The sequence below is a fragment of the Streptomyces canus 299MFChir4.1 genome, from assembly GCF_000383615.1.
GTDB lineage: Bacteria > Actinomycetota > Actinomycetes > Streptomycetales > Streptomycetaceae > Streptomyces > Streptomyces canus_C.
The window spans coordinates 1-56,580 of the sequence record NZ_KB911606.1 but is presented as its reverse complement, the minus strand read 5'-3'; the positions used below and the strand labels follow the sequence as shown (position 1 = coordinate 56,580).

Here is a 56,580-nt window from a genome sequence, read left to right as displayed (position 1 = left end):
TGCTCGGGACGGAAGGCGAGGTAGATCGTCGTGATCGCCGTGAGCAGGCCCAGGGCGCCCAGGGAGACGCCGACGGTCCACGAGGTGTCGCCCTGGTAGTCGACCGGGCCCTCGAAGCCGAACAGGCCGTACAGGACGTGCGTGATGCGATCGGCCAGGCTCGGGTCGCCGAGCATGCGGTTCGGGTGGACGCTGACGATGATCAGACCGAGGACGAGGGAACCGGCGCCCATGAGGACGAAGTTGGCGAGCGCGCGCCAGCGGCTGCGCGGGTCGGGCAGTGCCCTGAACTGGTCGCGGTGGCGCAGCAGCGGCGCGAGCAGGGCGAGCGAGATGGCGGCTCCGACGAGTGAGTGCCGGTACGTGAACTGCGCCAGCGCGCCCGCCGGCAGCAGTGCCACGGCCGCCCGCCAGGCCCGGCGCTTGTGGCGCCTGAGGCCGTGGGCGAGCAGCAGCAACAGCACGCCGGTGCTGAGCGAGAGCGCGGCCGCGAACGGGCCGAGCGCGCCGGGCAGCACCTCGGCCATGGTGTGCATACGGCTGTGCCGGAAGCGTGGGAAGACGCCGGCGGCGATGTCCAGAAGCCCTACAAGCGCGCAGGCTCTGGCGACGAGGACGGGGACGGCCTCGGGGCGCGGGCCGTGCAGTGCACGCCGCAGCCGTGTTGATCGGATCGGAACCCCGCCCGACATTTCCTCATCTGTCCTGACAGACATCGCATCCCATGGTTCTGCGAGTGACTTTGGATCCGGAGCCCCGATTCGGGCATCCGGCGACATTGCGCCCTCTAGGACGGTGTCTCGTGAGGAGAGGTTCACTCACCTCCTCAAAGCCGTTTCAAAGGCCGAGGAAAGCGAAAGCAAGCAATGGGTCTCACGAGCAACAACACGCTGGTGCCGGCGGTCCTGGCCGCCGTGGCGCTCTTCGCCGGCACGGTGTGGCTCTGGCCACGGTTGGCGCGCCGCGGCTGGCGGTCCGTCAGCGGCCGGGTCGGGCTGCTGCTCGCGACGCAGCTCATGATCTTCGCGGCGGTGGGACTCGCCGCCAACCAGGCCTTCGGCTTCTACGCCTCCTGGGCCGACCTGTTCGGCCGGGAGACCGATCAGGGCGTGGTGGTCGACCACACCCCGGGCACCCGGTCGAGCGGGCCCCTGAGGGTGACCGAGATCGGGGGCGTGCCCGGAAGGAGCGGCTTTCGGCCGTCATCGGTCGGGCAGGTCCAGAAGGTCGACATCGTCGGGCCCACGTCTCACATCGCGAGTCCCGCGTACGTCTATCTCCCGCCGGAGTATTTCCAGGAGCGCTATCGCACGCGTACCTTCCCCGCGTCCGTCGTGCTCACCGGTTATCCGGGCACCGCGAGAGCGCTGGTGGACAAACTCCACTATCCGCGCACGGCTCTGCAACTCGCCAAGGACGGTCGTATGCAGCCGATGATCCTGGTGATGCTGCGGCCGACGGTCGCGCCGCCGCGCGACACCGAGTGCGCGGACGTTCCGGACGGTCCGCAGACCGAGACGTTCTTCGCGAAGGATCTTCCGGAAGCCGTGACCGCGCACTACAGGGTGGGCAGGGAACAGGGGAGCTGGGGGATCATCGGGGACTCCACGGGCGGATACTGCGCGCTGAAACTCGCCATGCACCATCCCAAGGTATACGCCGCCGGAGCGGGCCTGTCCCCGTACTACAACGCCCCCGTCGACCCCACCACGGGCGACCTCTTCCAGGGCGACAAGAAGCTGCGCGACCGCGCGAACCTGGTGTGGTGCCTCAAGCACCTGCCCGCGCCGGACACCTCACTGCTCGTCAGCAGCAGCAAGGTGGGCGAGAAGAACTACAAGGACACCTTGAAGTTCATAGAGCGGGTGAAGGCGACGGAAACGACACGGATCTCGTCGATCATCCTCGAAAGCGGCGGGCACAACTTCAACACCTGGCGGCGGGAGATCCCGGCGACCTTGGAGTGGGTCAGCGGGCGGCTGAGCGGCCGATGAGCGAGCGGTGCGTGATCGACGAGTGATCAATACGCCGAATTCGGCGGCCGCTCCGATTCCTGATGTCGTGTGAAGGCCTCGGGATGGCTGTGTTTTTACGGGGCGGGGCACCATGGTTCGCCTACTCGCGGTAAGTTTCTGGCCATGCCACGTGGACGTCACCGCCATTCCCCGCCTTTGCACAGGCTGCTGCCGCCGTCGGCGATCGCAGGCGTCTCCCTCGTCTGCGCCTTCGGCCCCTGGGTGTTCTCGCAACAGGCCGTGCTGCGCGTGATAGCCGCGTTCGCCGCGGCGGTCGCGGTCGTCGGGGCGGCCGTCATGCGCCGTTGGGACGCGCAGGCGGGCAAGCAGGTCGCCGACCTCACGCGCGCGCGGGCGAGCGACGAGTGGCGGCACGAGGAGCGGGTCGCCGAACTCGAGACCGATCTCGAGGAGTCGCGGGAGCTGCGCGTCAAGCTGGAGCAGCGGCTGCGGGCGAAGCGCGCGGAGCTGGCGGGCCTGCGCAACGAACACGCGGCGCTGCTGCGGCGGTACGCCACGGCGGAGACCGAGCGGGCGAGCGCCCTGGAGGGCCGCCGGCTGCTGGAGATAGAAGCCGCCCCGGCGCGTGCGCTGCCGTCGGCCGAGCAGGCCGACGCGCAGGCCGTGGCGGTGGCTGCCGAGGACGGGCCGGAGTCCGAGGCGGGGGCCGAGGCCGCGGGGTCCGCGCAGGACGCGAAGGCTTCTGAGGACACGGAGACTGCTGAGGGCACGGAGACTTCTGAGGACACGGACGAGAAGCCGGAGCGGCCCGCGATCTTCTCCCCGGAGGGATCCCGGCTGTTCCTGCGGGCGAACGCGGCGCTGAAGCGGCTCGACGAGGACGGCGAGGGGCCCGTCAAGACGCGGGCGAAGGCCGATCCCAAGGCCGCTCTCAAGACCGAGGCCGACTCCGAGAAGCAGCCGGCGAACACCGGTTCCGCCGCGGCGGACACCGCCGGTACCGAGGCGGAGGCCGCGCAGGAGGACGAGGCGCGGGGGAAGCCCGAGGCGGTCGACGGGCATGAGCGCGCGGCCGCCACCACCACGGCGAGAGCCGCCCAGCCGCAGCAGCAGCCCGCCGGGCACTTCATCGCGCCGACCGCGGTGGCCGTCGTGCCCACGGCTCCCGTGCGACGCCCGCGGGTCGAGGGCGGGTTCGACTTCTTCGGCACGAAGGCCGGGGCCTCGCGGGACGCGCTGGAGGCCGTGCAGAACGAGGACCTCGCCGACGTCGTCGGCCAGGAGGCCCTCGCCCTGCACAAGGCCGAGTCGGAGTCGGACTTCAAGCCGGCCGACGAGGAGTCGCGGGGGATTGGCCAGGTCATCGACCTGACGGCTCACGACGAGACCGAACAGATCGACCTGCAGGGGCTGCGCAGCGCGGTGTCCTGACGGACACACAGGTCGCGCGAAGTCCCCGAGGGGCAGGGCACAAGGCGCGGGGCACGGTCAGACCATCCAGCGGTCGGGCCGTGCCCCTTTCCGTCCCGTCCGCGACCTCTCCGCCTGCGCACCGAGCAGCTCCGCGGCCTCCTGTGCGTCCCTCAGGCGGGCCGTGACGGTCTTGTTCGCTCCCGTGTCCACATGTACGTCGGCGACCCGCCACAGCCGCTCCCAGGGCCCCTGCGTGAGCCGTACGCTCTGGACCTTCGCGTGCGGGACGAGCGCCAGGGTCCGGCGCAGCAGCCCCGTCCGTGAGGCGAACACCGCGTCGGTGACGGCGAGTCCGTGGCCGCGCCACCACAGGGGCAGGCACCGCCGGGCCCGCCGCGGGGGCCGCGACAGCGCCGAGAGCGGCGGCACGGTCACCCCGGGCAGCACGCGCACGACGACCGCCTCGGCGACCTCGCGCGGCGCGACCGGCACCAGAACGGAGTTGGACGACCCGGCCACGTCCAGCTCGACGCGCACCCAGCCGCGCCGCCGCCACAGCAGCGGTTCCACGATCCGTACGGTCTGCACCCGCCCCGGCGGCACCGTCTCGTGGGTGCGGTCCAGGAGACCGTGGTCGATGCGCAGCCCGTCCGGGGACTCGCCCACCGTCCAGTCGTACTCGGTGACGAACCGGCCCACGCTGCTCGCCCCCGCCGCGCCGAACAGCGGTACGGCGGTCGCGAGGACCGTCCACAGGCTGTGGGTGGCCCACCACAGCAGCGGCGGTACGACGAGGGCGGCGACCAGCGCGCCCCAGGTTGCTCCCGTCAGCACGAGGGAGAGGGCGAGATCGCGAGGGGGCGTGCGCATCAGCTCACGCGCCGGTGCCTCGCCGACCTCGTGCGCGGTCTCGGGGGCGAACCCGGCGGCGCGCGCGAGGAGTTCCGCGCGCAACGCCCGCGCCTCGCGCTCCCCGAGGAAGGCCAGCTCATCCTTCTTGTCGGTGCCGACGACATCCAGCCGGAGCTTCGCGACCCCGGCCACGCGTGCGAGGAGCGGCTGGGTGACGTCGATCGCCTGGATCCGCTCCAGCCGGATGTGCGCGGTGCGCCGGAACAACAGGCCGGTCCTTATGCGCAGTTCGGTGTCGGTCACCGCGAAGTGGGTGAACCACCAGGTGAGAAAGCCGTACAGGGCGGCGGCCGGGACGATGACGGCGAGGGCGATCAGCAGGGTGGTGGTCGTCAGCCGGGTCAGCTGGCGCTGCGTCTGGTCGGGGTCGTGCAGGGCCCACCCGATGACGACGGCGACCGGCGCCCACGCCCGCCTGAGCGGCGTTATGGGATGCAGCCGCCGCTCGGCGAGGGGTTCCTTCTCCGGCTTCTCCGCTACGGCGTCGTCGACGCCCGGCGTCGTCACAGGCCCGCCGATCGGGCCTCGCCGAGTTCGGTGAGCCGGTCGCGCAGCCGCTCCGCCTCGGCCGGGTCGAGGCCCGGGATGGTCGCGTCGGTCGCCGCGGCGGCGGTGTGCAGCTGGACGCTGGCCAGCCCGAAGTGCCGCTCCACGGGCCCGGAGGTGACCTCCACCAGCTGCATGCGGCCGTACGGCACGACGGTCTCCTCGCGCCACAGCACACCCCGGCTGATCAGCAGGTCGTCGGCGCGCTCGGCGTAGCGCCAGGAGCGCCAGTTGCGGCCGAGCACCACCCAGCCCCAGCCGGCGAGGGCGAGCGGCAGCAGCGCGAACGCCGCCCACACCGGACCGCACAGCAGCCCGAGCAGCAGCCCCAGGCCCACCGCGAGCAGTCCCAGCCACACCACCAGCAACAGCCGCCGCATCCGCAGCAGCCCCGGCGGCAGCCCGATCCATACCGGTTCGTCGCCCGCGACCCCTGTGTCCTGCCCGCTCCCCGTCTCCATGGGGCCAGCGTACGTAGGAGAGACTGTGTCCATGACTCCTAAGACGGAGACCACGGTCGGCATCGGCGGCGCCGCGGAGAGCACCGACATGGTGCTCAACATCGGACCGCAGCACCCGTCCACCCATGGCGTGCTGCGCCTGAAGCTGGTCCTGGACGGCGAGCGCATCATCAGCGCGGAGCCGGTGATCGGCTACATGCACCGCGGCGCGGAGAAGCTCTTCGAGGCGCGCGACTACCGCCAGATCATCATGCTCGCCAACCGCCACGACTGGCTGTCGGCCTTCTCCAACGAGCTGGGCGTGGTCCTCGCCGTGGAGCGGATGCTCGGGATGGAGGTCCCCACGCGCGCGGTGTGGACGCGCACGCTGCTGGCCGAGCTCAACCGGGTGCTGAACCACCTGATGTTCCTCGGCTCGTATCCGCTGGAGCTCGGCGGCATCACCCCGGTCTTCTACGCGTTCCGGGAGCGGGAGGTCCTCCAGAACGTCATGGAGGAGGTCTCCGGCGGCCGCATGCACTACATGTTCAACCGGGTCGGCGGCCTCAAGGAGGACCTGCCGGCCGGCTGGGCCACGCGCGCGCGTGGCGCCGTCTCCGCCGTGCGCTCGCGCATGGACCGCTTCGACGACCTGGTGCTCGGCAACGAGATCTTCCGGGGACGCACCAGGGACGTGGGCGTCCTCGCCCCGGAGGCCGTCCACGCGTACGGCGTCAGCGGGCCCGTCGCGCGCGCCTCGGGCGTCGACTTCGACCTGCGCCGCGACGAGCCGTACCTCGCCTACGGGGAGCTCCAGGACACCCTGAAGGTGGTGACCCGGGGCGAGGGCGACTGCCTGGCCCGCTTCGAGGTCCTCCTGGAGCAGACCCACAACGCCCTCGACCTCGCCGACGCCTGCCTGGACCGGCTCGCCGAGCTGCCGCCCGGGCCGATCAACCAGCGCCTGCCCAAGGTCCTCAAGGCGCCCGAGGGGCACACGTACGCGTGGACCGAGAACCCGCTCGGCATCAACGGCTACTACCTCGTCAGCAAGGGCGAGAAGACCCCGTACCGGCTGAAGCTGCGCTCGGCCTCGTACAACAACATCCAGGCGCTGGTCGAGCTGCTGCCGGGCACGCTGGTCGCGGACATGGTGGCGATCCTGGGGTCACTGTTCTTCGTGGTCGGGGACATCGACAAGTAGGCCGTCGACGAGCTGGTCGTCGACGAGCAGGCTGTCGACGCCTACGGGCTGGATCAGCCAGCCGAAGTCGCCGAGGCCGCCCGCCGCGGTGAGTTCGGCGGCCTCTCCGGCGCGCGCGAGGGCGCGTACGTACTCGGCGGGTTGTGTGGAGGCCAGCGAGAGCGGGGGGCGTGCGCCCTCGATGCCCAGGGCGCGCAGGGCATCGCGCTGGGTCAGCAGGCGCCCTCCGGGGAGCGCGCACGCGTCCAGCGCCACGTGGGCCGTGAGGTCGCACGACCCGTCCGGCACGGGTGTGCTCTCGCGCCCCTCACGGAAGCCGGTGAGCGTCCCGAACGGGGGGCGCGAGGACGCCGTGTGCGCGTAGTCGACGGCCACCGCGAGCCCCCGGCCGACCGTCGCCACCGCCGACGCCCACGCCTCGTCCCGGGGCAGGCCGATCTCGGCCCGCAGCCCTTCCCCGGCCGGCAGCGGCCACCACCGGTCCAGCCACTCGGCCTCCGCGCCGGCGAGCGGTTCCCCGAGGCGTTCGCGGCCGTCGGGTCGTACGAGAACCCGTCGCGGCAGCCCCGAGGAGTCCGTCTCGGCGATCTCCACGGGTACGTTGTCCAGCCATTCGTTGGCGAACAGCAGCCCGATGATGTCCTTCGGTGGCTCGGACAGCCACTCGATCCGCTGATCGAGAGCGGCGGGGCGGTCGGCGACTTCGACGGCGTACACGCGGGTGCGGGCGTTCACCTCCGCGGGCAGCGCGGCGAGGACGCCGCCGGCCAGCTCGCCCCGCCCCGCGGCCATGTCGACGAAGTCGAGCCGGGCCGGCCGGCCAAGCGCCTCGTCCAGGCGGCACAGCAGCCGGGCCACGGCCTCGGCGAACAGCGGGGAGGCGTGCACGGACGTACGGAAGTGTCCGGCGGGCCCCTCCGGCCTGCGGTAGAAGCCCTCCGGGCCGTAGAGGGCGGCCTCTATGGCGGCCCGCCAGCCGGTCCAGCCGCCGGTCGTGTCATTGGTCACGCCGTCAGGCTAGGCGCACAGGGGAACGGGGCCTCCACCTTGGGGAGTACGCGCGGGCGGTACGGATCGGTCCTCCGGTTGACCCCTGCACACATCACGCTTCCCTACGCTGGGTTACGTGCAGCGCCTCTATGACTTCCTCCGCAGGCACCCGACAGGGGTGGACGTCTTCTGGGCCGTCTTCCTGTTCGGGGTCTCGCTCGCCAGCGAAATCGCCCGTGGGGAGTCCCGGGGGACCGAGTCCCCACTGGCGATCGTTCCGATCGTCCTGCTGTTGTGCCTGGTGGTCGCGCTGCGCAGGCGCATGCCGGAGCGGATGCTGCTGCTGGCCGTGGGGCTCGGTGTGGCGCAGCTCGTGCTGGACGTGGAGACCACGTCCGCCGACTTCGCCCTCCTGGTGATCGTCTACACCGTGGCCGCCACGGGCACCCGCTGGGCGTCCCGGCTGGCGTTGGCGGTCGGCCTGTGCGCCGCCCCCGTCGCGCAGCTGCGCTGGCCCAACGAGCACTCCGGCCCGCTCGGCAATGTGGCGATCATGATCTTCCAGGCCGTGCCGTTCGCCCTGGCCTGGGTGCTCGGCGACTCGATCCGCACCCGCCGCGCCTACTTCGCGCAGCTGGAGGAGCGCAACGCCCGTCTGGAGAAGGAGCGCGAGGCACAGGCCAAGGTCGCCGTCGCCGCCGAGCGCGCCCGGATCGCCCGCGAGCTGCACGACGTCGTCGCGCACAACGTGTCCGTCATGGTCGTCCAGGCCGACGGCGCCGCCTATGTGCTCGACGCCGCGCCCGACCAGGCCAAGAAGGCCCTGGAGACCATCTCCTCCACCGGCCGCCAGGCCCTCGCCGAGATGCGCCGCCTGCTGGGCGTGCTGCGCACCGGCGAGCACCAGGAGGGCGGCGAGTACGTCCCGCAGCCCGACGTCGAGCAGATCGAGGACCTCGTCGAGCAGTGCCGCGGCTCCGGGCTTCCCGTCGACTTCAAGATCGAGGGCACCCCGCGCCCGCTGCCCAGCGGGGTCGAGCTCACCGCGTACCGCATCGTGCAGGAGGCGCTCACCAACACGCGCAAGCACGGCGGGCCCAACGCGGGCGCGAGCGTGCGCCTGGTCTACTTCGACGACGGCCTCGGCCTGCTCGTCGAGGACGACGGCAAGGGCGCCCCGCACGAGCTGTACGAGGAGGGCGGCGCCGACGGCGCGGGCCACGGCCTGATCGGCATGCGCGAGCGGGTCGGCATGGTGGGCGGCACCCTGGACGCGGGCCCCCGCCCCGGCGGAGGATTCCGCATCAGCGCGCTGCTCCCGCTCAAACCAGCGCATTGACACCGACGCGCGCCCCCGGTTGACACCTGTCACGCCCCCTGACGACATGCCGTACGACCCCGAGGAAACGGAAGAGGACCGATGACGATCCGCGTGATGCTCGTCGACGACCAGGTGCTGCTGCGCACCGGGTTCCGGATGGTGCTCGCAGCCCAGCCGGACATGGAGGTCGTCGCGGAGGCGGGGGACGGTGTGGAGGCCCTCCAGGTGCTGCGCTCGACCGCCGTGGACGTCGTCCTCATGGACGTCCGCATGCCGAAGCTCGACGGTGTGGAGGCCACCCGCCGCATCTGCTCGGAGCCCGACCCGCCGAAGGTGCTGATCCTGACCACCTTCGACCTCGACGAGTACGCCTTCTCGGGGCTCAAGGCGGGCGCCTCCGGCTTCATGCTCAAGGACGTGCCCCCCGGCGAGCTGCTCACCGCGATCCGCTCGGTGCACAGCGGTGACGCCGTGGTCGCCCCCTCGACGACCCGGCGCCTGCTCGACCGGTTCGCGCCCATGCTGCCCACGACCGGCAAGGAGCCCCAGCACAAGGAGCTGGAGCGGCTCACCGGCCGCGAGCGCGAGGTCATGGTGCTGGTCGCGCAGGGGCTGTCCAACGGCGAGATCGCGGCCCGGCTGGTGCTGTCCGAGGCGACCGTGAAGACCCATGTCGGCCGCATCCTGACCAAGCTGGGCCTCCGGGACCGGGTGCAGGTGGTGGTCCTGGCCTACGAGACGGGGCTGGTGCGGGCCGGCGGGCAGGGCTGAGGTCCCGCTAGCGGGACCGGACCGGCTAGCGCAGGATCCCTTCCAGGAAGTCGCTGCCGAGCCGCGCCACCACGGTGACGTCCAACTGGTGCAGGACGTACCGGCCGCGTCGGCGGGTGGTGACCAGGCCCGCCTTCTTGAGGACGCTCAGGTGCCGGGATATCTCCGGGGCGGTCATGCCCTGCACCTGGGCGAGCTCGCTGGTCGTGTGGGCGCTGCGGGCCAGATGCCGGCACAGGCGCATCCGGACGGGATGGGACAGCGCGGTCAGCCGCAGGGTCAGCTGCTCGACCGAGGGCGGGGAGGCGAGCTCGGGGGAGCCGACCGGGTAGTGCAGGGCGGGCTGCCAGCCGTACCGGTGCAGGACGCTCAGGTGCGGCCAGCCCAGGCTCGTGGGGATCAGCAGCAGACCGCCGTCCGCCGTGGCGCTGTGTCCGATGCCCAGCTTGTCGACCGTGATGTGGCCCGCGGCCTCGTCGAGCACGACCGCCGGCGACACCGCGGTCAGCGCCTCCGCGAGGCCCTTGCGGCGCAGACCGCCGGCGACACCGCGGTCAGCGCCTCCGCGAGGCCCTTGCGGCGCAGCAGGTCCGTCTTGTGGCGGGCGTCCGCCGCGAGCTGGTGGCGCAGCCGCGACCAGGTGTCGGCGAAGAACGCCTCGTCGCAGTCCGCCACGAACTGCCGGAACCAGGCCCGGATCCGGGGCGGGTCGGCCAGCAGCCGCTCGGCGAACCGCACCTGGCGCGGTCCGCGTGAGGCGGCCAGCTCCAGGGCACGCCGGTGCAGCGCGCCGTCGGAGAGCACGCTCGGGCCGTGCGAGGAGTACGGCAGCGCGCAAGTGAACTCCAGGGCCGCGTCCACGAACTGCTCGTCCGTCAGCTTGTCGAGCAGGTCCAGGTCCTCGGCGATGCAGGCCCCGGGGAGGGTGGCCCGGCCCGCGACCCCGGCGAACGGCATGAACAGGTCCGAGAACGTCGTCCGCCACAGGAAGTCCGCCTCGCACATCCGGTCGGCCAGATGCGGGTCGAGCCGCGCGGTCACACCCGTCACCCAGGCCTGGAGTCCCGGATGGTGTCCCGGTTCGGCCAGCGCGTGCAGCGCCATGCCGAGCTCGGCCAGGGGCGAGGGCACGACGGCGACCCTCTCCGGCCGCAGCCCCGCGATGTCGATGCGCACGCTCATGACCTCATGGTGCACCCCGCCACTGACAACGCCGTGCTCGATTGACGGTGGCCGTCAATCGGCGCGACGCGGCCGCCGCTCGCGGCTCAGCCTGGAGCCATGAGCATCACCCAGCAGCACCTCCTCGACACCTACCGCGCCCGGCACCTCGGCACCCCCGCCCCGCCCGCGCCCGGCACCCACGACGTGCGGGTCGTGCGCGAGCTGCGCGAGTACCGGCGGTTCCGGGCGGTCCTGGCGGGGCGGCCCGCGCGGGCGCGGCTGCGGCACGCGGTGCGCCGCCGGCTGCTCGGGCGGGCCTGCCCGAGCTGCTGACGCCCTAGCCGCTGACCCTCTCGCCGGCGATCTCCCGCAGCCGGGCGACGAAGTCGGCCGCCGCCGCCTTCACGTCGGCCGCCGTCCACTCCAGGGCGGCGGCACGGACGTTGACCTCGGTCATGGACAGGCCGGGGCCCTTCTCGTCCCAGGGGGAGATGAACAGGGCCGTCCTCGTCTCCTCCGACTGCCGGATCGCCGCCTCGGAGAGCTCGTCGACGCCGTACGGCAGCCAGACCTGGAAGTCGAAGGTGTGCGGTACCTCGGGGTGGACCCGCGCCCACGGCACCCCGGCCTCCGCGAACCCCTCGCGCAGTGCGGCGGCCACCATGCGCGCGTGGGTCACGTACTCGGGCAGCCTGGGCAGTTCGTGTTCCAGTCCCGCGAGTGCCGACAGGGCGGTCGGGAACTGCTGGAACACCGCGCCTCCGTACCGGTGCCGCCAGGTCCTCGCCTCCTCGATCAGGCTCTTCGGGCCGGCGAGCGCGGCACCCCCGAAGGCTTGGAGGGACTTGTAGAACGACACGTAGACGCTGTCCGCGAGGTCCGCGATCTCGGCCAGGGGGCGGCCGAAGTGGACGGTGGTCTCCCACAGGCGTGCGCCGTCGAAGTGCACCACCGCGTCCCGCTCGCGTGCCGCCTCCACGACCTCGGTGAGCTCCTCCCAGGTGGGCAGCAGGAAACCGGCGTCCCGCAGGGGCAGTTCCAGCATCAGCGCCCCGAAGGGCTCCTCGAAGTGGCGTATCTCGTCGGCCGTGGGCTGTCGCGCTTCGCTCGTCACCTGGACCGGGCGCAGACCGGAGACCTGCTGGAAGGCGTCGCGTTCGTGCACTTCGGGGTGGGCAAGGGGATGCAGGGCGACGGTGGGGTTGCCGGTACGGCCCGCCCAGCAGCGCAGTGCCACCTGCTGGGCCATCGTGCCGGTCGGGAAGAAGGCGGCGGCCTCCTTGCCGAGGAGACCCGCGACCTTCTCCTCCAGGGCCGCGACGACGCCGTTGCCGTAGAGGTCGGACGGCTCGTCCAGGTCGTAGAAGGTGTGCGCCCCGTCAAGCAGCGCCAGGCGCTCGCGGAGGGGCTCGTACAGTCCGAGCCGCGCCAGCGTGCGCTCCGCGCTCCGGTACGCGCTGATGCGTCGCGCGCGGCGGTGCAGGAGCCGGTCCTCCTCCGTGAGGTGCTCCGGCGGTGCCTCCTCCGTGACCTCCTCCGGCCGTACCTGGTCAGCGGCCTGCCGGGCCCCGTGCTCCTGTTTGTCACTCATGCGCGGATCATCTCGTGCGCCCCTGAACCCGGGCACGCCAATTTGCGCACGCGCGGCCCACGGAAACCCACAGCCTGTGGACAACCGGACGCCCTCCGAACCGATCGCGTTAACATGACGAGAAATCGTCCGGTACCCAGATGCGGACTGGAACGGGAAGGCCGCCGTCGCGTGAGTACAGCCCAACAGCCAGACAGCAAGGACCGCCCCGCGCGGCTCACCGTCGGCGTCGTCGGCGCCGGCCGGGTGGGGCCGGCGCTCGCCGCGTCCCTCCAGCTCGCCGGACACCGCCCGGTGGCCGTCTCCGGAGTGTCCGACGCCTCCAGGCGACGAGCCGCGCTGATGCTCCCGGACGTCCCGCTCGTCCCTCCCGCGGACGTCCTCCAGCGCGCCGACCTGGTGCTGCTGACCGTCCCCGACGACACCCTGCCCGGCTTGGTCGAGGGCCTCGCCGAGACCGGCGCGGTGCGGCCGGGGCAGCTGCTCGTGCACACCTCCGGGCGGTACGGCGCGAAGGTCCTCGACCCCGCCCTGCGCGCGGGCGCCCTGCCGCTGGCCCTGCACCCGGCGATGACCTTCACGGGCACCCCGGTGGACGTCCAGCGCCTCGCGGGCTGCTCCTTCGGCGTCACCGCCCCCGAGGAACTGCGGCTGGCCGCCGAGGCCCTCGTCATCGAGATGGGCGGCGAGCCCGAGTGGATCGACGAGGACAAGCGCCCGCTGTACCACGCGGCCCTCGCCCTCGGTGCGAACCACCTGGTCACGCTGGTCGCCCAGGCCATGGAGCTGCTGCGCTCGGCCGGCGTCGAGGCCCCCGACCGGATGCTCGGCCCGCTGCTCGGCGCCGCCCTGGACAACGCCCTGCGCTCCGGCGACGCGGCCCTCACCGGCCCCGTCGCGCGCGGTGACGCCGGCACCGTCGCCGCGCACGTCACGGAACTGCGCGAGCACGCCCCGCATGCCGTCGCCGGCTATCTGGCGATGGCGCGCGCGACCGCCGACCGGGCGCTCGCCCACGGCCTGCTCAAGCCGGAGCTCGCCGAGGACCTCCTCGGGGTACTCGCCACGGGGACCGACGGCGCCGAGGGAGACGCCCGATGACCACGACCCTGCTGCGCACCGCCGACGAACTGCACGCACGCACGCGTGTGGGCCGCCGGGCCGTCGTGATGACCATGGGTGCCCTGCACGAGGGCCACGCCACCCTGGTCCGCACCGCCCGCGAGATCGCCGGACCGGACGGCGAGGTCGTCGTCACCGTCTTCGTGAACCCGCTCCAGTTCGGCGCGGGAGAAGACCTCGACCGCTACCCGCGCACCCTGGACGCCGACCTCAAGATCGCCGAGGACGCCGGTGCGGACGCCGTCTTCGCGCCCTCCGTCGACGAGGTCTACCCCGGCGGTGAGCCCCAGGTGCGCATCAGCGCGGGCCCGATGGGAGAGCGCCTGGAGGGCACCTCGCGCCCCGGCCACTTCGACGGCATGCTCACCGTCGTCGCCAAGCTGCTCCACCTCACCCGCCCCGACATCGCCCTCTACGGCCAGAAGGACGCCCAACAGCTCGCGCTGATCCGCCGGATGGTGCGCGACCTGAACTTCGGCGTCGAGATCGTCGGCGTGCCCACCGTGCGCGAGGACGACGGCCTGGCCCGCTCCAGCCGCAACCGCTACCTCTCACCGCAGGAACGGCGCACGGCACTCGCGCTCTCCCGCGCCCTGTTCGCGGGCCGCGACCGCCACGCGGCCCAGGAGGCGTTGCGCGCACGAGCCCGTGAAGTGCCCGCCACGCATGAGCGTGCCGAGGCCCTGAGTGCCCTCGGGGAGTCCCGCGCGGCCGCCGACGCGCACGCGGTCGCGAAGGCCCTGCCGGGAGCCCCGTCGGCGGTCCGCGCGGCCGCCCGGCTGATCCTGGACGACGCCTCGCGCCAGGACCCGCCGCTCGCCCTGGACTACCTCGCGCTCGTCGACCCGTCCGACTTCACCGAGATCGAGGACGACTTCATCGGCGAGGCCGTCCTCGCCGTCGCCGCCCGGGTGGGGACGACCCGGCTGATCGACAACATCCCGCTGACCTTCGGAGCCGCCTCGTGACCAGCACAGGCATAAGACTGCACGCACCCGCGCCCGGGTGGTCCATCGACGCGGACGTCGTGGTCGTCGGCTCCGGCGTCGCCGGTCTCACCGCGGCCCTGCGCTGCCAGGCCGAGGGCCTGAGCACCGTCGTCGTCACCAAGGCCCGGCTCGACGACGGCTCCACCCGCTGGGCGCAGGGCGGCATCGCCGCGGCCCTGGGCGAGGGCGACACCCCCGAACAGCACCTGGACGACACGCTGGTCGCGGGCGTGGGCCTGTGCGACGAGGAGGCGGTGCGGATCCTCGTCACCGAGGGCCCCGACGCCGTACGCCGCCTGATCGCGACCGGCGCGCATTTCGACGAGTCCGAGGCGGGCGACCTGGCGCTCACCCGCGAGGGCGGTCACCACCGGCGCCGGATCGCGCACGCGGGCGGTGACGCGACCGGCGCGGAGATCTCCCGGGCACTCGTCGAGGCCGTACGCGCGCGGGGACTGCGCACGATCGAGAACGCGCTCGTGCTCGACCTCCTGACCGACGCCGAAGGCCGTACGGCTGGCGTCACCCTGCACGTCATGGGCGAGGGCCAGCACGACGGCGTGGGCGCCGTGCACGCCCCCGCGGTCGTCCTCGCGACCGGCGGCATGGGCCAGGTGTTCTCCGCGACCACCAACCCGTCCGTGTCGACGGGCGACGGCGTGGCGCTCGCCCTGCGCGCGGGCGCCGAGGTCAGCGACCTGGAGTTCGTGCAGTTCCACCCCACCGTGCTGTTCCTCGGCCCGGACGCCGAGGGCCAGCAGCCGCTCGTCTCCGAGGCCGTGCGCGGCGAGGGCGCCCACCTGGTCGACGCCGACGGCGTGCGCTTCATGACCGGGCAGCACGAGCTGGCCGAGCTCGCACCTCGGGACATCGTCGCCAAGGGCATCATGCGCCGCATGCAGGAGCGGGACGCCGAGCACATGTTCCTCGACGCCCGGCACTTCGGCGCCGAGATGTGGGAGCACCGCTTCCCGACGATCCTCGCCGCCTGCCGCGCCCACGGCATCGACCCGGTCACCGAGCCCATCCCGGTCGCACCGGCCGCCCACTACGCCTCCGGCGGCGTGCGCACCGACTCCAAGGGCCGCACGACCGTCCCGGGCCTGTACGCGTGCGGCGAGGTCGCCTGCACCGGCGTGCACGGCGCGAACCGGCTCGCCTCCAACTCCCTCCTGGAGGGGCTGGTCTACGCCGAGCGCATCGCCGCCGACATCACGGCGAGCCGCGCCGGCCTCCACGCGCGCGTGCCCGCCCCGGTCGACCAGCCCGAGAGGCCCGCGCACCCGCTGCTCGCCCCCGAGGCCCGGTTCGCGATCCAGCGGATCATGACCCAGGGCGCGGGCGTGCTGCGCTCCGCCGAGTCCCTGTCCAAGGCCGCCGACGAGCTGCAGCAGCTGCACGCCGACGCCCGGGACGCCCTCGCCGAGAACGGCAAGACGGCCGAGCCCGGCGTCGACACCTGGGAGGCCACCAACCTCCTGTGCGTGGCCCGAGTCCTGGCCGCCGCGGCCCTGCTGCGCGAGGAGACGCGCGGCTGCCACTGGCGCGAGGACGCGCCCGACCGCGACGACACGGCGTGGCGCCGCCACATCGTCGTACGGCTGAATCCCGACCGGACCCTCGCCGTACACACCACCGATACCGCAGACTTCCCCCCGACCCGGCAGCCCCTCCAGGAGCAGTGACACCAGTGAGCACCGACGACCTTCCCCTCGCCTCGTCCGGCGGCTGCGGCGACGGCTGTGCCTGTGGCACCGCCTCCGACGGCCTCGGCGAGGAGTACCTGGAGTGCGGGCTCGACCCCGCGCTCGCGCAGCTCCTGGCAGACGCCGGGCTCGATCCCGTGGAGGTCGAGGACATCGCCAATGTCGCCATCCAGGAGGACCTCGACCACGGTGTGGACGTGACGACCGTCGCGACCATCCCCGAGGACGCCGTCGCCACCGCCGACTTCGTCGCGCGCGAGGCGGGCGTCGTGGCCGGCCTCAGGGTCGCCGAGGCGGTCGTCTCGGTGGTGTGCGAGGACGAGTTCGAGGTCGAGCGGCATGTGGAGGACGGCGACCGGGTGGAGGCGGGACAGAAGCTCCTGTCGGTCACCACGCGCACGCGTGACCTGCTCACCGCCGAGCGCAGCGCGCTGAACCTGCTGTGCCGGCTCTCGGGCATCGCGACCGCCACGCGCGCGTGGGCGGACGCACTGGAGGGCACCAAGGCACGCGTGCGGGACACCCGGAAGACGACTCCCGGCCTCAGGTCGCTGGAGAAGTTCGCGGTGCGGTGCGGGGGCGGGGTCAACCACCGCATGTCGCTGTCCGACGCGGCGCTGGTCAAGGACAACCACGTGGTCGCCGCCGGTGGCGTCGCCCAGGCCTTCAAGGCCGTACGGGAGACCTTCCCGGACGTGCCGATCGAGGTCGAGGTCGACACCCTGCACCAGCTGCGGGAGGTCGTGGACGCGGGCGCCGACCTGATCCTGCTGGACAACTTCACGCCCGGCGAGTGCGAGGAGGCGGTCGCGCTCGTGCACGGACGGGCCGCGCTGGAGGCCTCCGGGCGGCTGACGCTGGCCACCGCGCGCGCGTACGCCGACACCGGGGTCGACTACCTCGCCGTGGGTGCGCTCACCCACTCCTCGCCGATCCTCGACATCGGCCTCGATCTGCGCGAGGCGGAGTAGTCGCGATGCTCCTCACGATCGACGTAGGCAACACGCACACCGTCCTCGGGCTGTTCGACGGCGAGGACATCGTCGAGCACTGGCGGATCTCCACGGACGCGCGCCGCACGGCGGACGAGCTGGCCGTACTGCTCCAGGGCCTGATGGGCATGCATCCGCTCCTCGGGGACGAACTGGGCGACGGCATCGACGGGATCGCCATCTGCGCGACCGTGCCGTCCGTGCTGCACGAGCTGCGCGAGGTGACGCGGCGCTACTACGGCGACGTGCCGGCCGTGCTGGTCGAGCCCGGCGTGAAGACGGGGGTGCCGATCCTCACCGACAACCCCAAGGAGGTCGGCGCGGACCGGATCATCAACGCGGTGGCCGCCGTCGAACTGTTCGGCGGCCCCGCGATCGTCGTGGACTTCGGCACGGCGACGACGTTCGACGCGGTGTCCGCGCGCGGGGAGTACGTCGGCGGGGTCATCGCGCCCGGTATCGAGATCTCCGTGGAGGCGCTCGGGGTCAAGGGTGCGCAGCTGCGGAAGATCGAGGTGGCCCGGCCGCGGAGCGTGATCGGCAAGAACACGGTCGAGGCGATGCAGTCCGGGATCGTGTACGGCTTCGCAGGGCAGGTGGACGGCGTGGTGAGCCGGATGGCCCGGGAGCTCGCGGAGGACCCGGACGACGTCACGGTCATCGCCACGGGCGGCCTGGCGCCTATGGTGCTCGGGGAGTCGTCGGTGATCGACGAGCACGAGCCCTGGCTGACGCTGGTGGGGCTGCGGCTGGTCTACGAGCGGAACGTGTCGCGGATGTGACCTCGGGCCGGGACGCCTGGACCGGCATTGGGGTGGCCCGGTCGCGCCACACCCGCCCCCTATGACGGGTTTGTCTGATTAGCGCGTACTGTCGCCGCATGCCCACGCCATACGGATCCCGCGGCGGCATGGCGTTCGGCGTGGAGGAGCTGCGTGTGCTCCGCCGCGCTCTCGCCCTCGCCCTTCACCCCGCCCCTGCTTCGGCCGAGGACATCAAGGACTGCCACCGCCTCGCCGAGTCCCTCGACGAGGCGGTACGCGAGGGTGCCCGGTTGCGTGCCTTCCTGGTGGCCGACCTCGCCCGGTACCGCGCCGCGCTGCCCGGCACCGCCGCCGGTTACCTCACCCTCCTGGAGGAGGCGCTGGGTGCCGGGTACCGGCCCGTGCCCGACGATCTCGCCGCGCTGCGGGCGCTGCGCGGCAACCCCGTCGCGGCGGCGCTGCTGATCCGCTGCCAGATGCTGGCCGAACGCGACGTACGGGCCCGTCTCGCGGGCGCCACGGGCGCCACGGGCGCCCGACGCGCCCCGCTGGCCCCTGTGGTCCCGGCCTCCCGTACGCGCCTCCTGGCGCTGCCCGGAGGCCTTTGCGGAGGGCTCCGCGAAGAGCCTTCCGGGCTCGCGCCGGGCGGCCCGGCGGAACAGGACGCCAAGGAACCGGCGAAGCGTCCTGGCCCGGCGGAACAGGACGCCAAGGAACCGGCGAAGCGTCCGGAAAAGGCCCCGGTCAAGCCCGCCGAGAAACCCGCTCCCGCCGCCCCGAAGCCCTCCCGGCCCATCCCCACTCCGGGCGAGGTCTTCCCCCGCCGCAAGCCGGCCCCGCCCCCGGCGAACCCGCCGCAGCAGCTGGCCGCGGGCTGAAGGCGGGACAGTCCGCACCCCGCCCGAGTTGTCCCGGTGTCGCTGGCTACTCTGGACGCATGGACTATGTCTCCGCGCTCGTGCCCCCGGTCGTCATGGCCGTGTTCTTCATCGGTCTGATCCGGGTCATCGTGAAGACCCAGGGCGGGGCCAACAAGGCCAAGGAGGACGCGGCCGTCGACGCCGCCCTCGCGCGCGCGGAGGCGACCAAGCAGGCCGACTGACCGGCCGCGCCCTCGTCGGCGTACGACTCTCCGAGCCACCGCGCTTTCGGAGTCGTACGCCCTTTTTGTTGCTGTTTGGCGTTGAAAGGGCCCGTCCGTCACGCCGATAGCCGGATCTCCCACTATTGTGCTGAGGTGTGCCTCGCCCATTGGGAGAACTCGAAGACGCGGTCATGACGCGGGTGTGGAAGTGGAACCGCCCGGTCACCGTTCGAGAAGTCCTGGAAGACCTTCGGCAGGAACGGTCCATCGCGTACACCACGGTGATGACCGTTTTGGACAATCTCCATCAGAAGGGCTGGGTGCGTCGTGAGGCGGAAGGCCGCGCCTATCGATATGAGGCGGTCTCCACACGGGCCGCCTACGCCGCCGCACTGATGAACGACGCCTGGTCCCAGAGTGACAACCCCGCCGCCGCTCTCGTCGCCTTCTTCGGGATGATGAGCGAGGAACAGCGACAGGCACTCCAGGACGCCGTACGGATCGTCGGGGGACCGACCGTGGAGAACCCCGACTCGGCATCGCGAGACGGCGGACGATAGCGTCCGCTCATGTCCGCGAAGAGCCCCTCCGCCGAGAACCCCGAAGTCACCGCAAAAGCCATCACCGTCCGGCGGGCACGCACCAGCGATGTCGCCGGCATCCGTCGGCTCCTTGACTCCTACGTCCGTGACCGCATCCTGCTCGACAAAGCGACGGTGACGCTTTACGAGGACATCCAGGAGTTCTGGGTCGCCGAGCGCGACGACAACGCCGAGCTGGTCGGCTTCGGCGCCCTGCATGTCATGTGGGAAGACCTCGCGGAAGTACGCACTCTCGCCGTGAAGCCCGGGCTGAAGGGTGCCGGGGTCGGGCATCAGTTGCTGGAGAAGTTGTTGCAGACGGCCCGCTGGCTCGGTGTTCGTCGCGTTTTCTGTCTCACCTTCGAAGTGGACTTCTTCGGCAAGCACGGCTTCGTCGAGATCGGTGAGACACCCGTTGACACCGATGTCTACGCCGAGCTACTGCGTTCCTATGACGAAGGCGTGGCAGAGTTCCTCGGTCTCGAACGAGTGAAACCGAACACCTTGGGCAACAGCCGGATGCTTCTGCATCTGTGATCGCCAAGGATTCCGCCGATCGGCCCTGCCCAGGTTCCCTATGTCCGAAACGCGCATGTTTCCGGACGGGGCGGCCCCTGTCGGTCTCTCCCGAGGGTTTGTGTTTTCCCAGCAAAAGCGGTTTGCTTTCCGACGTACTGCAGTACTGCATATAACAGGGGACGGTGAAACGGCGGACGCCGCAGACCCCCGGCCCTCAAGTATTGGATGAAAGGAAATCCGGTGGCACAGAAGGTTCAGGTCCTTCTTGTCGATGACATCGACGGCGGCGAGGCGGACGAGACCGTCACGTTCGCGTTGGACGGCAAGACGTACGAGATCGATCTCACGACTGCCAATGCGGACAAGCTCCGTGGCCTTCTCGACCCCTACGTGAAGGGCGGTCGCCGCACCGGAGGCCGTGCTTCGGGCGGCCGCGGAAAGACGCGGGCCGCTTCCGGTGGCAGCCAGGACACCGCTCAGATCCGTGCCTGGGCGAAGGAGAACGGTTACGAGGTCAATGACCGCGGCCGTGTTCCGGCGAGCATTCGCGAGGCTTACGAGAAGGCCAACGCCTGATCGAGGGTCCGCTGAGGCCGGGGCCACGAAGGCCGGGGCCGCGAAGGCCTATGGCCGAGCGCGCCGCAGCCGCAGCCGGTGGCAGTGCGTGGCCACCGTGTTCACGACGCGTACGAGATCGGGGGCGCCCCCACCGCCCCCCAGTGCCGACATCGTCGGCAGCGAGGCCTCGACCTCGCACCCAGGCTCGGGGGGCCGCACCCACACGGCGGCCCCCTGCAGGGCGCCCGGGCGGCCCAGGACGAGAGGCCGCCGGCTTCCGGTGGCGGGGCTCGTCTCTCGCGGCCCTTTCGCCGCTTTCGGCTCCTTCCGCGACGGTCGGGGCATGAGTCCGGTCGATTCCGGGAGCGACGGCGGGACGAGGGATGCCTCCTCCCCGGGCGCCGGACGCGCAGACCGTCCCGACGAGACTTCCGCGAGTTGGCGCACCCAGGGTTCCGGCGGACGCGGTGCCTGCATCACGCCGCCCGTCCCGACCGCCCGCAGGTCGAGCGCCAGCGTGCCCCACTCCAGCCAGTCCAGCAGGCCCGGCAACTCCTCCGTGCTGCCCGCCGCCACCAGGAGCAGCATCCGGTCGCCCCACATAGCCACCGGAGACGCCTCGGCGAGGTGGCGCAGGGCCGCGCGTCCCGCCTCGGCCGGGACGTCCAGGACGTCGAAACGAAGCCCCAGGCGCAGTCGTACGGGAGATTCAGGGGTGCTCGCGGGCACCGTGGGCCAGCCCAGTTCGTTCTCGTACCAGCGACGGACCGGATCGTCGCCGAAGGCGGCCCGTTCCGGCGGCCGACGGGGGAGCGGGACCACGGCGAAATCGGTGGCGAGAGGGGGGCGGCTGGCGACCATGCCAAGTGCAACCGCCGGAAAGGCGCGAGAGTTACGCTGGGTGTGCCGACGTGTGCGAAGAGTGGCCGAAGAGGGGGCGTGCGGAGGTGCGGGGTGGCACAAGGTTGTTCGCCCGTAGCGGAGGGACGGGGGGCGTACGGCATGGAGTGTCGGTTCGAGCGGGTAAGACATCCCTAGTGGGAGGGGGCGACACGCAGGAAAGGCCGTCTCACGTTCGCCATCGGCGTACTGGCGACTGGGGTAACTGCCTGGCCTGCGGGAACATCGTCTCGCACCATCGGGTTGGACAGGATGTCGGCGTTCGGGGTCAGGAGGCCATCGACGGTGTCGGCAGTTGGAATGAGCGGTCCCCGCTTGCGGGACTAAGCTGCGGAAGGACAGGGAGGGGAAGTTCCCCCCACTGCCTGACCGCTCTGAGGAGCGATTAACGATGTTCGAGAGGTTCACCGACCGCGCGCGGCGGGTTGTCGTCCTGGCTCAGGAAGAAGCCCGGATGCTCAACCACAACTACATCGGCACCGAGCACATCCTCCTGGGCCTGATCCACGAGGGTGAGGGTGTCGCCGCCAAGGCCCTTGAGAGCCTCGGGATTTCGCTCGAGGCGGTCCGCCAGCAGGTGGAGGAGATCATCGGGCAGGGGCAGCAGGCCCCGTCCGGGCACATCCCCTTCACCCCCCGTGCCAAGAAGGTCCTGGAGCTGTCGCTCCGCGAGGCCCTTCAGCTGGGCCACAACTACATCGGCACGGAGCACATCCTGCTCGGCCTGATCCGTGAGGGCGAGGGCGTCGCCGCCCAGGTCCTGGTCAAGCTGGGCGCAGATCTCAACCGGGTGCGGCAGCAGGTCATCCAGCTGCTCTCCGGTTACCAGGGCAAGGAGACCGCCACCGCCGGCGGGCCTGCCGAGGGCACCCCCTCGACGTCCCTGGTCCTCGACCAGTTCGGCCGGAACCTCACCCAGGCCGCTCGTGAGTCCAAGCTCGACCCGGTCATCGGGCGCGAGAAGGAGATCGAGCGGGTCATGCAGGTGCTGTCCCGCCGTACCAAGAACAACCCGGTGCTGATCGGTGAGCCCGGCGTCGGCAAGACCGCCGTCGTCGAGGGCCTCGCCCAGGCCATCGTCAAGGGCGAGGTGCCCGAGACCCTCAAGGACAAGCACCTCTACACCCTGGACCTCGGCGCGCTGGTCGCCGGCTCCCGCTACCGCGGTGACTTCGAGGAGCGCCTGAAGAAGGTCCTCAAGGAGATCCGCACCCGCGGCGACATCATCCTGTTCATCGACGAGCTGCACACGCTGGTCGGTGCGGGTGCCGCCGAGGGCGCCATCGACGCCGCTTCGATCCTGAAGCCGATGCTGGCCCGCGGTGAGCTGCAGACCATCGGTGCGACCACGCTGGACGAGTACCGCAAGCACCTGGAGAAGGACGCGGCCCTCGAGCGCCGCTTCCAGCCCATCCAGGTCGCGGAGCCGTCCCTGCCGCACACGATCGAGATCCTCAAGGGTCTGCGCGACCGGTACGAGGCCCACCACCGTGTCTCGATCACGGACGAGGCGCTCGTCCAGGCCGCCACCCTGGCCGACCGGTACATCTCGGACCGCTTCCTGCCGGACAAGGCGATCGACCTGATCGACGAGGCCGGATCCCGGATGCGCATCCGCCGGATGACCGCGCCGCCGGACCTGCGCGAGTTCGACGAGAAGATCGCGGGCGTGCGCCGCGACAAGGAGTCCGCGATCGACTCGCAGGACTTCGAGAAGGCCGCCTCCCTCCGCGACAAGGAGAAGCAGCTCCTGGCCGCCAAGGCCAAGCGGGAGAAGGAGTGGAAGGCCGGCGACATGGACGTCGTCGCCGAGGTCGACGGCGAGCTGATCGCCGAGGTCCTCGCGACCGCCACCGGCATCCCGGTCTTCAAGCTGACCGAGGAGGAGTCCTCGCGTCTGCTGCGCATGGAGGACGAGCTCCACAAGCGGGTCATCGGCCAGGTCGACGCCGTCAAGGCGCTGTCGAAGGCGATCCGTCGTACGCGTGCCGGTCTGAAGGACCCGAAGCGCCCCGGTGGTTCGTTCATCTTCGCCGGCCCGTCCGGTGTCGGTAAGACCGAACTGTCCAAGGCGCTCGCCGAGTTCCTCTTCGGTGACGAGGACGCGCTGATCTCCCTCGACATGTCGGAGTTCAGCGAGAAGCACACGGTCTCGCGGCTCTTCGGTTCGCCTCCCGGTTACGTGGGCTACGAAGAGGGCGGCCAGCTGACCGAGAAGGTCCGCCGCAAGCCGTTCTCCGTCGTCCTGTTCGACGAGGTCGAGAAGGCCCACCCGGACATCTTCAACTCGCTGCTGCAGATCCTGGAGGACGGTCGCCTGACCGACTCCCAGGGCCGGGTCGTGGACTTCAAGAACACGGTCATCATCATGACGACCAACCTCGGCACCCGGGACATCTCCAAGGGCTTCAACCTGGGCTTCGCGGCCTCGGGCGACAAGAAGACCAACTACGAGCGCATGAAGAACAAGGTCTCGGACGAGCTCAAGCAGCACTTCCGGCCCGAGTTCCTCAACCGTGTCGACGACGTGGTCGTCTTCCCGCAGCTGACGCAGGCCGACATCCTCCAGATCGTCGACCTGATGATCGGCAAGGTCGACGAGCGCCTCAAGGACCGGGACATGGGCATCGAGCTCTCCCAGTCCGCCAAGGAGCTGCTGTCGACCAAGGGCTACGACCAGGTGCTGGGCGCGCGTCCGCTGCGTCGCACGATCCAGCGCGAGATCGAGGACACGCTCTCGGAGAAGATCCTCTTCGGTGAGCTGCGTCCCGGTCACATCGTGGTCGTCGACACGGAGGGCGAGGGCGAGACCAAGACCTTCACCTTCCGCGGCGAGGAGAAGGCGGCCCTGCCGGACGTCCCGCCGATCGAGCAGGCGGCCGGCGGTGCCGGGCCGAACCTGAGCAAGGAGGCGTAAGCCTCACGGCGATGCCTTGAAGGGCCGCTTCGGAACTCCGGTTCCGGAGCGGCCCTTTTGTGTGCGTACGGCTGTGCGCGCGGCTTGTGAGGGTGGGCAGTTGGCGCGTGAGGGGGCAAGGGCGGCGGGCTTCTTCTTCGGCAGGGAAGGGCGGCGGCTCGCACGGGGAGTCCAGGACCGCGCGGACCGCGGCGCGGGCCAGGGCGCGGGCCAGGGCGCGGATCTGCTTATCGCGTCGCCGAGGGTGCGTCGCCCGCCTCGGAAGGGGGCGAGGGCGGAGAGCCCGAGGGTCTTGCCGACCAGACCCGACCAGACCCGACCAGAGCGGGGCCGGGGCCGGCTGACCGTCCGGCCGGAAGAGCTTTCTCACGCGCCGACTCCATCCGCCATTGCCCTGAGCGCGCGGCGGCGGATGGAGCCTGGCTGGAGGTCAGGACAACTGGCCGTTGTAGTCCGGGAGTTTGAAGGTCTTCTCGGCGTGGCCGCCGGAGAGGTCGGTGGCGCTGTTGCCGATGTTCGCGATGATCGTGTAGCCCTTGTTCTCGATGTCGACGCGCTGGGCGGTCTTGTAGGCGCCGACGTCCTTGAAGAGGTCGATGAAGCTGCGGACGTAGAGGCCGCCCACCTGGTAGCCGACGTGCTTGAGGTTGTAGTCGGTCACCGGGGCGATGATGCCGGGGCGGGCGGTTACGAAGAACAGGGAAACGCCGTGCTGCTGGGCGTACTTCGCGACCTCCAGGACGGGCTTGTTGGCCGGCTGGGGGTAGCTGAAGCCGAAGTCCGTCTCCAGGGTGGTGTTGTCGATGTCGAGGACGATCGCCTGCTTCTCGCCGGGCCCGGGGGCGGCGATACGCGTCTTCAGGTAGGGCAGGGCCTGGTCCATCACGGTCTGGCAGTCCGTCTGCCAGGTGGCGTAGTCGACGTCTTCGGCGGCGGCCGTAGCGGTCGTGGTGGCGCTTGCGGTGGTCGTCGCGGCCTCGGCGGGGACGGCCAGGGCGACGAGGGCGGCGGCGGTGACGGTGCTTACGGCTGTGTGGCGCGCCCAGGGGCGTCTGCTTGTCATGGGGTGGGGGGTCCTCTCACGTCCGGAAACGCTGCAGTTGTCTCGTGCATGTTTGTTGGTGAGGGTGGCGCGAGAGGAACCGTAGGGTTACCGGCTGGTAGGAGGCCAGAGACGTGCGTCACTTGGCATGGCTTTTACATCGGGGCCGCCGGTGACTTGCCGCACAGGTGATTTGTCCATTACTAGGCGGAATAGTGAAGAAATCGCGGGAAGGGAAGAGACTTCTGGGGCGACCTATCGCGGCCTATTACTACATTCCATCGTAGATGGGCTGTTTGGGGGTATTCGGTCTCTGGGGTTACCAAGGGATGCGCCATCCGGCGGCCTTCGTGCGCCGGGTGGCTTCCTGTCCCCGGCTTCATGAGGTTCCGAATGTTCCAGCGCGTCTCCCACCGCTCTTCCCGTACGTCCCTGCTCCGCACCCGTGTGACCGTCATGGCCGCGTCCGTCGGGGTGTCGGCTGTACTGGGGGCCGGAGTCGCCTCGGCCGCGTCCTCCTCGGCCTCCTGGGTCGACCCGGTGAAGAAGTACACGCTCAGCGCGAGCTACGCGCAGGCCGGTGGCATGTGGCAGTCCACCCACAGCGGGCAGGACTTCGCGGTGCCGAGCGGTACGACCGTCGTCGCCGCGCACGGCGGGACCGTCGTCAAGGCGGGTCCGGGCGGAGCCGGTGACGGTGCCGCCTACGGCAACGCCATCGTGATCAAGCACGGCAAGGGGAAGTACTCGCAGTACGCCCACCTCTCCCGGATCAAGGTCAAGGTCGGCCAGGTCGTCAAGACCGGTCAGCGCATCGCCCTGTCCGGCAACACCGGCAACTCCAGCGGCCCGCACCTGCACTTCGAGATCCGCACGACCGCGAATTACGGCTCGGCCATCGACCCGGTCGCCTTCCTGCGCGCCAAGGGCGTCAAGGTCTGAGCGGGTCCCTCCGGGGGAGGGGACATGCCGACGCGGGTCGTTGGGCACGGGGTGTGGCGGCGGCCGGGGTGTTCCTGGGCGGAGGGGGCGCGTCGATGGGGGCGTCGGTCAGCCCCTCGCGCCACCGCCGACCGAACCGCGGGCGTCAGCTCTTCCTGGTGCCCGTGGCGTGGATCGGGGGGCGGCGGCCGCGCTGGCCAACACTGGGTCGGACCGTAGGCATCAGTTCCTCGCGCTGCCCCCAGTTGAACGGCGGGCGTCAGCCGCCTCGGTTGCCTCCGGCTGCTCGCCCACCCCTGGCTGAGGCGTGGGGCGGTTGTCTTCGCTGCCCCGAGCGGAAGGGTGGCCGCCGGCCTCTCGCCCACCGTTGGCCGAACGCCACGTGGTAGCCGTTTCCGCTGCCTCCAGCCGATCGAGGAGCCGGCCGGCTCCGGCTGGGTAGGCCGTGTGCGTTGGCTGTTTTCGCTGTCCGGGGTCGGAGGGCGGTCGTCAGCTGTCGCTCCGGCTGGGTAGGCCGTGTGCGTTGGCTGTTTTCGCTGTCCGGGGTCGGAGGGCGGTCGTCAGCCGTCGCTCCGCCTGGGTAGACCGTGCGTGTTGGCCGTTTCCCCTGTCCTGGGCCGGACCGCGGGCGTCAGCCCTTCGCTCCGTTCCCCCCGGTTGACCGGAAGCGCCAGTCCCTTGGCCTGCACCCCGCCGAACCGAGGCGCCAGTCCCTCGCCCCCGGCCGAACCGAGGCGCCGGCCCCTCGCCCCCTGACCCAACCCGAGGCGCCAGCCCCTCACGCCCTGGCGAAACCCGAGGCGCCAGCCCCTCGCCTCGCCCCGGCATCAGACCGAGATGCCAACCCGTCGCCCCGCCCTCGGGCCCTAACCCTCCCTGCCCCCCAGGGGCTGACCCTCCCCGCCCCCCCGATGCGCCTGCGTGACCAAGTCCGTGGCGACCTCCAGGACCGCCTTGCGCTTGGCCTCCTGGTCTCCGGCGATGTCCTGGAGGAAGAACATGCCGGCGTGCAGGGTGAAGATCGCGCTGACGCAGCGGACCTGGTCGGTCAGGTCGGCCTCCGGGTCGACGATGATCTCGCGGAGTCCCTGCATGCGCTCCTTGAAGGTCTCGCCGACGCGCAGTTCACGGACCGCCGCCTGGTTCTCCTGCATGAAGCGGAACAACGGCGTCGCCCCGGCCAGGGTGGCGCTGTAGCGCCGTACGATCTCCTGCTTCGTCTCCAGCGTGTGCGGCTGGTTCCTGCCCCACTCGATCAAGTCGAGGATCGGCTGCGTCAGGTCGTCGAAGATGCTGACGAGGATCTCTTCCTTGGTCTTGAAGTGGTAGTAGAGCGCCGCCTTGGTGACATCCAGGTGCTCGGCGATCTCCCGCAGGGACGTCTTCTCGTACCCCTGCTCCGCGAAGAGATCGAGGGCCACGTCCTGGATGCGCTGGCGCGTGTTGCCGCGGCGCTGCTGCTTCGTGACGTCCATGGTGCCGCCCATCCTCATGCTCCTCGGCTTCCCATAAAACTTACTTGACGCCCGGCTAGTTACGCGTCTACCTTCCCAGTGTAGACAACTAGCCGGGCGGCAAGTAAGTGCCTCGGCGGGGGCAGTACCGCAGGAACTCAGGGGAGTGGGAACCGATGGCGGACACACAGACGGTTGAGACGGAGCCGGACAAGAAGCAGCCGGACAAGAAGCAGCGCAGTGTGCGGGTCGTCCTGCTCGCGCTGATGATCACCATGATGCTCGCGATGCTCGACAACATGATCGTGGGCACCGCGATGCCGACGATCGTGGGCGAGCTCGGTGGGCTCGAACACCTTTCGTGGGTCGTGACGGCCTACACGCTGGCCACCGCGGCCGCCACCCCCCTCTGGGGCAAGCTCGGCGACATGTACGGCCGCAAGGGCGTCTTCATGAGCTCGATCGTGCTCTTCCTGGTCGGCTCCGCGCTCAGCGGCATGGCCCAGGACATGGGACAGCTCATCGGCTTCCGGGCCGTGCAGGGCCTCGGCGCCGGCGGTCTGATGGTCGGCGTCATGGCGATCATCGGCGACCTGATCCCGCCGCGGGAGCGCGGCAAGTACCAGGGCATGATGGCCGGCGTCATGGCGCTCGCGATGATCGGCGGACCGCTGGTCGGCGGCACCATCACCGACAACTGGGGCTGGCGCTGGTCCTTCTACATCAACCTGCCGCTCGGTGTCGTGTCGCTCGGCCTGATCAGCGCGGTCCTGCACCTGCCGAAGAAGCGCGCACAGGCCCGCATCGACTACCTGGGCGCCGCCCTGCTGACCGTGGGCATCACCTCCATCGTGCTGGTGACCACCTGGGGCGGCACGGAGTACGCCTGGACCTCCGCGCGGATCATGGAGCTGATCGGCATCGGCGTGGCCGCGCTCGTCGGGTTCGTGTTCTGGCAGACCAAGGCGACCGAGCCGGTGGTCCCGCTGCACATCTTCCGCAGCCGCAACTTCACGCTGATGTCGATCATCGGCTTCGTCACCGGCTTCGTGATGTTCGGCGCCACCCTCTTCCTGCCGCTGTACCAGCAGTCCGTGCAGGGCGCCTCCGCCACCAACTCCGGGCTGCTGCTCCTGCCGATGCTCGGCGCGATGCTGGTGACCTCGATGGTCGCGGGCCGGATCACCACCAACAGCGGGCGGTACTACGTCTTCCCGGTCCTCGGCAGCGCCCTGATGATCGTCGGGTTGTACCTGCTGTCGACGATGGACACCGGGACCTCGCGGCTCACCTCCGGTGTCTTCATGGCCGTGGTCGGTCTCGGCATGGGCTGCCTGATGCAGATCACCATGCTGGTCGCGCAGAACAGCGTCGAGATGAAGGACATGGGCGTCGCGTCCTCCTCCACCACCCTGTTCCGTACCCTCGGCTCCTCCTTCGGTGTCGCCATCATGGGCGCTCTGTTCAACCACCGGGTCCAGGACGTCATGGCCGAGCGGGGCGGGGCGCTGGGCTCCAAGGTGACCGAGCAGTCCGCACAGCTGGACGCGAAGAGCCTGGAGAAGCTGCCGGCCGCGGTGCGCGAGGCGTACCAGGTCGCGGTGTCGGCGGGCACGCACTCGGCGTTCCTGCTCGGCGCGATCGTCGCCGTGGTCGCGCTGGTGGCGGCGGTGTTCGTCAAGGAGGTGCCGCTGAAGGGAGCGGGACCCCAGAAGTCGGCGGACGACGCGGCGCCGGCTCCGCTCGTCGAGGTCTGAGCCGACGTAGGGTCTCAGCCGAAGTAGAGGTCTCAGTCGGCGTCGAGGTCTGAACCGACCCCGAACCGAAGGCCCCCCGGACTGGTGTCCGCCCCGGGGGGCCTTCTTCGTGTGCTCACGCGAGGGCGATGTCAGTGCCGCGTGCCACCATCGGCCTCATGGACAAAGTGCGGCAGATCCGGCTCGCCAAGGACGCCATGGACCGGGACTGGGCCGACCCGGAGCTGGACCTCGGCGCGGTCGCCGCGCATGCCGGGTACTCGCGGTACCACTTCCTGCGGGCCTTCAAGGAGGCGTACGGCGAGACGCCCGGGCAGTACCTCACGCACCGGCGGATCGAGCGGGCCGGGGAGATGCTGCGGGCCGCCGATCTGAGCGTCACCGAGATCTGCCACCTGGTCGGCTTCAGCAGCCTCGGCACCTTCTCCGCCCGCTTCAAGGCACGGACGGGACTCACCCCGAGCGAGTACCGCAGCAAGAACGTGGGCCGCGGGGCCGCCCTGATCCCCGGGTGCTACGCCATGCTCTGGGCCGGCGGCTTTCCCCCAGCGAGAGCCGCGAAAAGCACCGCAACTTCGAAGAAGCGCCCCGACCCCGCCGCTGCCTACGGTGACAGGCACGAACCCCCGGACGACAGGAGAGCGGAGCCATGATCCAGGGACTGGGCATCGCCACCGTATGGACCTTCGACCAGCAACGCACCAAGGCCTTCTTCACCGAGAAGCTGGACTTCGAGGTGCGCAGCGAGGTCTCGATGGGCGAGATGACGTGGGTCACCGTCGGCGCCAAGGAGCAGGAGGGCGTCGAGCTGGCCCTGATGAGTCTCGACGGCCCCGGGCTGGACCCCGAGTCCGCCGAGGCGCTGCGGAAGCTCGTCGGCAAGGGCGTGATGGGCGCGGGAGCGTTCCGGACCGACGACTGCCGCGGTGACTACGAGACCTTCCGGGCACGCGGGGTGGAGTTCATCCAGGAGCCGCAGGAGCGGCCGTACGGCATCGAGGCGATCTTCCGCGACGACAGCGGCAACTGGTACTCGCTGACCCAGCGCAGCGAAGAGCTGGACTTCTCCAAGGACTGGGCGTGACGGAGGACGTGGCCGAGGCCGACCACACGGCCGTACGGGTCGCCCTCTGACGGGCCCTGCACATGCGCGCCGATCCGCCGCCGCACGTCCTGGAGGACGACATCGGGCTGCGGCTCGCCGGTCCGGAGGACGGGTGGCGCGAGCGGCCCGATATGGACGTGGCCGCCACGCGCCGCACCCGGGCGTCGATCGTGGCCCGGACCCGGTATGTGGAGGACCTCGTCGTCGAGCGGGGAGTTGACCAGTACGTCGTCCTCGGCGCCGGTCTCGACACGTTCGCCCAGCGCAGGGGACCGGAGCTCGCCGCGGAGCGCGGGCTGCGGGTCTTCGAGGTCGACCAGCCGGGACCGCAGGCCTGGAAGCGACAGCGGCTGGAGAGGCTCGGCTTCGGTGTCCCCGAGTGGCTGCGGCTCGTGCCGGTCGACTTCGAGGGGGACTGGTGGGGTCGCCTGGCCGAGGCCGGGTTCGATCCCGGGCGCCCCGCGGTGGTGGCCTCCACGGGCGTCACCATGTATCTCACCCGGGAGGCGAACGCCGCCACGTTCCGCCTGGTCGCCGGGCTCGCACCAGGCTCCACGCTGATCACGACCTTCCTGCGGCCACCCGAGGACGTCGAGCCGGATCAGAGGCCACAGCTGGAGGCGGCCGTGAGGGGAGCGAGGGCGGCCGGGACGCCTTTCCTCAGCTTCTTCAGGCCCGCCGAGATCCTGGCCCTGGCGCCCGCGAGTCGGGCTTCCGGGAGGCCCGGCACGTTCCGGCGGAGGAGCTGGACCAGCGGTACTTCAGGGGGAGGACGGACGGCGTACGACCGTCCAGGGGAGAGGAGCTGATGCTGGCAGGCATCTGAGAGGAGCCGCCCGAAGGAGCCCCGCCGCCGGCAGGTCACGGCAGCATCGGATAGCTCCCGGTGGCCGTGGGCGCATGCTCCGGCAGCCACAGCACCGCCACCGCGCCCTCCGCGTGCACCCCGTCGGGAGCCCCCGCCGGCCGCACGTTGCGGAAGGTCAGCCGCGCCCCCAGCACCCGCGCCTGACCGGCCGCGATGGTCAGACCGAGCCCGTGGCCGTGGCCCGCGCGGTCCGCGCTGCCCGTGCGGAAGCGGCTCGGGCCGTCGGCGAGGAGGTCCTCGGGGAAACCGGGGCCGTGGTCCCGGACCCGGATGACGCGGCCCTCGACGGTGACCTGGACGGGCGGCTTGCCGTGCCGGGCGGCGTTGGCGAGGAGGTTGAACAGCACGCGTTCCAGGCGGCGCGGATCGGTCGTGACCTCGGACTCGTGCACCACGCGGACCTCGATCTCCGGGTCTTTGGCCGCCACCCGGCGGGTGACGAACTCGCCGAGCAGGATGTCCTGGAGCTCCGCCCGCTCGTTGGCGCCGTCGAGCCGGGCCACCTCCAGGACGTCCTCGACGAGGGTGCGCATGGCCTTCGCCCGGTCCAGGACCAGTTCCGTGGGCCGGCCGGGAGGCAGCAGTTCCGCCGCCGTCAGCAGACCCGTCACCGGTGTCCGCAGCTCGTGCGCGATGTCCGCGGTGACCCGCCGCTCCGCCTCCAGCCGCTGCTGGAGCGCGTCCGCCATGGCGTCCACGGCGCTCGCGAGGTCGTCGGTCTCGTCCCGTACGACCCCGCCGATCGCGTCCCGCACCCGGACGTCCGTCTCGCCCTTGGCCATCTGGTTCGCCGCGGTCGCCGCCTTCCGAAGCCTCCGCGACAACTGCCCACCGATGAGGACGCCGAGCGCGCTGCCGCCGAGGACCACGGCGATGGAGCCGATCACCAGGGCCTGGTCGAGGTCGTTGAGGATGTCGGTGCTGCGGTCGGTGAACCCGGTGTGCAGCGACAGCACGTGCCCGCCCTTGACCGGGACCGCGGCCCAGATGTCCGGGCCCCGGTCGGGCCGGTCGGAGACGTATGTCGCCCGGCGGCCCTCCTCGACCTTCTCGCGCAGCGGGGGCGGCAGATGAAGGTCGTCGACCGCGATGCTGGGGAAGTTCGGCTTGCCCGTCAGTTCGTAGTTCCGCTGGGCGATCTGGATCCGCTCGTCCGCGAGGTCACGCGCGTTGTCCAGCATCGAGACGCGGGCCGCGTTGTGCACGACCAGGCTCAGCGCGATCGCCACGAGCGCGCCGACCAGCGCGATGGCCGCGCTGAGCTTCCATCTCAGCCCCGTCCGCACCACCAAGCGCTCCGTCACCGGGCCCCGCAAGATCCCCCGCATGCTCCAGGTCCCCCTGCTCAGGCTTTCAACTTGTAGCCGAACCCACGGACCGTCTCGATCCGGTCCTGGCCGATCTTGGTGCGCAGCCGCTGCACATGGACGTCGACGACCCGGGTGTCACCGCCCCAGCCGTAGTCCCACACCCGCTCAAGGAGCTTGTCCCGGGACAGGACCGTGCCCGGCGCGGAGGAGAACTCAAGCAGCAGCCGCATCTCGGTCGGGGTGAGCGCCACCGGCTGCCCGGCCTTGCGCACCTCCATGCCCTCGGTGTCGATCTCCAGCTCGCCGAAGGTCAGGACACCCCCCGCGGCCGCGTCCGCGCTCTCCTCACCCCGGTCGGTCCCGCCCGCGTGCCCGAAGCGGCGCAGCACCGCACGGATCCGGGCGACCAGGACGGCCCCGTCGAACGGCTTGGTCACGTAGTCGTCGGCGCCGGCCTCCAGGCCGAGCACCACGTCGATCGAGTCGGCACGCGCCGACAGCATGATCACCGGCACGGTGGACTCGTCGCGGATACGGCGGCACAGGCTGACCCCGTCCAGGCCCGGGACCATGACGTCCAGCAGGGCGATGTCGGGACGGTCCGCCCGGAACGCCTCCAGGCCCGACAGGCCGTCGGGCATGGCGGTGACCGCGAAGCCGTCCCGCTCCAGGGCGAGTTGGGTGGCCTCGCGGATGACATCGTCGTCCTCGACGAACAGCACGTGGGTCTGGTCTGCCATCCGGGTGCTCTCACTCTTCGGGGTCGTTGCGGTCACTGGGGGATCGTTCCGGGAGGCCCGATCGGTTCAGCTGTCGGGCGTCGGCGTCGGATCCGTGCCGACGACGTCGCTGTAGTCGCTGTGCGTCCGGTACACCGCGGCGAACCTCCCCGAGACCCAGCGGTACGTGATCACGTTCTCGCCGGACGGGTCCGACACCGGGTCGCCCTTCTCGTACACCTGCTTGGTCACCACCAGGTCGCCGCGGTCGATCTCGGCGTAGACCGGAGGTTCCTCGGTCTGGAAGACATTCTGGTACGAACCGTCTTCCTCGCGGTACACGTACGAGCCGACGCCCACCAGATCCGCACAGGTCACGACGTTGACGACGACGTCGTCGGCCGAACTGCCGGTCAGGTCGCCGTAGTACAGGTCGACCGGGTACTGGTCGGTGCCGCAGGGCTCCAGATCGCGCTTGACCGCCTCGGAGACCTTCGGGTCCGACTGGAGGAGAGCGACCGCGCCCTTGCGGTCCAGGCGCGGGGAGGCCTGGGCGGACCGCATGACGGACGGCAGGGGCGAGGGTGAGGCCCCGTCCTCCGCGACCGCGTGCGCCGGACCCTCGTCACGGGTGCCGGTGCCGCCGGTGGCGCAGGCGGAGACGAAAAGGGCGAGGGCGGCCAGCACGGCCACCGCCGTGCTCGCCGCCTGGAAGATCCCCCGGACCGGAGCGTGGTCCGGCCGGGTGGGCCCGGTTTCGGTCAGGCCGCCGCGCAACGCTCCCGCTCCTCACGCTCCAGCGCGCGTGCGTCCAGGTCGCGGGCCTCCAGCTCCTCGCGGAGCCGGGCGAGCGCCCGGTGCAGCGTGCTCTTGACCGTACCGGCCGACATGCCGAGGGCGGCGGCCGTCTCCTCCGTGGACATCTGCTCCCAGTGTCGCAGCACCACGACGCTGCGCTGCTTGGGGGCGAGCACCTTCATGACGTCCATCAGCAGGGCGCGGTCCGCGTGCTGCTCGGTGGAGTCGTCGACCGAGGCGTCCGGGAGCTGCTCGGTCGGGACCTCCTCCAGCTTCCGCGCCCGCCACCACTCCGTGCGGGTGTTGATCATCACCCGGCGCAGATAGGCGTCCGCGAGCCGCTTGTCCTCGATGGTCTCCCAACGGCCGTACGTCCGTACGAGCGCCGTCTGGAGCAGGTCCTGCGCGTCGACCGGGTCCGGGACCAGGCGGCGTGCGCTGCGCAGCAGCGCGTCCTGCCGGGTGCGAACGTACTCCTCGAACTCGAGCACCTCTCCCTGCGCCATGCCGACCGCCTCCTGATCCCCGTTTCCGGCAGTCCCTGCCGGTTCTCATCACGTGTGCTGCCGCCTGGTGTGCGGCATGGCAATGAAGCTACGGAGCTGTTGTCACGGGGCTGTGCGAAGCAGCGCGCGGCTGGCAATCGGCTGTCCGTCGGTTGTGTAACGGAAGCCGAAAACGGGTAAACCGGCGCGGCTATTCGCGCCGGTTCAGGGAGGTTTGCCCGTTTGCTTCGTCACGGGCTATGTCAACGGCAGCCGATAAAAACCACCCGGGAGGGGCTCGACGAGTCCGTCCGCGACCAGACCGTCCAGCGCCCGCGCCCGCTGCACCGGCTCGTGCCACACCCGGTCGAGCACCGTCTGCGGGACGGGCGCGTGGGCCTCCCGCAGCACGGCGAGCAGCTTGCCGCGCACCTGACGGTCGGTACCCGCGTACGTCTGCCCGCGCCGCGGCGGGCCGTCGTGCTCGGGCTTGCCCGCGAGCCGCCAGGCGCACTGGTCGGCGATCGGACAGCGCTGACAGGACTCGTTCTTGGCCGTGCAGACGAGCGCGCCGAGCTCCATGGAGGCGGCGGCCCAGCGCGCGGCGGTGCTCTCGTCCTGAGGCAGCAGCGCGCGGGCGAGCTTGCGCTCGGCGGCGGTGGTGGCGTTCGGCGGGTACCGCACACCGGTCACCGCCCGCGCGAACACCCGCCGCACATTGGTGTCCAGCACGGCATGCCGCTGCCCGTACGCGAAGGAGGCGACGGCGGCCGCCGTGTACTCGCCGATCCCGGGCAGCGCGAGCAACTGGGCGTGGTCCGTCGGTACATCACCGCCGTGCCGTTCCGTTATGGCGACCGCGGCGCCGTGCAGTCGCAGCGCCCGGCGCGGATAACCGAGCCGGCCCCAGGCGCGCACCGCCTCGCCGGGTGCCTCCGCGGCCAGATCGGCGGGCCGCGGCCACCGTGCGAGCCACTGCTCGTAGACCGGCAGCACCCGGCTCACGGGCGTCTGCTGGAGCATGAACTCACTGACCATCACCCCCCACGGGCCGGCCTCGGGCCGCCGCCACGGCAGATCCCGGGCGTGCTCGTCGAACCAGTCGATGACAGGGGAGTGCAGGCCCGCTCCGCCGGGGGCGTCGGTGATGCCGTCGGCGGGGCTGCCGTGCGGGGACTCGGGCTGGGGCTGGGGCTGGGGCTTCGTGGGCGCAGTCATGGCCTTCCGATCCTGCCATGGCCGGGGGCCGGTGCGGGCGGTCCGCCACCCCCGGGGGACACCGGACCTCTGACTCGGCGGCGGTACGGACCACCGCTCCGGCAGGCAACTCGTGGCGGGGGCGGCGGAGTCGGAAGGCAGCCGTGGCCAGAGGTGCAAGGAACGCGATCGCGAACCTGTGGGTGACAGAGGCGAACAGTGCGCGCAAGCGAGGGAGTCCGGCTCGCGTCCATGTCGCGCCCCTCGGTCGTACCCACGTGGGGGTGTCGTCCGTGCGGCCGGTGATGTCCCGGTGAAGCCCGGCGGACTCGAAGTCCGTGGTCACGGACCGTAGGCGACGGGCCGATACGGTCACGCCCCGCGATCGTCACGTGTCAGTTTCCGGAATGATGATCCTGAAAAGTTGTGTCGCCGAGCGGCGGGTGAGGACGGCGAACTCGCCGATCTCTCGTACAGTTTGCGCCGTGGGATCTCTGCGCAATCCGGTCGGGCCGCTTCCCTCCTCCATCTACTGGCGACGGAGGGCCGTCATGCTGTCCGTCCTCGGCGTGCTGGCACTGCTGATCGCGTGGATCGTCACCTCCGGCGGCGGAGGCGGCAAGAACGGCGCGGATGGGCCCAACGACAAAAATCCCTCCCCCTCGACGATCACCCCCGGGCCGTCCGGCTCCGGGCCGGCGATCAGTCAAGCCCCGGGCGGCCGCGACGAGTCGACGACCGGTGGGGACACCGGCGGGGGCGCGGGATCGGCCGCCGGTTCCAGCGCCGGCGCGGGTGCCGGCACCGGGGGCGGCTCGGGTGCCGGTGGTGAGACCGGTACGGGCGGCTCCGCGGGAGCCGGCGGGGCCGGCAGCGCCGCGGGCGGCGGTACGGGCACCGGGGTCGGGCAGGGCGACACCCTTCCGGCCGGTTCCCCGCTGCCCAACTGCGCCGCCGGTGCGGTGAGGTTGAGCGTGCGCAGTCTGCACAACGCCTACGACCCCGGCCAGACGCCCACGCTGCTGCTGACCGCGACGAACTCCTCCGGCACTGACTGCAAGGTCGATCTCGGCCCCAAGAACGCGGTGTTGACGATCACTCAGGCCGATGCGGACGACGCGTACTGGTCGTCCGCCGACTGCCCCAAGACCGCGGGGAACCTGGTCTACCGGGCTCCGGCCGGCAGCAGCATCACGTACACCGTGAAGTGGGACCGCAAGCCGAGCGCTCCGCAGTGCGCGACGCCTCCCGCGGGGTCGGCGGGTTCCGGGACCTACCTGGTGGAGGTCAAGGCGCCCGGGTATGCCACCGCGCAGACTTCGTTCGTGCTGGAGAACGACTGAACAACCGTCCGCGGCACCCGCTCGGGGCGGAGCCGCGAATGGACACGGCCCCCGCCCCGGAAGGGGCGCTAGACGTACCGTTCCAGGATTGAGCTCTCGGCCAGGCGGGACAGGCCCTCCCTGACGCTCCTCGCCCTGGCCTCGCCGACTCCGTCGACCGTCTGGAGGTCGTCGACGCTGGCCGCCAGCAGCTTCTGGAGACCGCCGAAGTGTTCCACCAGGCGGTCGATGATCGCGCCGGGCAGGCGGGGAACCTTGGCCAGGAGGCGGAAGCCTCGGGGAGAGACGCCCGAGTCGATCGCCTCGGGGGAGCCGGTGTAGCCCAGGGCGCGGGCCACGGTGGGCAGTTCGAGGAGCTCGGCGTGGGTCAGGGCGTCCAGTTCGGACAGCGCCTCCTCGACCGTGCGGGAGCGCTTCGCGGTGGGCTCGGGGACGTAGTCCCGGACCACCAGTTCGCGTTCCGGCTCCACGCCCGCGATCAACTCGTCGAGCTGGAGGGCCAGAAGGCGTCCGTCCGTGCCGAGTTCGACCACGTACTCGGCGATCTCGGTCGCGATACGGCGGACCATCTCCAGGCGCTGGGCCACGGCCGAGACGTCCCGGACCGTCACGAGGTCCTCGATCTCCAGCGCGGAGAGCGTGCCCGCGACCTCGTCCAGGCGCAGCTTGTAGCGCTCCAGGGTCGCAAGAGCCTGGTTCGCGCGGGACAGGATCGCCGCCGAGTCCTCCAGGACGCGGCGCTGCCCGTCGACGTACAGCGCGATGAGGCGCATCGACTGGGAGACCGAGACGACCGGGAAGCCGACCTGTTTGCTCACCCGGTCCGCGGTGCGGTGCCTGGTGCCCGTCTCCTCCGTCGGGATCGTCGCGTCGGGCACGAACTGCACGCCCGCCCGCAGGATCTTCGACAGGTCGGACGAGAGCACGATGCCGCCGTCCAGCTTGCACAGCTCACGCAGGCGCGTGGCCGCGAACTCGACGTCCAGGACGAAACCGCCCGTGCACATCGTCTCCACCGTCTTGTCGAAGCCGAGCACGATGAGTCCGCCGGTGTTGCCGCGCAGCACCCGCTCGAGGCCGTCGCGCAGGGGGGTGCCGGGGGCCACGGCGCTCAGGGAGGCGCGCATCAGGCCATCGGAACCGGCACTCCCACCGGACTTTCCGGGAGCTGCTGCCCGGTCGTTGGCTGCCACTGCTCTCCTCCGGTCGCGGGGTCTTGGGCGCTCCCGTGTCGCACATTCGGTTCGTACGGACGGGCGAGACCAGGGCAAAGTCTACCGGCGGTCCTCCGCGTCCTGTGGGGCCTCTCGCCGACGCGAGCGCGGAAGGACCCTCAGGGCGTCCCCTATGTCCGCGACTTCCATCACCTTCATGCCGGCCGGGATCTTGCCCGGATCACCCGGTACGAGCGCGTGGGTGAAGCCCAGACGGTGTGCCTCGGAGAGCCTGCGCTGGACGCCCGTGACCCGTCTGACCTCGCCCGCGAGGCCCACTTCGCCGATCGCGACGAGGTTCTTGGGCAGCGGGGTGTCGCTGGCCGCGGACGCCAGGGCGAGGGCGATCGCCAGGTCCGCGGCGGGTTCCGAAAGCTTTACCCCGCCGACCGTCGCGGAGTAGATGTCCCGCTTGCCGAGCGCGCTGATCCGGCCGCGCTGCTCCAGGACGGCGAGCATCATCGAGACGCGGGAGGTCTCCAGACCCGAGGTGGTGCGCCGGGGCGAGGGGATCTGCGAGTCGACCGTGAGCGCCTGGACCTCGGCCACCAGGGGACGGCGGCCCTCCAGGGTGACGGTGAGACAGGTGCCGGGGACCGGTTCGTCACGACGTGTCAGGAAAAGTCCGCTCGGGTCGGCGAGACCGGTGATGCCCTCGTCGTGCAGCTCGAAGCAGCCGACCTCGTCCGTGGCGCCGTAGCGGTTCTTGACGCCCCGTACGAGCCGGAGGCGCGCGTGCCGGTCGCCCTCGAAGCTCAGGACCACGTCCACGAGATGCTCCAGCAGACGCGGTCCGGCGATCGCGCCGTCCTTGGTGACATGGCCCACAAGGAGGGTGGACATCCCGCGCTCCTTGGAGGCGCGGATCAGCGCCCCGGCCACCTCGCGCACCTGGGCCATGCCGCCGGGGGCGCCGTCGATCTCGGGGGAGGCGACCGTCTGCACCGAGTCGAGGATCAGCAGGGACGGCTTCACCGCGTCCAGGTGTCCGAGGACGGCGGACAGGTCGGTCTCCGCGGCGAGATAGAGGTGGTCGTCGATCGCGCGGATGCGGTCGGCGCGCATCCGGACCTGGCTGGCGGACTCCTCGCCGGTCACATAGAGCGTGCGGTGCTCGTCGCTCGCCGACTTGGCCGCCACGTCCAGCAGCAGCGTGGACTTGCCGACGCCGGGCTCGCCCGCGAGGAGCACCACCGCGCCGGGCACGAGGCCGCCGCCGAGGACCCGGTCCAGCTCGGGCACGCCGGTGGAGCGGGCGGTGGCCTGGCGGCCGTCGACCTGGCCGATGGGCACGGCGGAGGTGGTGACGCGGCCGGGGGCGGTCGTACGTACCGCGGGCGCGCCGTACTCCTCGATCGTCCCCCAGGCCTGGCACTCGGGGCAGCGGCCGAGCCACTTGGCCGTCTGCCAGCCGCACTCGGTGCAGCGGTAGGACGGACGCTCCTTGGCGGTCTTCGTACGGGTGGCCATGCACGAACCGTAACCGCCGCCACTGACAACACGGCCGCCCGCCGGACGGCATGCGCTCCGGCAACCGGGCCGTCCCGTGCGCCGGCACGCGAATCGGCCACGTCCTGATGGGAACGAGCCACCGAATCGGGGGTTCCTGTCCCCTATTGAGGGATCGTTTCACCCGTACGGAGTAAATGTGCTCAAGGCGCAGGAAGAGGCCATGTTTCGCCCCCTACGGTCCACGGATGATGAGCAGCAGTCCGGAGACCTCGACCCGCACCACCGGCGCGCACCGGGCGCAACGGCAGGAGCGCGACCGCGCTGCGGCGCGCACGCTGGCGCAGCGGCCGCCCGCGCGCTACGAGCCGTACCTCGATGGCCTGTTCACCTACTGCATGTCCGTGCTGTGCGACCACGACGCGGCGACCGCCGCCCTCCGTGACGCCCTCGCGCTCGCCGAGAGGCGCGGCGGCCCGGACGCGCCCGGCGACCGCAGGGCCTGGCTGTACGCGCTGGCCCGCTGGGCCTGTCTGCGCAAGCTGGCCGAGGCCAAGCAGAAACGTCAGGCCACGCACGCGGCAGGGCGTCACGGAGCCTCCAAGGAGCACGCCGGGCCCCCGGTCGCGGAGGACGTCCTGGAGGCGCGGCGCCGCCAACTCTCCCTGCTGGCCTGGCCGGAGGCGGCCGGTACGACCCCGGAGCAGCGCGAGGCGCTCGAACTCGCCGTGCGCCACCATCTCGCCGCCCACGAGGTCGCCGCCGTCCTCGGCATGGACCTCGCCGGCGCCCGCGAACTGCTCGCCTCCGCCGCCTGCGAGGTCGAGCGCACACGCGCCGCCCTGGCCGTCGTCGAGATCGGTGGCTGCCCGAGCGTGGCGCGGCTCACCGGCGACAACCAGTTCGTGCTCAGCTCCGCCCTGCGCCGCGAACTGGTGCGCCATGTCGACGACTGCCCGCGCTGCCGCCGCAGCGCCGAGCGCGCGATCCCCGGCCGCTGGCCCGGTGCCATGATCACGCCCGCCGAGCTGCCCGTGCTCGAAGCGCCGCGCGCGGTCCTGTGCACGGCGCCGACGCACCCGCCACGCGCGCGTGGCGCCGCCGTGCCCCGCTTCGACCGGCGCGGCTTCCCGATGGACCCCAAGGACCGGGCCGCGCGCCGCGACCGGCTGCGCGCGCGTGCCGTCACCACGACCGTCGTCGCCACCGTCGTCGCCGCCCCCGTGCTCGCCCTGTGGGCCGCCTACCGGGGCGGTCCCGGCGAGGGGGCCGACGGCCACTCCGCCAGCGCGAGCGAGGCGCACGGCCCCGACAGCCTCGACGGCGTGGCGGCGAGCGGCGGCTACCAGAACGCCGGCAACGCGAGCACGACACCCGGCAACCGTTTCGCCAAGGACGGCCGGCCCGACGTCTCCGTGGAGGTCGTCAGCGTCGCGGGCGCCGGCAAGAAGGGCGCCGGACACCTGGAGGTGGGCGGCGGCAACGACGGCGACACCACACTGATCACCCTCACCGCGACCGGCGACGCCCCGGTCCGCTGGTCGGCCACCACGGGCGCCTCCTGGCTCTACCTGAGCCAGTCCTCGGGAGCCCTGAAGCCCGGAGAGTCGCTGACGATCAAGGTGTACGTCGATCACCTGCGCGAGCCGTCAGGGCCCTGGAGCGCGCGCGTGGCGGTCTCACCGGCAGGCGCCGTGGTCACCATCCACGGCTACGGCACGGCGCCCGCACCGTCCGCCTCCGGCGAGCCGACGACGCCCCCGTCCAGCCCCAGCCCCACGGCCTCGCCCCCCTCGGATCCCCCTCCGAGCGACCCGCCGTCCTCGTCCCCCTCGCCGACCCCGCCGGACCCCACCCCGACGGCCTCGGCGAGCACCACGCCCCCACCGACGGACAGCGAGGCCCCGAGCCCGTCCGCGTCGTAGCGGACGCGGCCGCGGAACCGGGGTGGTGACGGGCGTGCCGTGGCCGTCGGGGCGGGTTCCGGTGGCCGCCGGTTCCCACCGCTCAGGCGGTCGGGTCCGCCGGATGCGGTGCCAGCAGGGGCAGTTGGGAGGCCAGGCGCTGCTCGCAGAGTTCGACCAGACGGTCGTAGCCCCCCTTGCCCATCAGCTCGATCAGCTCGGGGCGGTAGGAGACGTACACCGGGTCGCCGGCGCCGTGTGCCGAGGTCGCCGACGTGCACCACCAGTGCAGGTCGTGGCCGCCCGGACCCCAGCCGCGCCGGTCGTACTCGCCGATCGACACCTGGAGCACGCGCGTGTCGTCGGGCCGGTCGATCCAGTCGTACGTCCGGCGCACCGGCAGCTGCCAGCAGACGTCCGGCTTGGTCTCCAGCGGCTCGCGGCCCTCCCGCAGCGCCAGGATGTGCAGCGAGCAGCCCTGGCCGCCCGCGAAGCCGGGCCGGTTCTGGAAGATGCAGGAGCCCTGGAAGGGCCGGGTCTGCCGGTCGCCGTCCTCGTCCTCGGAGATCCAGCCGTTCTCCGTGCCCTCGGCGTGGTGCTGCCAGATGTCCGGAGTGAGTCGCGCCACATGTTCGGCGACCCGCTGCTCGTCGTCCTCGTCCGAGAAGTGCGCACCCAGGGTGCAGCACCCGTCGTCCGCCCGGCCCGCCTGGATGCCCTGGCAGCCGCTGCCGAAGATGCAGTTCCACCGAGAGGTGAGCCATGTCAGATCGCAGCGGAAGACCTGCTCGTCGTCCGCCGGATCCGGGAACTCCACCCACGCGCGCGCGAAGTCGAGCCCCTTCTCGTCGGCCTTCAGAGCCTTCATGGCCTTCCGCGCCTGCTTCGCCGGCTTCACCCGCGAAGGACCGTCGGCAGATACGGCCGTTTTGTCGTCCTTCACCTTTTTCGTCTTTGGCACGCGTCCAGGGTAAGTCGCCCGAGGCCCCTCCGGAGCCAGTGGAACGACCGGCGGGCAGTAGCGTTCCCTACATGAGACTCGGTGTCCTCGACGTGGGATCGAACACGGTGCATCTGCTGGTGGTGGACGCGCACCCCGGCGCCCGCCCCCTGCCCGCGCATTCGCACAAGGCGGAACTGCGCCTGGCCCAACTCCTCGACGACGCCGGGGCGATAGGTCCCGAAGGCGTCGAGAAACTGGTCTCGGTCGTCAAGGACGCACTCCAGGCCGCCGAGGACAAGGGCGTCGAGGACCTGCTTCCCTTCGCCACCTCCGCCGTCCGCGAGGCCAGCAACGCCGACGATGTCCTCGCGCGCGTGCACGCCGAGACCGGCGTCGAGCTCCAGGTCCTCACCGGCGCCGAGGAGGCCCGTCTCACCTTCCTGGCCGCCCGCCGCTGGTTCGGCTGGTCGGCGGGCAAGCTCCTGGTCCTCGACATCGGAGGCGGCTCCCTGGAGGTCGCCTACGGCATCGACGAGGAACCGGACACCGCCGTGTCCCTGCCCCTGGGCGCGGGCCGTCTCACGGCGGGCTGGCTCCCCGGGGACCCTCCGACCCCGGACGCCATCCGGGCCCTGCGGCGGCACGTGCGCGCCCAGATCGCCCGAACGGTCGGCGAGTTCGCCCGCTTCGGCGCCCCCGACCACGTGGTCGCCACCTCCAAGACCTTCAAGCAGCTGGCCCGCCTGGCCGGCGCGGCCCGCTCCGCCGAGGGCCTCTACGTCCAGCGCGAACTGAAGCGCGAGTCCCTGGAGGCCTGGGTCCCGAGGCTGGCCGGCATGACGACGGCCCAGCGGGCGGAACTCCCGGGCGTCTCCGAGGGCCGGGCGAACCAGCTCCTGGCGGGCGCCCTGGTGGCCGAGGGGGCGCTGGACCTGTTCGGTGTGGAAACGGTCGACATCTGCCCGTGGGCCCTCAGAGAGGGCGTGATCCTGCGCCGACTTGACCACATGGGATCAGTGGGGGGCATTTAGGGGCGCGGGGAACCGCGCGAGCAACCACGACGGCACCGCACACGCCCCCGTGGCAAACGCCACAACGGCGAACAGGCGCCCCACACCCACCCCGGCGAACCCTTTAGGCTGACCTCCGTGGCAGAACCAGTCGTACGGATCCCGGATGCGAAGGTCGCCCTCTCGACGGCCTCCGTCTACCCGGAGTCGACGGCGACGGCCTTCGAGATCGCCGCGCGCCTCGGATACGACGGCGTCGAGGTCATGGTGTGGACCGACCCGGTCAGCCAGGACATCGAGGCCCTGCGCCGCCTCTCCGACTACCACGGCATCCCCATACTCGCCGTGCACGCCCCCTGCCTGCTCATCACGCAGCGCGTGTGGTCCACGGACCCCTGGGTCAAGCTCCAGCGCGCCCGGGCGGCGGCCGAGAAGCTGGGCGCGAGCACCGTCGTCGTCCACCCGCCCTTTCGCTGGCAGCGCCAGTACGCCCGGGACTTCGTCAACGGGATCTGGCGGATGGCGAACGAGACGGACGTACGGTTCGCCGTCGAGAACATGTACCCCTGGCGCTACCGCGACCGCGAGATGCTCGCCTACGCCCCCGACTGGGACGTCACCAAGGACGACTACCGGCACTTCACGATCGACCTCAGCCACGCGGCGACGTCCCGGACCGACGCGATGCAGATGGTCGACCGGATGGGCGACCGCCTCGGCCACGTCCACCTCGCCGACGGCAAGGGTTCCGCGAAGGACGAGCACCTCGTGCCCGGCCGCGGCAACCAGCCCTGTGCCGAGCTCCTGGAGCGCCTCGCGCTGAGCGGCTTCGACGGCCATGTCGTCATCGAGGTCAACACCCGGCGCGCGATGTCCGGCGCCGAACGCGAGGCCGACCTCGCCGAGGCCCTGGCCTTCACCCGCCTCCATCTGGCCTCGGCGGTGCGGGTGCCCCGGCGGTGAGCAGCGACCCCACCCCGGCGGTGAGCAACGGTGATCCCGCCCCGGCTGTGAGCGACGTCACCGCCCGGAAGCGCGGCCGGCCCCGTCGTACGGAATCCGACGCGGCCGGTACCCGGGACCGGATCCTCGGCGCGGCCCGTGAGGAGTTCTCCGAGCGGGGCTACGAGAAGACGTCCGTGCGCGGGATCGCCAAGGCCGCCGGGGTCGACTCGGCCCTGGTCCACCACTACTTCGGCACCAAGGAACAGGTCTTCGAGGCGGCCGTGGAGGTCGCCGCCGCGCCTGCGCTGAGCGCGCCCGCCGCGCTCGCCGAGGGTCCCGTGGAGGACGTCGGAGAGCGCCTCACCCGCTTCATCTTCGGCGTCTGGGAGAACCCCGCGACGCGTCTGCCGCTCCTGGCGATCGTCCGTTCCGCAGTGAACAACGAGACGGCGGCCGCCGTCTTCCGCCGGCTCGTCGCCGCCCAGCTGCTGCGCCGCGTCGCCGACCAGCTGGACCTGCCGGACGCGGAGCTGCGGGTCGAACTGGCGGCCGCGCAGCTCGTGGGGACGGCCATGCTGCGGTACGTGATCAAGGTGGAGCCGCTGGCGTCGTCGGACATCGAGCAGATCATCGCGCGGGTCGCCCCGGTGGTGCAGGGCCATTTGACCGGTCCCTGACTCCGAGACGGGCGTCCCGCATTCCGGACACCCTGTCCCGACCCCTGGATGACCGGCGTACGCTCGTCAGCAGTCAGAAGTCTGATACGACCGTCTCCGAAGTCTCTGACGACCGTCTCTGAAGGAGCGAGCGACGATGCCCGAGCTGAGGTCCCGCACAGTCACCCACGGCCGCAACATGGCGGGCGCACGCGCCCTTATGCGCGCCTCCGGTGTACCCGGTGCGGACATCGGCCGCAAGCCGATCATCGCGGTCGCCAACTCCTTCACGGAGTTCGTGCCGGGCCACACCCACCTGCAACCGGTCGGCCGGATCGTCTCCGAGGCGATCGTCGCGGCCGGCGGCATCCCGCGCGAGTTCAACACCATCGCCGTCGACGACGGCATCGCGATGGGCCACGGCGGCATGCTGTACTCCCTGCCCTCCCGCGACCTGATCGCCGACTCGGTCGAGTACATGGTCGAGGCCCACTGCGCCGACGCCCTGATCTGCATCTCGAACTGCGACAAGATCACCCCGGGCATGCTGAACGCGGCCCTGCGCCTGAACATCCCCACGGTCTTCGTCTCCGGCGGCCCGATGGAGTCCGGCCGCGCGACCCTCGTGGACGGCACGGTCCGCACGCTCGACCTGGTCGACGCGATGTCCGAGGCCGTGAACGAGAAGATCTCGGACGCGGACATGCTCCGTATCGAGGAGAACGCCTGTCCGACCTGCGGCAGCTGTTCCGGCATGTTCACGGCCAACTCGATGAACTGCCTGACGGAGGCCATCGGCCTCTCGCTCCCCGGCAACGGCTCGGTCCTGGCCACGCACACGGCCCGCAAGCAGCTGTACGTCGACGCGGCCGACACCGTCATGGACATCACCCGCCGCTACTACGAGCAGGACGACGAGACGGTCCTGCCGCGCAACGTCGCCACCTTCGCGGCCTTCGAGAACGCCATGGCCCTCGACATCGCCATGGGCGGCTCCACCAACACGATCCTCCACCTGCTGGCCGCGGCCCAGGAGGCGGAGGTCCCCTTCGGTCTCGCCGAGATCGACGCGGTCTCCCGCCGCGTCCCCTGCCTCGCGAAGGTCGCCCCGAACGTGGCGAAGAACCGCACGTACTACATGGAGGACGTGCACCGCGCCGGCGGCATCCCCGCCCTCCTCGGCGAACTGCACCGCGCCGGCCTGCTCAACGAGGACGTGCACTCCGTCCACAGCCCCTCCCTCGCGGACTGGCTCAAGACCTGGGACGTCCGTGGCGGCTCGCCGTCCCCCAAGGCCCTGGAACTGTGGCACGCGGCCCCCGGCTGCGTCCGCTCCGCCGAGGCCTTCTCCCAGTCCGAGCGCTGGGAGTCCCTGGACGAGGACGCCGCCGAGGGCTGCATCCGCAGCGCCGAGCACGCGTACTCCAAGGACGGCGGCCTGGCGGTCCTCAAGGGCAACCTGGCGGTCGACGGCTGTGTCGTGAAGACGGCCGGCGTCGACGAGTCCATCTGGACGTTCGAGGGCCCCGCCGTCGTCTGCGAGTCGCAGGAGGAGGCCGTCCAGAAGATCCTCACCCAGCAGGTCAAGGAGGGCGACGTCGTCGTCATCCGCTACGAGGGCCCCAAGGGCGGCCCCGGCATGCAGGAGATGCTCTACCCGACCTCGTACCTGAAGGGCCGCGGCCTCGGCAAGGCCTGCGCCCTGATCACCGACGGCCGCTTCTCCGGCGGCACCTCGGGCCTGTCCATCGGCCACGCCTCCCCGGAGGCGGCGGCCGGCGGCACCATCGCCCTCGTCGAGGACGGCGACCGCATCCGCATCGACATCCCCGGCCGCTCGATCGAGCTCCTGGTCGACGACGCCGAGCTCGCCCGCCGCGAGGCCGCACTGGACGGCGTCCACGCCCCGAAGAACCGCGAGCGCAAGGTCTCGGCGGCACTGCGGGCCTACGCCGCGATGGCCACCAGCGCGGACAAGGGCGCGGTCCGGGACGTCTCCAAGCTCGGCTGACCCACCACCCGACACCGAGGGCCGCCTCTTCCGGGGCGGCCCTTCGCGTTGCCCCCGGTCACCAGGAGGCGGGCTCGCGGGCATCCACGGCGAAGACGGTGCCGTCGGGGGCGGTGGCGTAGACGTGGTGGTGGGCGAGGACGGGTTCGGGCAGCGAGCCGTCCACCGTGCCCGAGTTCGAGCCCGGACGCGCCCGGGTCTGCCCGACGAGTCGTCCCTTGACGACATCGACGGCGAGGAGTCGCCCGTCGGCGGCCGTGAAGTACACGTGTCCGTCGTCGGCCACCGGTTCGGAACCCCGGCTCACGGTCGTCTCAAGATGCCAGACCCGCTTGCGCGCCCGGGTGTCCACGGCGTCCAGGGAACCGGTCGCGGCCAGGACGTAGACGACGTCGCCGCGCACGGCCGCGTGGGCGTCGGGCCGCGCGACGGGGAGTGCCACCCGGCGCGAGGACCCGGACTCCGGGTTGTAGCGGACGACGGCGTCCGTGTCGCCGTACTCATTGTTGGCGGAGAGGAAGAAGACCGAGCCGTCGTGCACGCCGACGGGTGTCAGGCTCCCGCTCAGCCGCGCCTTCCAGCGCACGGCTCCGCCGGCCGGGTCCAGGGCCGTGACCTGGGTGCTGGAGGCGTCGGTGGAGATGGTCGTGGCGTAGGCCAGGGGGGAGCCCGCGAACGAGGTCAGGTACGGCAGGATCTGGCCCGGTATCCGGCCGCTCCACTTCGTTTTCCCGGTCACCGCGTCCACTCCGGTGACCGTCCCGTCGGCACGGGGGAGCAGGAGTGTTCCCCCGACGACGGCCGGCCTGCCGTTCGTGGGCATCGTCCGCTCCCAGCGCGTCCGGCCCGAACCGGGGTCGAGTGCTTCCAGGTGCCGGTCCTCGTCCGTCAGTGTCTGCACGAGACCGCCGCCGAGTACCGGCGGCCTGGCGGCCCTGGACGCGGCGACGGAGTGCCGCCACAGCACGCTGCCGTCCGACGGGTCCAGGGCGAAGACCACTCCGGGCCGGGCACAGAGCAACTGCCGCGTCCCGTACGAGCACTGCGCCGAGCCGGTGCCGCCGGACACCGGCTTCGTCTGCCAGGCCGCGAACCCGGAACCCGTCGCGGCGGGGGTCTGGCCCTTCTCCGGCACCGGATCGTCGTCGCCGAGCATCCGGACGGAAGCGAGAACCCCGGCAGCGACCAGAGCCGACGCGACCACGGCCAGGGCCGCCGTCCTGCCGGCAGGTCTCCTGCGTCGCGGTTCCGCTTTCCCCGGCTCGCGCCTCGGTGGATCAACGGTCCGCTGCGCCGGTATGAACGCCTGCGTGTCGTACGAGGCCGCGACCGACCGCAGCTCCCGCATCAACTCGTCCGGGGTGGGCCGGTCCTCGGGCTCCTTCGCGAGACAGCGCACGATGAGCGGCGCGAGATTCCCCGGTACGCCCGTCAGGTCCGGCTCGTCGTGCACGACCTGGTAGGCGACGACATACGGACTGTCGGAGTCGAACGGCCCACGCCCGGTGGCCGCGTGCACCATCACCGATCCGAGCGCGAAGATGTCGGCGGCGGGTCCGACCTCCCGTGGCCGCCGGAACTGCTCGGGCGCCATGAACGGCGGCGTCCCGATCAACTTGCCCGTCTCGGTCCGCAGTTCGCTGTCCTTTGGCCGAGAAATGCCGAAGTCGATGACCTTCGGCCCGTCCTCGGCGAGCAGCACGTTGCTCGGCTTCAGGTCCCGGTGCACGACCCCGACACGGTGGATGTCGCGCAGCGCCTCGGCCAGACCCGCCATCAGCCGACGCAACTGCGCGGGCTCCATGGGCCCGTTCCGTTTCACCTCGTCGGAGAGCGTCGGGCCGGGGATGAACAGCGTGGCCATCCAGGGCCGTTCGGCATCGGGATCGGCGTCGACGACGGACGCGGTGAACGCCCCGCTCACCTTCCGGGCCGCGACCACCTCCTGCCGGAAACGCCCCCTGAACTCAGGGTCCTTGGCGAACTCGGTGTGCACGACCTTCACCGCGAGCTTCATCCCCGAGGTGCTGCGCGCGACATGCACCACGCCCATCCCGCCGGACCCGAGACATGACTCCAGCCGGTAGTGACCGGCGTACTCGGGAAGTTCCGCTTCCGCGCCCGCTCCGGTGTTGCCCTGTGGCGCCATGGAACCACCCCCGTGCTGATCGTCCGCGCGCGCGACGCACGGAGCCTAGTCGATGACTCGTTCGGGACAGAGGCGGCTTGCTAGTCTCCGCGTGCGAGTTGCGTACATGTGTTTCATGGCGTGATTCAGGGGAATCAACGGGACCCCATGGCAGTCATGGGGACCAACGGGGGAGGTTTTTCATGTCTGTTGACCGCGTGGAAGAGACAGGCGCCGTCAAGGAGGCCGCGGCTGTGACAGCGGCGGCGACGGTTCGCTACTACTCCGTCGCGCCCGGCGTCCGGCTCAACGTCCGCAGCGGCCCCGGCACCAGCTACACCATCATCAGAGTGCTGGCCGAGGGCGTGAAGGTCCCCATCTACTGCCAGACCCCGGGCACGTCGGTGGCCGGCCCGTACGGCACCAGCAACATCTGGGACAACATCAGCAACGGCCAGTACGTCTCAGACGCCTACGTGCTCACCGGCAGCGACGGCTACGTCGCCGACCGCTGCTCCTGAGCCTTCCCGGGGGGAATTGTCATGACATCGCTCAAACGCAGATCCGTCATGCTCGCGGGCCTGGCCGGCGCCTTCCTCATGGTGGGCGCCGCCCACGCCGAGGCGGCCGTCCACTACTACGACGTCGCCCCGGGCCTCCGACTGAACGTCCGCCGCGGTCCCGGAACGCAGTACGGCATCGTCCGCGTCCTGCCCGAGGGTGCGAAGGTGGCGATCTACTGCCAGACGCCGGGCGAGACGGTGTCGGGCTACTACGGCACGTCGAACATCTGGGACAACATCGCCAACGGCGAGTTCGTCTCGGACACCTACGTCAAGACCGGCAGCGACGGCTACGTGGCGTCGCCCTGCGGCTGATCCCCGAAGGGAGCCCGCCCCGTCCCGGAGCCATAATCGTCCCGTGAGCGACGAATCCGGCACCCAGGACATCCCCGCGGGCTCCCCCTCGGGCGGCCCCCGCCCCGAACCGATCCGCTTCTTCGGCACCACCTGGGTGGACCACGGCAACGGCTACGCCCTCCGCCGCGTCGGCGCCGCCGTGGGCTCCCTCGCCGCCGCCGTCGCCTCCTGCCTGATCCTCCGCTTCGCCTACGAGGGCCTCCAGATCGCCGACACCGGCAGCTTCGTGACCGTCCTCGTCATCGCGATGTTCGCGATCTGCAGCGCGCTGGCCTTCCGCAACACCTGGGACAGCTTCGGCGGCCGCCCCGACCCGGACCGCCAGGCCTCCCTCCGCGGCCTCCTGGCCATCGGGTTCGTCGGATCCCTCCTCGCGTACTTCTTCCGGTCCCTGGCGGAGGCGCCTGGCGAGAAGCTGCACCGGGAGGAGTACGAGGCCGCACGCAGGGAGCACGAGCAGCGCGGTGCGCGCCGTACCGGGAACCCCTCGAAGAAGAAGCGCCGCCGCTGAGAACTTTCGGGCTTCCCGCCGGGGTGGCTCTCCGGCGCTGCTCTCACCGGAAACTCACCGCCTCCTGATCCCCATCCGGCCACCATGGCCTCATGGCCGCTTCCTTCCACACCGCCCGAGCCCACTCCTTCAACTCCGCCGCCGCCCAGTACGCCGCCAACCGCCCCTCCTATCCGCCCGCCCTCTTCGACGCGATCGAGGAACTCGCCGGGCGCACGCTCACCGGCGCCCGGGTCGCCGACGTCGGGGCCGGTACCGGGATAGCGACCGCGCTGCTGCACGCCCGAGGCGCCGAGGTGGTCGCGGTCGAACCCGGGAGCGGCATGGCCGAGCAGTTCCGTCGCACCCACCCCGGCATCCCGATCATCAGGGGCGACGGCAACGACCTCCCCCTCCTCACGGACTCCGCCGATCTGCTCACCTACGCCCAGTCCTGGCACTGGACCGACCCGGCCCGCGCGGTCCCGGAAGCCTGCCGCGTGCTGCGGCCGGGCGGCGCGCTGGCCCTGTGGTGGAACACCTACGCCCTCGACATCCCGTGGATCACCGGTCAGGTCGACCGGGTCGCCGAGCACTTCAAGGACTACGGCGCCCACCCGGCCGTCGAGGTGAACGGCAACGGAGCCCGGTCCGCCCTGGCCGACCCCAGCGGCCGCCTCGACTTCATCCACCGGGTGGTCCGCTGGAGCCGTCATGTGCCCGTCGACACCCACCTCGCCAACATCGGCAGTCACTCGATGTTCCTCGTGGCGGGTGAGGGCCACGCGGACGTCTTCCTCACCGAGGAGCGGCGGATCCTGCTGGAGCTCTTCCCCGAGGGGACAGTCGAGGAGACCTACGACGTCGAACTGCTCGTCGCGGTCAACGCCTGACCCGCCGCGGCCCGCCCCTCCACGGCCGCCGCCGCGCGCGTGGTTGACGGTCCGGACTGGCGAGAGCATTATTCATCGCATGATGAATAATGAGTCCGGGCCGCCGCTTGCCGACAGCACGGACCAAGAGCCGGCCACCCCCGCCGTCCACGCCGACGGCCTCACCGTCGTCCGAGGCCCCCGCACCGTCCTGCGCGGCCTCGCCTTCGACGTCCCCCGCGGCCGGATCACCGGCCTCCTCGGCCCCTCGGGCTGCGGCAAGTCCACCCTGATGCGCTCGATCGTCGGCACCCAGGCCAACATCACCGGCACCCTCGACGTCCTCGGCCGACCCGCGGGCCACCCCTCCCTGCGCACCCGCATCGGCTACGTCACCCAGGCCCCCTCCGTCTACGACGACCTGACCGTCCGCCAGAACCTCGACTACTTCGCCGCGATCCTCGCCCCCGGTCGCGCCGCCGCCGAACGCCGCCGCACCGACGTCACCCGGGCCATCGACGACGTCGACCTCGCCACCCACGCCGACTCCCTCGCCGGGAACCTCTCCGGCGGCCAGCGCAGCCGCGTCTCCCTCGCCGTCGCCCTCCTCGGCACCCCCGAACTCCTCGTCCTCGACGAACCCACCGTCGGTCTCGACCCCGTCCTGCGACGCGACCTGTGGAACCTCTTCCACGACATCGCCGCCCGCCGCGGCGCCACCCTCCTCATCTCCTCCCACGTCATGGACGAGGCCGAGCGCTGCCACCGCCTCCTCCTGATGCGCGAGGGCGAGATCCTCGCCGACGACACCCCCGAAGCCCTCCGCACCCGCACCGACACGGACACCGTCGAGAGCGCCTTCCTCCACCTTGTCGACCAGGCCGTCGAGGCAAGCCGCACCAAGGAGCACACGCGATGAGCACCACCACGCCCCGTCTCGCGCCCGCCCCCAGCAGCGCCCTCAGCCTTTCCCGCACCACCGCCACCGCCGCCCGGGTCCTGCGCCAGCTCCGCCACGACCCGCGCACCATCGCGATGATGATCCTCATCCCCTGCGTGATGCTGCTCCTGCTGCGCTACGTCTTCGACGGCAGCCCGCGCACCTTCGACAGCATCGGCGCCTCCCTCCTCGGGATCTTCCCGCTGATCACGATGTTCCTGGTCACCTCCATCGCCACCCTGCGCGAACGCACCTCCGGCACTCTCGAACGCCTCCTCGCCATGCCACTCGGCAAAGGCGACCTGATCGCCGGCTACGCCCTCGCCTTCGGCGCCCTCGCGATCATCCAGTCCGCCCTGGCCACCGGCCTCGCCGTCTGGATCCTCGGCCTCGACGTCACCGGCAGCCCCTGGCTCCTGCTGCTGGTCGCCCTGCTCGACGCCCTGCTCGGCACCGCCCTCGGCCTGTTCGTCTCGGCCTTCGCGGCCTCCGAGTTCCAAGCCGTCCAGTTCATGCCGGCCGTGATCTTCCCCCAACTCCTCCTCTGCGGTCTCTTCACCCCCCGCGACAACATGCATCCCGTCCTGGAGACCATCTCCGACGTCCTGCCCATGTCCTACGCCGTGGACGGGATGAACGAGGTCCTCCGGCACACGGACATGACAGCGGCCTTCGTCCGCGACGCGCTGATCGTGGCGGGCTGCGCACTGCTCGTCCTGGGACTGGGAGCGGCGACACTGAGGCGCAGGACCGCGTAGGGCCGCCTGGGACCGCCCAAGCCCGGCACCGGTCCCATGTCCCGCCCACCGGACACCCACCCTGCCCGTCCCGGCCCGGTGCCAGACTGAACCGCATGAGCCAGAAAGTCGCAGTCCTCGGCACCGGCAAGATCGGCGAAGCCCTGCTCAGCGGAATGATCCGCGCCGGCTGGGCCCCGGCCGACCTCCTGGTCACCGCCCGCCGCCCCGAGCGAGCCGAAGAACTCCGCAGCCGTTACGGAGTCACCCCGGTCACCAACCCGGAAGCCGCCAAGACCGCCGACACCCTGATCCTCACGGTCAAACCGCAGGACATGGGCACACTCCTCGACGAACTCGCCCCGCACGTCCCGGCCGACCGCCTGGTCATCAGCGGTGCCGCCGGCATTCCCACCTCCTTCTTCGAGGAGCGCCTCGCCACCGGCACCCCGGTCGTCCGCGTCATGACCAACACGCCCGCCCTGGTCGACGAGGCCATGTCCGTCATCTCCGCCGGCACCCACGCCACCGCCGACCACCTTGCCCACACCGAGGAGATCTTCGGCGCCGTCGGCAAGACGCTCCGCGTCCCCGAGTCCCAGCAGGACGCCTGCACCGCCCTTTCCGGCTCCGGACCGGCCTACTTCTTCTACCTGGTCGAAGCCATGACCGACGCGGGCATCCTGCTCGGCCTGCCTCGCGACAAGGCCCACGACCTGATCGTCCAGTCCGCGATCGGCGCCGCCACGATGCTCCGCGACAGCGGCGAACACCCGGTGAAGCTCCGCGAGAACGTCACGTCTCCCGCGGGCACCACCATCAACGCCATCCGCGAACTCGAGAACCACGGCGTACGAGCCGCCCTGATCGCCGCCCTCGAAGCCGCCCGCGACCGCAGCCGCGCACTGGCCTCCGGCAAGAAGGACTGACGCCCACCGGGGGCGGACACCCCGCCCTGGCCACGCCCGAGGTGGCCCCCTCAAGCGCACCCGCCCCCGCGCACGGCAATCACCCTCCTCACCGGCGACGCCTACCGAGCAGCGTTCAGCACCACACCGCTGCCGACCACGCCGGTATCACCAGCCGCCGTATCCGAAGCCGCCGTATCCGAAGCGGCCGGAAGCAGCCCGATCGCGCGATAGGCCGCATCGACGGTCGGCCGGGCCATGGCCCTGGCCCTCTCCGCACCATCCCGCAGCACCCCCTCCACATAGCCAGGATCCGCGCACAACTCCTTGTGCCTCTCCTGCACGGGCCTCAAGACCTCGACCACGGCCTCGGCGGTGTCCTTCTTCAAGGCGCCGTACGACTCATATACACCGCTCAGCTCAGATGGGTTCCCACCCGTGCAGGACGCGAGGATCTCCAACAGGTTCGCCAGCCCGGGCCGGTCCTCCCGGTCGTACACGACGTCCCGCCCGCTGTCGGTCACGGCCCGCATGACCTTCCTCCGCACCACGTCCGGCTCGTCGAGCAGATAGACGATCCCCGGACCCGAGTCGTCGGACTTCCCCATCTTCGACAGCGGCTCCTGGAGGTTCATCACCCGCGCGCCCACGTTCGGCACGGTGGCCCGGGGCACCGTGAACGTGTAGCCGTACCGCTGGTTGAACCGCACCGCCAGATCCCGGGTCAGCTCCACATGCTGAGCCTGGTCGTCCCCGACCGGCACCTCGTCAGCCCCGTACGCCAGGATGTCCGCCGCCATCAGCACGGGATAGGTGAGCAGCGACAGCCGCACACTCCCGCCCCGCGCCCGCTCCCGAGCGGCCTTCTCCTTGTACTGGATCATGCGCCGCATCTCGCCGTCCGTGGCCACGCACTCCAGCACGTACGACAGCCGCGCGTGCTCGTCCACATGACTCTGCACGAACACGGTGCACAACTCGGGATCCAGCCCCGAAGCGAGCAACAGCGTCGCCGCCTGCCGACTCAGTCGGCGCACCCGCGCCGGATCATGGTCGACGGTCAGGGCGTGCAGGTCGACGATGCAGAACAGCGACTCCGCCCGGTGCTGGTCGACCGCGGCCCACTGCCGCATGGCTCCCAGGTAGTTCCCCAGCGTCAGATGCCCCGTCGGCTTGACCCCGCTGAAAACCCGCGTCATCTCTCCACCTCCTGGTCGAGACCGCCGTCCCCGGCCGGCCGACCCTCAGGAGTCCTGGAGGGAGATACGCGAACGGCCGCCGAGAAGGCGGCCGTTGAGTGCATACGTGCTTACGGCCGCCGTCAGGCGGCCCACCACTGCTGGGTGCACGTACGCGTTGTCATGCAGGCCAGGCTACGCCTCCAGGAGCCCGTCCGGACCTGAGTTGACACTCCCCAGCCCGGTACGTAGTGTTCTCCGAGTTGTCCGACGTGAGCGCCGACCCCGGTCGGTCCCCGGACAGCCATTCCGCAGGTACCAACCAACAACGACGACAGTCGCTCTGTCTGCCGTCGCTGCATTGGCGTGTGTATTCGCGCAATGAGGAATCCACGTTCGAAAGGACGGTGGCCCCCGATTAGCTCGGGAGCCGGGAATCCGCTAAAGTCTCACTCGTCGGAACGGCCCAACGGCTGGGAAGACAAGCCCCCTGACTGGGAATCAGGCCCGAAAGGATCTGATAGAGTCGGAACCGCCGGAAAGGGAAACGCGAGAGCGGGAACCTGGAAAGCGCCGAGGAAATCGGAACCGAAAGGGTCTGATAGAGTCGGAAACGCAAGACCGAAGGGAAACTGCCCGGAGGAAAGCCCGAGAGGGTGAGTACAAAGGAAGCGTCCGTTCCTTGAGAACTCAACAGCGTGCCAAAAATCAACGCCAGATATGTTGATACCCCGTCTCCAGCATCTGCTGGGACGAGGTTCCTTTGAAATAAACACAGCGAGGACGCTGTGAATG

52 protein-coding genes and 2 pseudogenes (1 of these 54 only partly in view) are annotated in these 56,580 nt (G+C 71.1%); 35 read left to right on the top strand and 19 right to left on the bottom strand.

Annotation, left to right across the window (positions count from 1 at the left end; translation table 11 throughout):
* On the bottom strand, positions 1-692 hold the 5' end (the start) of the coding sequence (locus tag H293_RS0135480; protein ID WP_020122566.1) for a phosphatidylglycerol lysyltransferase domain-containing protein. The gene continues 1,120 nt to the left of window position 1, outside the view; only the first 692 of its 1,812 coding nucleotides appear in the window; the start codon lies at positions 690-692; the stop codon falls past the left edge of the window.
* Positions 693-866: 174 nt separating this feature from the next.
* Here H293_RS0135480 and H293_RS0135475 point away from each other — a divergent pair, with 174 nt between their 5' ends.
* Together H293_RS0135475 and H293_RS0135470 are read left to right on the top strand one after the other, a co-directional pair.
* Complete coding sequence (locus tag H293_RS0135475; RefSeq protein WP_020122565.1) at positions 867-1,994, top strand: alpha/beta hydrolase; 1,128 nt, start codon at positions 867-869, stop codon at positions 1,992-1,994.
* Positions 1,995-2,138: 144 nt separating this feature from the next.
* A complete protein-coding gene (locus H293_RS0135470) occupies positions 2,139-3,407 on the top strand; it encodes a hypothetical protein (RefSeq protein WP_106968483.1) in 1,269 nt (422 codons plus the stop codon).
* A 57-nt stretch (positions 3,408-3,464) separates the two neighbouring features.
* Here H293_RS0135470 and H293_RS0135465 read toward each other — a convergent pair whose 3' ends face one another.
* Positions 3,465-4,808 (bottom strand): PH domain-containing protein, encoded by a 1,344-nt coding sequence (locus tag H293_RS0135465; protein ID WP_020122563.1) that lies wholly within the window; start codon positions 4,806-4,808, stop codon positions 3,465-3,467.
* A complete protein-coding gene (locus H293_RS0135460; RefSeq protein ID WP_020122562.1) occupies positions 4,805-5,308 on the bottom strand; it encodes a PH domain-containing protein in 504 nt (167 codons plus the stop codon). The genes H293_RS0135465 and H293_RS0135460 overlap by 4 nt, the downstream gene beginning before the upstream one ends.
* A 31-nt stretch (positions 5,309-5,339) precedes the next feature.
* Between H293_RS0135460 and H293_RS0135455 the strand changes: the two genes are divergently transcribed.
* Positions 5,340-6,491, top strand: a complete 1,152-nt coding sequence (locus tag H293_RS0135455) for an NADH-quinone oxidoreductase subunit D (RefSeq protein ID WP_020122561.1) — start codon at positions 5,340-5,342, stop codon at positions 6,489-6,491.
* Here the strand turns inward: H293_RS0135455 and H293_RS0135450 are convergent.
* Entirely contained in the window at positions 6,456-7,499 is a 1,044-nt protein-coding gene (locus H293_RS0135450; protein WP_020122560.1) for an SAM-dependent methyltransferase, read from the bottom strand. The genes H293_RS0135455 and H293_RS0135450 overlap by 36 nt on opposite strands.
* Positions 7,500-7,617: 118 nt before the next feature.
* Here H293_RS0135450 and H293_RS0135445 point away from each other — a divergent pair, with 118 nt between their 5' ends.
* Entirely contained in the window at positions 7,618-8,820 is a 1,203-nt protein-coding gene (locus tag H293_RS0135445; protein ID WP_028808483.1) for a sensor histidine kinase, read from the top strand.
* 81 nt (positions 8,821-8,901) lie between these two features.
* A complete protein-coding gene (locus tag H293_RS0135440; RefSeq protein WP_020122558.1) occupies positions 8,902-9,573 on the top strand; it encodes a response regulator transcription factor in 672 nt (223 codons plus the stop codon).
* Positions 9,574-9,598: 25 nt separating this feature from the next.
* Here H293_RS0135440 and H293_RS53030 read toward each other — a convergent pair.
* A pseudogene (locus H293_RS53030) lies at positions 9,599-10,755 on the bottom strand (DUF5937 family protein).
* Between the two features lie 99 nt (positions 10,756-10,854).
* Here H293_RS53030 and H293_RS57635 point away from each other — a divergent pair.
* A complete protein-coding gene (locus H293_RS57635) occupies positions 10,855-11,070 on the top strand; it encodes a hypothetical protein (RefSeq protein ID WP_020122557.1) in 216 nt (71 codons plus the stop codon).
* Positions 11,071-11,074: 4 nt separating this feature from the next.
* Here the strand turns inward: H293_RS57635 and H293_RS0135425 are convergent, their stop codons facing one another.
* Positions 11,075-12,328, bottom strand: a complete 1,254-nt coding sequence (locus H293_RS0135425; RefSeq protein WP_020122556.1) for a threonine aldolase family protein — start codon at positions 12,326-12,328, stop codon at positions 11,075-11,077.
* 171 nt (positions 12,329-12,499) lie between these two features.
* Between H293_RS0135425 and H293_RS0135420 the strand changes: the two genes are divergently transcribed.
* The 10 genes from H293_RS0135420 to H293_RS0135375 all read left to right on the top strand — a co-directional run bounded on the left by H293_RS0135420 (position 12,500) and on the right by H293_RS0135375 (position 20,661).
* Positions 12,500-13,429 (top strand): Rossmann-like and DUF2520 domain-containing protein, encoded by a 930-nt coding sequence (locus H293_RS0135420; protein ID WP_020122555.1) that lies wholly within the window; start codon positions 12,500-12,502, stop codon positions 13,427-13,429.
* On the top strand, positions 13,426-14,418 hold the full coding sequence (gene panC, locus H293_RS0135415; RefSeq protein ID WP_020122554.1) for a pantoate--beta-alanine ligase: 993 nt from the start codon (positions 13,426-13,428) through the stop codon (positions 14,416-14,418). The genes H293_RS0135420 and panC overlap by 4 nt, the downstream gene beginning before the upstream one ends.
* Positions 14,415-16,124, top strand: a complete 1,710-nt coding sequence (locus H293_RS0135410; RefSeq protein WP_020122553.1) for an L-aspartate oxidase — start codon at positions 14,415-14,417, stop codon at positions 16,122-16,124. The genes panC and H293_RS0135410 overlap by 4 nt, the downstream gene beginning before the upstream one ends.
* Positions 16,125-16,129: 5 nt before the next feature.
* Positions 16,130-17,116 carry a carboxylating nicotinate-nucleotide diphosphorylase gene (nadC, locus tag H293_RS0135405; protein WP_020122552.1) on the top strand — a complete coding sequence of 329 codons (987 nt, stop codon included), beginning with the start codon at positions 16,130-16,132 and terminating at the stop codon, positions 17,114-17,116.
* 5 nt (positions 17,117-17,121) lie between these two features.
* The gene (locus H293_RS0135400) at positions 17,122-17,919 is read left to right on the top strand and encodes a type III pantothenate kinase (RefSeq protein ID WP_020122551.1); all 798 of its coding nucleotides are present in this window, start codon (positions 17,122-17,124) and stop codon (positions 17,917-17,919) included.
* Positions 17,920-18,047: 128 nt separating this feature from the next.
* On the top strand, positions 18,048-18,779 hold the full coding sequence (locus tag H293_RS0135395; protein WP_020122550.1) for a hypothetical protein: 732 nt from the start codon (positions 18,048-18,050) through the stop codon (positions 18,777-18,779).
* A gap of 59 nt (positions 18,780-18,838) precedes the next feature.
* A complete protein-coding gene (locus H293_RS59325; RefSeq protein ID WP_020122549.1) occupies positions 18,839-19,003 on the top strand; it encodes a hypothetical protein in 165 nt (54 codons plus the stop codon).
* A 149-nt stretch (positions 19,004-19,152) separates the two neighbouring features.
* Positions 19,153-19,545 (top strand): BlaI/MecI/CopY family transcriptional regulator, encoded by a 393-nt coding sequence (locus H293_RS0135385; RefSeq protein ID WP_007383769.1) that lies wholly within the window; start codon positions 19,153-19,155, stop codon positions 19,543-19,545.
* 9 nt (positions 19,546-19,554) lie between these two features.
* Positions 19,555-20,103: an amino-acid N-acetyltransferase gene (locus tag H293_RS0135380; RefSeq protein WP_020122548.1), complete on the top strand. Its 549-nt coding sequence runs from the start codon at positions 19,555-19,557 to the stop codon at positions 20,101-20,103.
* 222 nt (positions 20,104-20,325) lie between these two features.
* On the top strand, positions 20,326-20,661 hold the full coding sequence (locus H293_RS0135375; RefSeq protein ID WP_007383771.1) for a histone-like nucleoid-structuring protein Lsr2: 336 nt from the start codon (positions 20,326-20,328) through the stop codon (positions 20,659-20,661).
* Between the two features lie 48 nt (positions 20,662-20,709).
* Here H293_RS0135375 and H293_RS0135370 read toward each other — a convergent pair whose 3' ends face one another.
* Complete coding sequence (locus tag H293_RS0135370) at positions 20,710-21,504, bottom strand: SCO3374 family protein (RefSeq protein ID WP_020122547.1); 795 nt, start codon at positions 21,502-21,504, stop codon at positions 20,710-20,712.
* Between the two features lie 430 nt (positions 21,505-21,934).
* Here H293_RS0135370 and H293_RS0135365 point away from each other — a divergent pair, with 430 nt between their 5' ends.
* Entirely contained in the window at positions 21,935-24,460 is a 2,526-nt protein-coding gene (locus tag H293_RS0135365; RefSeq protein WP_020122546.1) for an ATP-dependent Clp protease ATP-binding subunit, read from the top strand.
* A 430-nt stretch (positions 24,461-24,890) separates the two neighbouring features.
* Here H293_RS0135365 and H293_RS0135360 read toward each other — a convergent pair whose 3' ends face one another.
* Positions 24,891-25,523, bottom strand: coding sequence for an HAD family acid phosphatase (locus H293_RS0135360; RefSeq protein ID WP_020122545.1), 633 nt, complete (start codon positions 25,521-25,523; stop codon positions 24,891-24,893).
* A 372-nt stretch (positions 25,524-25,895) separates the two neighbouring features.
* Between H293_RS0135360 and H293_RS0135355 the strand changes: the two genes are divergently transcribed.
* Positions 25,896-26,444, top strand: coding sequence for a M23 family metallopeptidase (locus H293_RS0135355; RefSeq protein ID WP_020122544.1), 549 nt, complete (start codon positions 25,896-25,898; stop codon positions 26,442-26,444).
* Positions 26,445-27,310: 866 nt separating this feature from the next.
* Here H293_RS0135355 and H293_RS0135350 read toward each other — a convergent pair.
* Entirely contained in the window at positions 27,311-27,931 is a 621-nt protein-coding gene (locus H293_RS0135350) for a TetR/AcrR family transcriptional regulator (RefSeq protein WP_020122543.1), read from the bottom strand.
* A 143-nt stretch (positions 27,932-28,074) separates the two neighbouring features.
* Between H293_RS0135350 and H293_RS0135345 the strand changes: the two genes are divergently transcribed.
* The 4 genes and pseudogenes from H293_RS0135345 to H293_RS53025 all read left to right on the top strand — a co-directional run bounded on the left by H293_RS0135345 (position 28,075) and on the right by H293_RS53025 (position 31,586).
* Positions 28,075-29,655, top strand: coding sequence for an MDR family MFS transporter (locus H293_RS0135345; RefSeq protein ID WP_020122542.1), 1,581 nt, complete (start codon positions 28,075-28,077; stop codon positions 29,653-29,655).
* 158 nt (positions 29,656-29,813) lie between these two features.
* Positions 29,814-30,308: a helix-turn-helix transcriptional regulator gene (locus H293_RS0135340; protein WP_033416026.1), complete on the top strand. Its 495-nt coding sequence runs from the start codon at positions 29,814-29,816 to the stop codon at positions 30,306-30,308.
* Positions 30,305-30,739 (top strand): VOC family protein, encoded by a 435-nt coding sequence (locus H293_RS0135335; protein WP_020122540.1) that lies wholly within the window; start codon positions 30,305-30,307, stop codon positions 30,737-30,739. The genes H293_RS0135340 and H293_RS0135335 overlap by 4 nt, the downstream gene beginning before the upstream one ends.
* Before the next feature lie 62 nt (positions 30,740-30,801).
* Positions 30,802-31,586, top strand: a pseudogene (locus tag H293_RS53025) (class I SAM-dependent methyltransferase).
* A 35-nt stretch (positions 31,587-31,621) separates the two neighbouring features.
* Here the strand turns inward: H293_RS53025 and cseC are convergent.
* From cseC to H293_RS0135305, 5 genes are all read right to left on the bottom strand, one after another.
* Positions 31,622-32,956, bottom strand: coding sequence for a two-component system sensor histidine kinase CseC (cseC, locus tag H293_RS0135325; RefSeq protein WP_028808482.1), 1,335 nt, complete (start codon positions 32,954-32,956; stop codon positions 31,622-31,624).
* Between the two features lie 17 nt (positions 32,957-32,973).
* Positions 32,974-33,678 carry a two-component system response regulator CseB gene (gene cseB, locus H293_RS0135320; RefSeq protein WP_020122538.1) on the bottom strand — a complete coding sequence of 235 codons (705 nt, stop codon included), beginning with the start codon at positions 33,676-33,678 and terminating at the stop codon, positions 32,974-32,976.
* A gap of 66 nt (positions 33,679-33,744) precedes the next feature.
* Positions 33,745-34,434 (bottom strand): hypothetical protein, encoded by a 690-nt coding sequence (locus tag H293_RS0135315; RefSeq protein ID WP_020122537.1) that lies wholly within the window; start codon positions 34,432-34,434, stop codon positions 33,745-33,747.
* On the bottom strand, positions 34,419-34,961 hold the full coding sequence (locus H293_RS0135310; protein ID WP_020122536.1) for a SigE family RNA polymerase sigma factor: 543 nt from the start codon (positions 34,959-34,961) through the stop codon (positions 34,419-34,421). Before H293_RS0135310 ends, H293_RS0135315 begins: the two co-directional genes overlap by 16 nt.
* 237 nt (positions 34,962-35,198) lie before the next feature.
* A complete protein-coding gene (locus tag H293_RS0135305) occupies positions 35,199-36,158 on the bottom strand; it encodes an HhH-GPD family protein (RefSeq protein ID WP_020122535.1) in 960 nt (319 codons plus the stop codon).
* 464 nt (positions 36,159-36,622) lie between these two features.
* Here H293_RS0135305 and H293_RS0135300 point away from each other — a divergent pair, with 464 nt between their 5' ends.
* The gene (locus H293_RS0135300) at positions 36,623-37,480 is read left to right on the top strand and encodes a hypothetical protein (RefSeq protein ID WP_078612763.1); all 858 of its coding nucleotides are present in this window, start codon (positions 36,623-36,625) and stop codon (positions 37,478-37,480) included.
* 68 nt (positions 37,481-37,548) lie between these two features.
* Here the strand turns inward: H293_RS0135300 and disA are convergent, their stop codons facing one another.
* Together disA and radA are read right to left on the bottom strand one after the other, a co-directional pair.
* Positions 37,549-38,673, bottom strand: coding sequence for a DNA integrity scanning diadenylate cyclase DisA (gene disA / locus H293_RS0135295; RefSeq protein ID WP_028808481.1), 1,125 nt, complete (start codon positions 38,671-38,673; stop codon positions 37,549-37,551).
* 81 nt (positions 38,674-38,754) lie between these two features.
* Complete coding sequence (gene radA, locus H293_RS0135290; protein ID WP_020122532.1) at positions 38,755-40,164, bottom strand: DNA repair protein RadA; 1,410 nt, start codon at positions 40,162-40,164, stop codon at positions 38,755-38,757.
* Positions 40,165-40,391: 227 nt separating this feature from the next.
* Between radA and H293_RS0135285 the strand changes: the two genes are divergently transcribed.
* Positions 40,392-42,068, top strand: coding sequence for a BACON domain-containing protein (locus tag H293_RS0135285; RefSeq protein ID WP_020122531.1), 1,677 nt, complete (start codon positions 40,392-40,394; stop codon positions 42,066-42,068).
* An 82-nt stretch (positions 42,069-42,150) separates the two neighbouring features.
* On the opposite strand, the gene H293_RS0135280 is transcribed toward H293_RS0135285, so the two are convergent.
* Positions 42,151-43,008, bottom strand: a complete 858-nt coding sequence (locus H293_RS0135280; RefSeq protein WP_028808480.1) for a DUF3109 family protein — start codon at positions 43,006-43,008, stop codon at positions 42,151-42,153.
* A gap of 71 nt (positions 43,009-43,079) precedes the next feature.
* Between H293_RS0135280 and H293_RS0135275 the strand changes: the two genes are divergently transcribed.
* From H293_RS0135275 to ilvD, 4 genes are all read left to right on the top strand, one after another.
* Positions 43,080-44,021 (top strand): Ppx/GppA family phosphatase, encoded by a 942-nt coding sequence (locus H293_RS0135275; protein ID WP_020122529.1) that lies wholly within the window; start codon positions 43,080-43,082, stop codon positions 44,019-44,021.
* A gap of 117 nt (positions 44,022-44,138) precedes the next feature.
* Entirely contained in the window at positions 44,139-44,963 is an 825-nt protein-coding gene (locus H293_RS0135270) for a sugar phosphate isomerase/epimerase family protein (RefSeq protein WP_020122528.1), read from the top strand.
* A gap of 47 nt (positions 44,964-45,010) precedes the next feature.
* A complete protein-coding gene (locus H293_RS0135265; protein ID WP_028808479.1) occupies positions 45,011-45,622 on the top strand; it encodes a TetR/AcrR family transcriptional regulator in 612 nt (203 codons plus the stop codon).
* 136 nt (positions 45,623-45,758) lie between these two features.
* Positions 45,759-47,612 (top strand): dihydroxy-acid dehydratase, encoded by a 1,854-nt coding sequence (gene ilvD, locus H293_RS0135260; protein WP_020122526.1) that lies wholly within the window; start codon positions 45,759-45,761, stop codon positions 47,610-47,612.
* A 58-nt stretch (positions 47,613-47,670) separates the two neighbouring features.
* Here the strand turns inward: ilvD and H293_RS0135255 are convergent, their stop codons facing one another.
* Complete coding sequence (locus H293_RS0135255) at positions 47,671-49,761, bottom strand: serine/threonine-protein kinase (protein WP_020122525.1); 2,091 nt, start codon at positions 49,759-49,761, stop codon at positions 47,671-47,673.
* A gap of 182 nt (positions 49,762-49,943) precedes the next feature.
* Between H293_RS0135255 and H293_RS0135250 the strand changes: the two genes are divergently transcribed.
* The 7 genes from H293_RS0135250 to proC all read left to right on the top strand — a co-directional run bounded on the left by H293_RS0135250 (position 49,944) and on the right by proC (position 54,628).
* Positions 49,944-50,261 (top strand): SH3 domain-containing protein, encoded by a 318-nt coding sequence (locus H293_RS0135250; protein WP_028808478.1) that lies wholly within the window; start codon positions 49,944-49,946, stop codon positions 50,259-50,261.
* 21 nt (positions 50,262-50,282) lie between these two features.
* Positions 50,283-50,618 carry an SH3 domain-containing protein gene (locus H293_RS0135245; RefSeq protein WP_028808477.1) on the top strand — a complete coding sequence of 112 codons (336 nt, stop codon included), beginning with the start codon at positions 50,283-50,285 and terminating at the stop codon, positions 50,616-50,618.
* A gap of 43 nt (positions 50,619-50,661) precedes the next feature.
* Positions 50,662-51,171 (top strand): hypothetical protein, encoded by a 510-nt coding sequence (locus H293_RS0135240; RefSeq protein ID WP_020122522.1) that lies wholly within the window; start codon positions 50,662-50,664, stop codon positions 51,169-51,171.
* A gap of 92 nt (positions 51,172-51,263) precedes the next feature.
* Complete coding sequence (locus H293_RS0135235) at positions 51,264-52,043, top strand: class I SAM-dependent methyltransferase (protein ID WP_020122521.1); 780 nt, start codon at positions 51,264-51,266, stop codon at positions 52,041-52,043.
* 79 nt (positions 52,044-52,122) lie between these two features.
* Positions 52,123-52,941, top strand: coding sequence for an ABC transporter ATP-binding protein (locus H293_RS0135230; RefSeq protein ID WP_020122520.1), 819 nt, complete (start codon positions 52,123-52,125; stop codon positions 52,939-52,941).
* Positions 52,938-53,720 carry an ABC transporter permease gene (locus H293_RS0135225; RefSeq protein WP_020122519.1) on the top strand — a complete coding sequence of 261 codons (783 nt, stop codon included), beginning with the start codon at positions 52,938-52,940 and terminating at the stop codon, positions 53,718-53,720. Before H293_RS0135230 ends, H293_RS0135225 begins: the two co-directional genes overlap by 4 nt.
* A gap of 95 nt (positions 53,721-53,815) precedes the next feature.
* On the top strand, positions 53,816-54,628 hold the full coding sequence (gene proC, locus H293_RS0135220) for a pyrroline-5-carboxylate reductase (protein WP_020122518.1): 813 nt from the start codon (positions 53,816-53,818) through the stop codon (positions 54,626-54,628).
* Positions 54,629-54,729: 101 nt separating this feature from the next.
* Here proC and trpS read toward each other — a convergent pair whose 3' ends face one another.
* Entirely contained in the window at positions 54,730-55,806 is a 1,077-nt protein-coding gene (gene trpS / locus H293_RS0135215) for a tryptophan--tRNA ligase (RefSeq protein WP_020122517.1), read from the bottom strand.
* Positions 55,807-56,580 lie beyond the last annotated feature (774 nt).

Excerpts from the sequence above, each read along its gene's own strand:
- H293_RS0135475 (WP_020122565.1), top strand. The coding sequence starts at position 867 with ATGGGTCTCACGAGCAACAACACGCTGGTGCCGGCGGTCCTGGCCGCC.
- H293_RS0135470 (WP_106968483.1), top strand. The coding sequence starts at position 2,139 with ATGCCACGTGGACGTCACCGCCATTCCCCGCCTTTGCACAGGCTGCTG.
- H293_RS0135460 (WP_020122562.1), bottom strand. The coding sequence starts at position 5,308 with ATGGAGACGGGGAGCGGGCAGGACACAGGGGTCGCGGGCGACGAACCG.
- H293_RS0135455 (WP_020122561.1), top strand. The coding sequence starts at position 5,340 with ATGACTCCTAAGACGGAGACCACGGTCGGCATCGGCGGCGCCGCGGAG.
- H293_RS0135440 (WP_020122558.1), top strand. The coding sequence starts at position 8,902 with ATGACGATCCGCGTGATGCTCGTCGACGACCAGGTGCTGCTGCGCACC.
- H293_RS57635 (WP_020122557.1), top strand. The coding sequence starts at position 10,855 with ATGAGCATCACCCAGCAGCACCTCCTCGACACCTACCGCGCCCGGCAC.
- H293_RS0135425 (WP_020122556.1), bottom strand. The coding sequence starts at position 12,328 with ATGAGTGACAAACAGGAGCACGGGGCCCGGCAGGCCGCTGACCAGGTA.
- panC (WP_020122554.1), top strand. The coding sequence starts at position 13,426 with ATGACCACGACCCTGCTGCGCACCGCCGACGAACTGCACGCACGCACG.
- H293_RS0135400 (WP_020122551.1), top strand. The coding sequence starts at position 17,122 with ATGCTCCTCACGATCGACGTAGGCAACACGCACACCGTCCTCGGGCTG.
- H293_RS0135395 (WP_020122550.1), top strand. The coding sequence starts at position 18,048 with ATGGCGTTCGGCGTGGAGGAGCTGCGTGTGCTCCGCCGCGCTCTCGCC.
- H293_RS59325 (WP_020122549.1), top strand. The coding sequence starts at position 18,839 with ATGGACTATGTCTCCGCGCTCGTGCCCCCGGTCGTCATGGCCGTGTTC.
- H293_RS0135380 (WP_020122548.1), top strand. The coding sequence starts at position 19,555 with ATGTCCGCGAAGAGCCCCTCCGCCGAGAACCCCGAAGTCACCGCAAAA.
- H293_RS0135370 (WP_020122547.1), bottom strand. The coding sequence starts at position 21,504 with ATGGTCGCCAGCCGCCCCCCTCTCGCCACCGATTTCGCCGTGGTCCCG.
- H293_RS0135365 (WP_020122546.1), top strand. The coding sequence starts at position 21,935 with ATGTTCGAGAGGTTCACCGACCGCGCGCGGCGGGTTGTCGTCCTGGCT.
- H293_RS0135360 (WP_020122545.1), bottom strand. The coding sequence starts at position 25,523 with ATGACAAGCAGACGCCCCTGGGCGCGCCACACAGCCGTAAGCACCGTC.
- H293_RS0135355 (WP_020122544.1), top strand. The coding sequence starts at position 25,896 with ATGTTCCAGCGCGTCTCCCACCGCTCTTCCCGTACGTCCCTGCTCCGC.
- H293_RS0135350 (WP_020122543.1), bottom strand. The coding sequence starts at position 27,931 with ATGGGCGGCACCATGGACGTCACGAAGCAGCAGCGCCGCGGCAACACG.
- H293_RS0135345 (WP_020122542.1), top strand. The coding sequence starts at position 28,075 with ATGGCGGACACACAGACGGTTGAGACGGAGCCGGACAAGAAGCAGCCG.
- H293_RS0135340 (WP_033416026.1), top strand. The coding sequence starts at position 29,814 with ATGGACAAAGTGCGGCAGATCCGGCTCGCCAAGGACGCCATGGACCGG.
- H293_RS0135335 (WP_020122540.1), top strand. The coding sequence starts at position 30,305 with ATGATCCAGGGACTGGGCATCGCCACCGTATGGACCTTCGACCAGCAA.
- cseC (WP_028808482.1), bottom strand. The coding sequence starts at position 32,956 with ATGCGGGGGATCTTGCGGGGCCCGGTGACGGAGCGCTTGGTGGTGCGG.
- cseB (WP_020122538.1), bottom strand. The coding sequence starts at position 33,678 with ATGGCAGACCAGACCCACGTGCTGTTCGTCGAGGACGACGATGTCATC.
- H293_RS0135310 (WP_020122536.1), bottom strand. The coding sequence starts at position 34,961 with ATGGCGCAGGGAGAGGTGCTCGAGTTCGAGGAGTACGTTCGCACCCGG.
- H293_RS0135305 (WP_020122535.1), bottom strand. The coding sequence starts at position 36,158 with ATGACTGCGCCCACGAAGCCCCAGCCCCAGCCCCAGCCCGAGTCCCCG.
- radA (WP_020122532.1), bottom strand. The coding sequence starts at position 40,164 with ATGGCCACCCGTACGAAGACCGCCAAGGAGCGTCCGTCCTACCGCTGC.
- H293_RS0135285 (WP_020122531.1), top strand. The coding sequence starts at position 40,392 with ATGATGAGCAGCAGTCCGGAGACCTCGACCCGCACCACCGGCGCGCAC.
- H293_RS0135275 (WP_020122529.1), top strand. The coding sequence starts at position 43,080 with ATGAGACTCGGTGTCCTCGACGTGGGATCGAACACGGTGCATCTGCTG.
- ilvD (WP_020122526.1), top strand. The coding sequence starts at position 45,759 with ATGCCCGAGCTGAGGTCCCGCACAGTCACCCACGGCCGCAACATGGCG.
- H293_RS0135255 (WP_020122525.1), bottom strand. The coding sequence starts at position 49,761 with ATGGCGCCACAGGGCAACACCGGAGCGGGCGCGGAAGCGGAACTTCCC.
- H293_RS0135250 (WP_028808478.1), top strand. The coding sequence starts at position 49,944 with ATGTCTGTTGACCGCGTGGAAGAGACAGGCGCCGTCAAGGAGGCCGCG.
- H293_RS0135245 (WP_028808477.1), top strand. The coding sequence starts at position 50,283 with ATGACATCGCTCAAACGCAGATCCGTCATGCTCGCGGGCCTGGCCGGC.
- H293_RS0135235 (WP_020122521.1), top strand. The coding sequence starts at position 51,264 with ATGGCCGCTTCCTTCCACACCGCCCGAGCCCACTCCTTCAACTCCGCC.
- H293_RS0135230 (WP_020122520.1), top strand. The coding sequence starts at position 52,123 with ATGATGAATAATGAGTCCGGGCCGCCGCTTGCCGACAGCACGGACCAA.
- H293_RS0135225 (WP_020122519.1), top strand. The coding sequence starts at position 52,938 with ATGAGCACCACCACGCCCCGTCTCGCGCCCGCCCCCAGCAGCGCCCTC.
- proC (WP_020122518.1), top strand. The coding sequence starts at position 53,816 with ATGAGCCAGAAAGTCGCAGTCCTCGGCACCGGCAAGATCGGCGAAGCC.
- trpS (WP_020122517.1), bottom strand. The coding sequence starts at position 55,806 with ATGACGCGGGTTTTCAGCGGGGTCAAGCCGACGGGGCATCTGACGCTG.